64 protein-coding genes (2 of these 64 cut by a window edge) are annotated in these 54,387 nt (G+C 64.0%); 44 read left to right on the top strand and 20 right to left on the bottom strand.

The window, feature by feature from the left end:
- Positions 1-462, bottom strand: the start of a protein-coding gene (locus EN862_RS00965) for an ATP-binding protein (protein ID WP_127868422.1). The gene continues 1,032 nt to the left of window position 1, outside the view; the window shows 462 of its 1,494 coding nt (coding positions 1-462); its start codon is at positions 460-462; the stop codon falls past the left edge of the window.
- Positions 463-771: 309 nt separating this feature from the next.
- Here EN862_RS00965 and EN862_RS00960 point away from each other — a divergent pair, with 309 nt between their 5' ends.
- The gene (locus EN862_RS00960; protein WP_112126404.1) at positions 772-1,026 is read left to right on the top strand and encodes a hypothetical protein; all 255 of its coding nucleotides are present in this window, start codon (positions 772-774) and stop codon (positions 1,024-1,026) included.
- Between the two features lie 89 nt (positions 1,027-1,115).
- Here EN862_RS00960 and EN862_RS00955 read toward each other — a convergent pair whose 3' ends face one another.
- The gene (locus EN862_RS00955) at positions 1,116-1,598 is read right to left on the bottom strand and encodes a hypothetical protein (RefSeq protein WP_127868421.1); all 483 of its coding nucleotides are present in this window, start codon (positions 1,596-1,598) and stop codon (positions 1,116-1,118) included.
- A gap of 188 nt (positions 1,599-1,786) precedes the next feature.
- Between EN862_RS00955 and EN862_RS00950 the strand changes: the two genes are divergently transcribed.
- On the top strand, positions 1,787-2,152 hold the full coding sequence (locus EN862_RS00950; protein ID WP_112126402.1) for a RidA family protein: 366 nt from the start codon (positions 1,787-1,789) through the stop codon (positions 2,150-2,152).
- Positions 2,153-2,232: 80 nt separating this feature from the next.
- Complete coding sequence (locus EN862_RS00945; protein WP_127868420.1) at positions 2,233-3,456, top strand: amidohydrolase/deacetylase family metallohydrolase; 1,224 nt, start codon at positions 2,233-2,235, stop codon at positions 3,454-3,456.
- 249 nt (positions 3,457-3,705) lie between these two features.
- Here the strand turns inward: EN862_RS00945 and EN862_RS00940 are convergent, their stop codons facing one another.
- The gene (locus EN862_RS00940; RefSeq protein WP_127868419.1) at positions 3,706-5,496 is read right to left on the bottom strand and encodes an NAD(P)/FAD-dependent oxidoreductase; all 1,791 of its coding nucleotides are present in this window, start codon (positions 5,494-5,496) and stop codon (positions 3,706-3,708) included.
- Positions 5,497-6,084: 588 nt separating this feature from the next.
- On the opposite strand from EN862_RS00940, the gene EN862_RS00930 reads away from it, so the two are divergent.
- Genes EN862_RS00930 through EN862_RS00900 form a run of 7 tightly spaced genes read left to right on the top strand, consistent with a single transcriptional unit; the run spans position 6,085 to position 14,291 of the window.
- The gene (locus tag EN862_RS00930) at positions 6,085-6,174 is read left to right on the top strand and encodes a K(+)-transporting ATPase subunit F (protein ID WP_040990279.1); all 90 of its coding nucleotides are present in this window, start codon (positions 6,085-6,087) and stop codon (positions 6,172-6,174) included.
- Positions 6,175-6,208: 34 nt separating this feature from the next.
- Positions 6,209-7,912 carry a potassium-transporting ATPase subunit KdpA gene (gene kdpA / locus EN862_RS00925; protein ID WP_127868417.1) on the top strand — a complete coding sequence of 568 codons (1,704 nt, stop codon included), beginning with the start codon at positions 6,209-6,211 and terminating at the stop codon, positions 7,910-7,912.
- Positions 7,896-8,150, top strand: coding sequence for a hypothetical protein (locus tag EN862_RS00920; protein ID WP_245519455.1), 255 nt, complete (start codon positions 7,896-7,898; stop codon positions 8,148-8,150). Before kdpA ends, EN862_RS00920 begins: the two co-directional genes overlap by 17 nt.
- Positions 8,147-10,240, top strand: a complete 2,094-nt coding sequence (gene kdpB / locus EN862_RS00915) for a potassium-transporting ATPase subunit KdpB (protein ID WP_127868416.1) — start codon at positions 8,147-8,149, stop codon at positions 10,238-10,240. The genes EN862_RS00920 and kdpB overlap by 4 nt, the downstream gene beginning before the upstream one ends.
- A gap of 12 nt (positions 10,241-10,252) precedes the next feature.
- On the top strand, positions 10,253-10,816 hold the full coding sequence (gene kdpC / locus EN862_RS00910) for a potassium-transporting ATPase subunit KdpC (protein ID WP_127868415.1): 564 nt from the start codon (positions 10,253-10,255) through the stop codon (positions 10,814-10,816).
- 53 nt (positions 10,817-10,869) lie between these two features.
- Positions 10,870-13,593, top strand: coding sequence for a sensor histidine kinase KdpD (locus EN862_RS00905; RefSeq protein WP_127868414.1), 2,724 nt, complete (start codon positions 10,870-10,872; stop codon positions 13,591-13,593).
- Positions 13,590-14,291, top strand: coding sequence for a response regulator transcription factor (locus EN862_RS00900; protein ID WP_127868413.1), 702 nt, complete (start codon positions 13,590-13,592; stop codon positions 14,289-14,291). The genes EN862_RS00905 and EN862_RS00900 overlap by 4 nt, the downstream gene beginning before the upstream one ends.
- A 52-nt stretch (positions 14,292-14,343) precedes the next feature.
- Here EN862_RS00900 and EN862_RS00895 read toward each other — a convergent pair whose 3' ends face one another.
- On the bottom strand, positions 14,344-14,928 hold the full coding sequence (locus tag EN862_RS00895; RefSeq protein WP_127868412.1) for an invasion associated locus B family protein: 585 nt from the start codon (positions 14,926-14,928) through the stop codon (positions 14,344-14,346).
- 201 nt (positions 14,929-15,129) lie between these two features.
- Between EN862_RS00895 and EN862_RS00890 the strand changes: the two genes are divergently transcribed.
- The 9 genes from EN862_RS00890 to EN862_RS00850 all read left to right on the top strand — a co-directional run bounded on the left by EN862_RS00890 (position 15,130) and on the right by EN862_RS00850 (position 21,490).
- Positions 15,130-15,435, top strand: a complete 306-nt coding sequence (locus EN862_RS00890) for a hypothetical protein (RefSeq protein WP_127868411.1) — start codon at positions 15,130-15,132, stop codon at positions 15,433-15,435.
- Between the two features lie 248 nt (positions 15,436-15,683).
- Positions 15,684-16,154 carry an NUDIX hydrolase gene (locus EN862_RS00885; protein ID WP_127868410.1) on the top strand — a complete coding sequence of 157 codons (471 nt, stop codon included), beginning with the start codon at positions 15,684-15,686 and terminating at the stop codon, positions 16,152-16,154.
- A 147-nt stretch (positions 16,155-16,301) separates the two neighbouring features.
- Entirely contained in the window at positions 16,302-16,625 is a 324-nt protein-coding gene (locus EN862_RS00880; protein ID WP_127868409.1) for a metalloregulator ArsR/SmtB family transcription factor, read from the top strand.
- Complete coding sequence (locus EN862_RS00875) at positions 16,622-17,032, top strand: SRPBCC domain-containing protein (RefSeq protein ID WP_127868408.1); 411 nt, start codon at positions 16,622-16,624, stop codon at positions 17,030-17,032. Before EN862_RS00880 ends, EN862_RS00875 begins: the two co-directional genes overlap by 4 nt.
- A gap of 77 nt (positions 17,033-17,109) precedes the next feature.
- Positions 17,110-17,502, top strand: coding sequence for a VOC family protein (locus tag EN862_RS00870; RefSeq protein WP_127868407.1), 393 nt, complete (start codon positions 17,110-17,112; stop codon positions 17,500-17,502).
- 39 nt (positions 17,503-17,541) lie between these two features.
- Positions 17,542-17,775, top strand: a complete 234-nt coding sequence (locus EN862_RS36535; RefSeq protein WP_127868406.1) for a hypothetical protein — start codon at positions 17,542-17,544, stop codon at positions 17,773-17,775.
- Complete coding sequence (locus tag EN862_RS00860; protein WP_127868405.1) at positions 17,775-18,224, top strand: DUF1801 domain-containing protein; 450 nt, start codon at positions 17,775-17,777, stop codon at positions 18,222-18,224. Before EN862_RS36535 ends, EN862_RS00860 begins: the two co-directional genes overlap by 1 nt.
- A gap of 78 nt (positions 18,225-18,302) precedes the next feature.
- On the top strand, positions 18,303-18,701 hold the full coding sequence (locus tag EN862_RS00855; RefSeq protein WP_127868404.1) for a DUF1801 domain-containing protein: 399 nt from the start codon (positions 18,303-18,305) through the stop codon (positions 18,699-18,701).
- A gap of 302 nt (positions 18,702-19,003) precedes the next feature.
- A complete protein-coding gene (locus EN862_RS00850) occupies positions 19,004-21,490 on the top strand; it encodes an EAL domain-containing protein (RefSeq protein ID WP_127868403.1) in 2,487 nt (828 codons plus the stop codon).
- A 374-nt stretch (positions 21,491-21,864) separates the two neighbouring features.
- Here EN862_RS00850 and EN862_RS00845 read toward each other — a convergent pair whose 3' ends face one another.
- A complete protein-coding gene (locus EN862_RS00845) occupies positions 21,865-22,416 on the bottom strand; it encodes a GNAT family N-acetyltransferase (protein ID WP_127868402.1) in 552 nt (183 codons plus the stop codon).
- Positions 22,417-22,694: 278 nt separating this feature from the next.
- On the opposite strand from EN862_RS00845, the gene EN862_RS00840 reads away from it, so the two are divergent.
- Complete coding sequence (locus EN862_RS00840; protein ID WP_127868401.1) at positions 22,695-23,150, top strand: DUF2214 family protein; 456 nt, start codon at positions 22,695-22,697, stop codon at positions 23,148-23,150.
- Positions 23,151-23,251: 101 nt separating this feature from the next.
- Here EN862_RS00840 and nth read toward each other — a convergent pair whose 3' ends face one another.
- Positions 23,252-24,058: an endonuclease III gene (gene nth, locus EN862_RS00835; RefSeq protein WP_127868400.1), complete on the bottom strand. Its 807-nt coding sequence runs from the start codon at positions 24,056-24,058 to the stop codon at positions 23,252-23,254.
- 22 nt (positions 24,059-24,080) lie between these two features.
- Between nth and EN862_RS00830 the strand changes: the two genes are divergently transcribed.
- Positions 24,081-24,575: a DUF2244 domain-containing protein gene (locus tag EN862_RS00830; RefSeq protein WP_127868399.1), complete on the top strand. Its 495-nt coding sequence runs from the start codon at positions 24,081-24,083 to the stop codon at positions 24,573-24,575.
- A gap of 12 nt (positions 24,576-24,587) precedes the next feature.
- Here EN862_RS00830 and EN862_RS00825 read toward each other — a convergent pair whose 3' ends face one another.
- Entirely contained in the window at positions 24,588-25,403 is an 816-nt protein-coding gene (locus EN862_RS00825) for a class I SAM-dependent methyltransferase (RefSeq protein WP_127868398.1), read from the bottom strand.
- A gap of 115 nt (positions 25,404-25,518) precedes the next feature.
- Here EN862_RS00825 and EN862_RS00820 point away from each other — a divergent pair, with 115 nt between their 5' ends.
- The 9 genes from EN862_RS00820 (at position 25,519) to EN862_RS00780 (ending at position 32,211) form a co-directional block, all read left to right on the top strand.
- Positions 25,519-26,424 (top strand): methylated-DNA--[protein]-cysteine S-methyltransferase, encoded by a 906-nt coding sequence (locus EN862_RS00820; protein ID WP_127868397.1) that lies wholly within the window; start codon positions 25,519-25,521, stop codon positions 26,422-26,424.
- Between the two features lie 237 nt (positions 26,425-26,661).
- Positions 26,662-27,132, top strand: a complete 471-nt coding sequence (locus tag EN862_RS00815) for a hypothetical protein (protein ID WP_127868396.1) — start codon at positions 26,662-26,664, stop codon at positions 27,130-27,132.
- 32 nt (positions 27,133-27,164) lie between these two features.
- Positions 27,165-27,548, top strand: a complete 384-nt coding sequence (locus EN862_RS00810) for a hypothetical protein (protein ID WP_245519541.1) — start codon at positions 27,165-27,167, stop codon at positions 27,546-27,548.
- Positions 27,515-28,078 (top strand): hypothetical protein, encoded by a 564-nt coding sequence (locus tag EN862_RS00805; protein ID WP_127868394.1) that lies wholly within the window; start codon positions 27,515-27,517, stop codon positions 28,076-28,078. The genes EN862_RS00810 and EN862_RS00805 overlap by 34 nt, the downstream gene beginning before the upstream one ends.
- Positions 28,059-28,535 (top strand): hypothetical protein, encoded by a 477-nt coding sequence (locus tag EN862_RS00800; RefSeq protein ID WP_127868393.1) that lies wholly within the window; start codon positions 28,059-28,061, stop codon positions 28,533-28,535. Before EN862_RS00805 ends, EN862_RS00800 begins: the two co-directional genes overlap by 20 nt.
- Before the next feature lie 191 nt (positions 28,536-28,726).
- A complete protein-coding gene (locus EN862_RS00795) occupies positions 28,727-29,632 on the top strand; it encodes a ribokinase (RefSeq protein ID WP_127868392.1) in 906 nt (301 codons plus the stop codon).
- Positions 29,633-29,634: 2 nt separating this feature from the next.
- Positions 29,635-31,086: an amidase gene (locus EN862_RS00790; RefSeq protein ID WP_127868391.1), complete on the top strand. Its 1,452-nt coding sequence runs from the start codon at positions 29,635-29,637 to the stop codon at positions 31,084-31,086.
- A gap of 93 nt (positions 31,087-31,179) precedes the next feature.
- Positions 31,180-31,794: a LysE family translocator gene (locus EN862_RS00785; protein WP_127868390.1), complete on the top strand. Its 615-nt coding sequence runs from the start codon at positions 31,180-31,182 to the stop codon at positions 31,792-31,794.
- Positions 31,795-31,893: 99 nt separating this feature from the next.
- Complete coding sequence (locus EN862_RS00780) at positions 31,894-32,211, top strand: hypothetical protein (RefSeq protein ID WP_127868389.1); 318 nt, start codon at positions 31,894-31,896, stop codon at positions 32,209-32,211.
- Positions 32,212-32,320: 109 nt separating this feature from the next.
- Here EN862_RS00780 and EN862_RS00775 read toward each other — a convergent pair whose 3' ends face one another.
- Positions 32,321-33,265, bottom strand: coding sequence for a nucleoside hydrolase (locus EN862_RS00775; protein WP_127868388.1), 945 nt, complete (start codon positions 33,263-33,265; stop codon positions 32,321-32,323).
- A 242-nt stretch (positions 33,266-33,507) separates the two neighbouring features.
- Here EN862_RS00775 and EN862_RS00770 point away from each other — a divergent pair, with 242 nt between their 5' ends.
- Together EN862_RS00770 and EN862_RS00765 are read left to right on the top strand one after the other, a co-directional pair.
- Positions 33,508-33,933, top strand: a complete 426-nt coding sequence (locus tag EN862_RS00770) for an Hsp20 family protein (RefSeq protein WP_042641067.1) — start codon at positions 33,508-33,510, stop codon at positions 33,931-33,933.
- A 63-nt stretch (positions 33,934-33,996) separates the two neighbouring features.
- On the top strand, positions 33,997-34,254 hold the full coding sequence (locus EN862_RS00765) for a DUF1150 family protein (RefSeq protein ID WP_036257920.1): 258 nt from the start codon (positions 33,997-33,999) through the stop codon (positions 34,252-34,254).
- 86 nt (positions 34,255-34,340) lie between these two features.
- Here the strand turns inward: EN862_RS00765 and ptsN are convergent, their stop codons facing one another.
- The 6 genes from ptsN to lptC form a co-directional block, all read right to left on the bottom strand.
- Complete coding sequence (gene ptsN, locus EN862_RS00760; RefSeq protein WP_042641064.1) at positions 34,341-34,805, bottom strand: PTS IIA-like nitrogen regulatory protein PtsN; 465 nt, start codon at positions 34,803-34,805, stop codon at positions 34,341-34,343.
- 61 nt (positions 34,806-34,866) lie between these two features.
- The gene (gene raiA / locus EN862_RS00755; RefSeq protein ID WP_042641062.1) at positions 34,867-35,454 is read right to left on the bottom strand and encodes a ribosome-associated translation inhibitor RaiA; all 588 of its coding nucleotides are present in this window, start codon (positions 35,452-35,454) and stop codon (positions 34,867-34,869) included.
- Between the two features lie 330 nt (positions 35,455-35,784).
- On the bottom strand, positions 35,785-37,311 hold the full coding sequence (rpoN, locus tag EN862_RS00750; protein WP_127868387.1) for an RNA polymerase factor sigma-54: 1,527 nt from the start codon (positions 37,309-37,311) through the stop codon (positions 35,785-35,787).
- Positions 37,312-37,500: 189 nt separating this feature from the next.
- Positions 37,501-38,319: an LPS export ABC transporter ATP-binding protein gene (lptB, locus tag EN862_RS00745; RefSeq protein ID WP_042641058.1), complete on the bottom strand. Its 819-nt coding sequence runs from the start codon at positions 38,317-38,319 to the stop codon at positions 37,501-37,503.
- Positions 38,319-38,915, bottom strand: coding sequence for an LptA/OstA family protein (locus EN862_RS00740; RefSeq protein WP_127868386.1), 597 nt, complete (start codon positions 38,913-38,915; stop codon positions 38,319-38,321). The genes lptB and EN862_RS00740 overlap by 1 nt, the downstream gene beginning before the upstream one ends.
- Positions 38,902-39,615 (bottom strand): LPS export ABC transporter periplasmic protein LptC, encoded by a 714-nt coding sequence (gene lptC, locus EN862_RS00735; protein ID WP_127868385.1) that lies wholly within the window; start codon positions 39,613-39,615, stop codon positions 38,902-38,904. The genes EN862_RS00740 and lptC overlap by 14 nt, the downstream gene beginning before the upstream one ends.
- Positions 39,616-39,908: 293 nt before the next feature.
- On the opposite strand from lptC, the gene sppA reads away from it, so the two are divergent.
- The 4 genes from sppA (at position 39,909) to EN862_RS00715 (ending at position 42,659) form a co-directional block, all read left to right on the top strand.
- Positions 39,909-40,865 (top strand): signal peptide peptidase SppA, encoded by a 957-nt coding sequence (sppA, locus tag EN862_RS00730; protein WP_127868384.1) that lies wholly within the window; start codon positions 39,909-39,911, stop codon positions 40,863-40,865.
- A 78-nt stretch (positions 40,866-40,943) separates the two neighbouring features.
- Positions 40,944-41,228, top strand: coding sequence for an integration host factor subunit beta (locus EN862_RS00725; protein WP_027165368.1), 285 nt, complete (start codon positions 40,944-40,946; stop codon positions 41,226-41,228).
- Positions 41,229-41,345: 117 nt separating this feature from the next.
- Positions 41,346-41,678 carry a DUF1049 domain-containing protein gene (locus tag EN862_RS00720; RefSeq protein ID WP_127868383.1) on the top strand — a complete coding sequence of 111 codons (333 nt, stop codon included), beginning with the start codon at positions 41,346-41,348 and terminating at the stop codon, positions 41,676-41,678.
- Positions 41,679-41,696: 18 nt separating this feature from the next.
- The gene (locus EN862_RS00715; protein WP_127868382.1) at positions 41,697-42,659 is read left to right on the top strand and encodes an ornithine cyclodeaminase family protein; all 963 of its coding nucleotides are present in this window, start codon (positions 41,697-41,699) and stop codon (positions 42,657-42,659) included.
- Here EN862_RS00715 and EN862_RS00710 read toward each other — a convergent pair.
- The 3 genes from EN862_RS00710 to EN862_RS00700 form a co-directional block, all read right to left on the bottom strand.
- On the bottom strand, positions 42,652-43,089 hold the full coding sequence (locus EN862_RS00710; RefSeq protein ID WP_127868381.1) for an EVE domain-containing protein: 438 nt from the start codon (positions 43,087-43,089) through the stop codon (positions 42,652-42,654). The genes EN862_RS00715 and EN862_RS00710 overlap by 8 nt on opposite strands.
- On the bottom strand, positions 43,086-43,466 hold the full coding sequence (locus EN862_RS00705; protein ID WP_127868380.1) for a VOC family protein: 381 nt from the start codon (positions 43,464-43,466) through the stop codon (positions 43,086-43,088). Before EN862_RS00705 ends, EN862_RS00710 begins: the two co-directional genes overlap by 4 nt.
- 70 nt (positions 43,467-43,536) lie before the next feature.
- A complete protein-coding gene (locus EN862_RS00700) occupies positions 43,537-44,247 on the bottom strand; it encodes a YafY family protein (protein ID WP_127868379.1) in 711 nt (236 codons plus the stop codon).
- A gap of 100 nt (positions 44,248-44,347) precedes the next feature.
- Between EN862_RS00700 and EN862_RS00695 the strand changes: the two genes are divergently transcribed.
- The 7 genes from EN862_RS00695 to EN862_RS00665 all read left to right on the top strand — a co-directional run bounded on the left by EN862_RS00695 (position 44,348) and on the right by EN862_RS00665 (position 51,889).
- The gene (locus EN862_RS00695) at positions 44,348-44,833 is read left to right on the top strand and encodes a DUF1772 domain-containing protein (RefSeq protein WP_127868429.1); all 486 of its coding nucleotides are present in this window, start codon (positions 44,348-44,350) and stop codon (positions 44,831-44,833) included.
- Positions 44,834-44,921: 88 nt separating this feature from the next.
- Positions 44,922-46,004 (top strand): class I SAM-dependent rRNA methyltransferase, encoded by a 1,083-nt coding sequence (locus EN862_RS00690; protein ID WP_127868378.1) that lies wholly within the window; start codon positions 44,922-44,924, stop codon positions 46,002-46,004.
- A 1-nt stretch (position 46,005) separates the two neighbouring features.
- Positions 46,006-46,863 carry an RNA methyltransferase gene (locus EN862_RS00685; protein WP_127868377.1) on the top strand — a complete coding sequence of 286 codons (858 nt, stop codon included), beginning with the start codon at positions 46,006-46,008 and terminating at the stop codon, positions 46,861-46,863.
- Positions 46,864-46,886: 23 nt separating this feature from the next.
- A complete protein-coding gene (gene lspA / locus EN862_RS00680) occupies positions 46,887-47,369 on the top strand; it encodes a signal peptidase II (protein WP_127868376.1) in 483 nt (160 codons plus the stop codon).
- Positions 47,370-47,426: 57 nt separating this feature from the next.
- Entirely contained in the window at positions 47,427-48,416 is a 990-nt protein-coding gene (locus EN862_RS00675) for an MDR family oxidoreductase (RefSeq protein WP_127868375.1), read from the top strand.
- A gap of 122 nt (positions 48,417-48,538) precedes the next feature.
- Positions 48,539-50,818, top strand: a complete 2,280-nt coding sequence (locus tag EN862_RS00670) for a PAS domain-containing sensor histidine kinase (protein ID WP_127868374.1) — start codon at positions 48,539-48,541, stop codon at positions 50,816-50,818.
- A 183-nt stretch (positions 50,819-51,001) separates the two neighbouring features.
- Positions 51,002-51,889, top strand: a complete 888-nt coding sequence (locus EN862_RS00665; RefSeq protein WP_127868373.1) for a GNAT family N-acetyltransferase — start codon at positions 51,002-51,004, stop codon at positions 51,887-51,889.
- A 125-nt stretch (positions 51,890-52,014) separates the two neighbouring features.
- On the opposite strand, the gene EN862_RS00660 is transcribed toward EN862_RS00665, so the two are convergent.
- Both EN862_RS00660 and grpE read right to left on the bottom strand, forming a co-directional pair.
- Positions 52,015-52,647, bottom strand: coding sequence for a trimeric intracellular cation channel family protein (locus EN862_RS00660; RefSeq protein ID WP_127868372.1), 633 nt, complete (start codon positions 52,645-52,647; stop codon positions 52,015-52,017).
- Between the two features lie 107 nt (positions 52,648-52,754).
- Positions 52,755-53,387 (bottom strand): nucleotide exchange factor GrpE, encoded by a 633-nt coding sequence (gene grpE, locus EN862_RS00655; RefSeq protein WP_127868371.1) that lies wholly within the window; start codon positions 53,385-53,387, stop codon positions 52,755-52,757.
- 218 nt (positions 53,388-53,605) lie between these two features.
- Between grpE and EN862_RS00650 the strand changes: the two genes are divergently transcribed.
- On the top strand, positions 53,606-53,803 hold the full coding sequence (locus tag EN862_RS00650) for a hypothetical protein (RefSeq protein ID WP_127868370.1): 198 nt from the start codon (positions 53,606-53,608) through the stop codon (positions 53,801-53,803).
- A gap of 78 nt (positions 53,804-53,881) precedes the next feature.
- On the opposite strand, the gene EN862_RS00645 is transcribed toward EN862_RS00650, so the two are convergent.
- On the bottom strand, positions 53,882-54,387 hold the 3' portion of the coding sequence (locus tag EN862_RS00645; protein WP_127868369.1) for a DJ-1/PfpI family protein. Its footprint extends 115 nt past the window's final position; 506 of the gene's 621 nt are visible here — the last part of the coding sequence; the start codon falls outside the window, past its right edge — the gene reads right to left on this strand; its stop codon occupies positions 53,882-53,884.

Raw genomic sequence — 54,387 nt, 5'->3', positions numbered from 1 at the left:
ATCCGACACTTCCCCGGCCGCGGCCGGCGCGAAAAGCTGCGCCTCGTCGACTACCACCAGCATCGGATACCAGTGATCGCGCGCGACCTCGAACAGCCCGCCGAGGAAAGCCGCGGCGCGCCGCATCTGGTTCTCGGCATCGAGTCCCTCGAGATTGAGCACCGTCGAGACGCGGTGTATGCGCGCCCGCTCGCCCGCCGCCTGCAGGCCGCGCTCGGTATGCTCCTCGGCGTCGATCACCAGATGGCCAAAGCGTTCGCCCAGCGACACGAAGTCGCCTTCTGGGTCGATGATGGTCTGCTGCACCCAGGGCGCGCTCTGTTCGAGCAGCCGGCGCAGCAGATGCGACTTGCCGGAGCCCGAATTGCCCTGCACCAGCAGGCGGGTCGCCAGCAGTTCCTCAAGGTCGAGGGCGGCCGGCGCGCCTGCGCTCGTCTGCCCCATCTCGATTGCAACCGTCATATTTCGACTCAGAACGCCTCCATGCGCGCCACGGGCTTATCAACCGAAGCCGGGCGCGTCGAGCATGGCCGCGCACCGCTTGGCGGTGTTCCACATCTAAGGGCGAGCGTGAGCTCGTCCCAAGGGCGAGCGTCAGCTCGTCCCCAAGGGCGAGCGTGAGCTCTTCCCAAGGGCGGGCGTCAGTTTGCCCTATGGAGCGAATGGCGGCAGGCTGTCGCCATCGGCACTGGTCGGACCACCATTTCGCTGGCGCAATCCAGCCATTGGGGTATCATCTTTCGAGGGAGGGTTCATGGCAGGAGGAGGCCAATGAACGTCGCTGCGGAAGTGCCCGTCATGGACCCGACGGTGCAAGACCTTGTTTCGTCTGCCCTTTCGAAATTTCGCGCCGGCGACACCGTGTCCACACGCGCCATGCTCGATGCCATACGCCATGCCGATCCATCCTGCGAGGACAGCGATGACCACTTGGTCGAGCTGATCGTGATGGCCGCCGTTGGTAAGACCATGGGTGTCGTGTTCGACCACCGCTCGCCCGACGAGCGGTTGCCGCGGCTATCGTAAGTCCGAAGCGGTTGCCTGCGGATATGTGAGCACCGGAAGCGCTGGAACCCGCCTTTTGCAGGCCGGTCTCACCTGAATATTAGCATGCCTTAACCCAGCGGATGCGGCATGTAACCGACAAAGCCGGCGATCTTCCAGCGGCCGCCCACCTTGCGGCAGAAATAGAGCGTCTGCCATTTCAGCCGGTCGACGCTGCCGTCGGCCTTGGCGACCGAGCCATCGAACTTCTTGTGCAGCACCGCGCGGTCGCCGTCGACATCGATATCGCGCATGTTGGTGACCCGGAACAGCGCCTCGCGCAGCGGCTCGGCGAATTTCGTCGCCGCGGTTTCCCTGGCCTGGCGCAGCCATTCGTCGCGATAGATTTCGAGCCTCGGGAACTGCAGCCGCCACGCGTCGGCATTGCTGAGGAAATGCGCATGCATGCCGAAGAAACTCTCGGCGATGAAATCGTCCTCGACCATCGGCCAGTCCTGTCCGAGGAAGGCGTCGATGTCGCGTCGCACCAGCATTTCCCACAGCGCGTGGCGATCGGCATCACCTTCCGGAAACGGATTGTTGTCGAAGGTCATGCCCGATCTCCTCTCATATCGCGCAGCCGGACGAAGCGGCGTCGAGCGCAAGATGCTCAGGCTTTTGTAATAAAGCAACATAGATTTCGAAAAAATGTTGCTTTCCGACATTGCCTCTATGAGGATCATGCCGACAAGCGTAGACGGCCACGCGAACGGTTCCGTTCGATCGCTAAGAGGAGGCTTACTTGCCCAAGCAATGCTTTGGAAAATCGCATGTCCCGCTCTCGCCCGCCGTGCGCGCCGGCGATTTCGTCTATGTCTCCGGCCAGGTGCCGGTGGGCAGCGACGGGCTGGTGGTGAAGGGCGGCATCGCCGAGCAGACCGAGCAGGTGCTGCAAAACGTCAGCGCGGCGCTGGCGCTGGCCGGCTGCACCATGGACGATGTGGTGAAGACCACCGTCTGGCTGGAGGACGCGCGCGATTTCGGCACCTTCAACACCGTCTATGCAAAACATTTCTCGAAGGATCCGCCGGCGCGCACCACCGTCGAATCGCGCCTGATGATCGACATCAAGATCGAAGTCGAGGCGGTCGCCTACCGGCCGGTCTGATCGCCTGGAGCAATTCCAGGAAAAGTGGTTAGCGGTTTTCCGTCCGGAATTGCGTGAAACAAACAGCAGAGAGGGCAGCGATGCAGTTCGATCTCCTGATCAAAGGCGGGCGCGTCATCGATCCCGCATCGGGCCTGGATGCGCAACGCGACGTCGCCATTGCCGATGGCCGCGTTGCAGCGATCGAGGCCGCCATCGATGCCGAACATGCCACGCAGGTGGTCGACGCCAGGGACTGCATCGTCACGCCCGGCCTCGTCGACCTGCACAGCCACGTCTATTGGGGCGGCACCTCGCTCGGCGTCGATGCCGACCGGCTGGCAGCCAAGAGCGGCACCACCACCTTCATCGACGCGGGCAGCGCCGGAGCGGGCAATTTCCTCGGCTTTCGCCGCCATGTCATCGAGCGCTCGAAAGTTCGCATCCTCGCTTACGTCAACATCTCCTTTGCCGGCATATTCGGTTTCGCCAAAACAGTCTCCGTCGGCGAATGCAGCGACCTCAGGCTTTGCGAACCGCGCGAGACGGTGGCCGCGGTGCGCGAGCATGCCGATGTCGTCGTCGGCGTGAAAGTCCGCTCCGGCAAGCATGCCGGGGGTACCAGCGGAATCGCGCCGGTCGACCTCGCGCTGGAAGCGGCCGACAGGGTCGGCCTGCCGCTGATGGCCCATATCGACGAACCGCCGCCGGGCCGCTCGGAGGTGCTCCCGAGATTGCGCCGCGGCGACATCCTCACCCACTGCTTCCGCCCGTTCCCCAACGCGCCGGTCTTCGCCTCCGGCGCGGTGCGGCCGGATATGCGGCTGGCGCGCGAGCGAGGCGTCATCTTCGACATCGGTCACGGCATGGGCTCCTTCGACTTCGAAGTGGCGAAGTCGATGCTCGCCGAAGGCCTGGCGCCCGACGTCATCTCGAGCGACGTGCATCTCTACTGCGTCGACGGCCCCGCCTTCGACATCCTGGTTTGCATGTCGAAGCTGATGGCGCTCGGCATGCCGCTGGTCGAGGTGCTGCGCGCAGCGACGGTGAACCCCACGCAGGCCATTGCCCGGCCCGAGCTTGGCGCGCTGAAGGTCGGCGGCATCGGCGATGTCGCGGTGTTGCGGCAGCAACCCGGCCGCTTCACCTTCGTCGATGCCGTCGGAGCGTCATTGGTCGCGGATCAGCGGCTGGTCTCCAGCGGCATCGCCATCGGTGGTAAATGGTGGCCGAACGAAACGCCCGACCACAACGAGACCGAGCGCTTCGAGGCGCATGCTCCTCACACGCATGTGGATGTGGCGGCGAGGCATTTTGGGAAGTGATGAGGGGGCGCGAAAGAACGCGGCACTGCAGGACAAAGGTTCCTCGCCCCACGAACTGGGGAGAGGTGGCTCGGCGAAGCCGAGACGGAGAGGGGAGCGCCCTACGAAGGCCCCCTCTCCGTCCGCTTCGCGGCCACCTCTCCCCCCGCCTTTGGCGGGGGCGAGGAACCTTAATTTTGAGCCCTCGGCGGGACAGCGCCCCCCTCTGGCCTGCCGGCCATCTCCCCCACAAGGGGGGAGATCGCAGATTCAACGCCTCGCATTGCTCGGCTCGCCATACACCGGCGTCGCAATCCCCTCCATCCGCGCCTTGAGCTGCAGCGCCACATATTTCGAATAGAACCGCGACAGCGCCAGATTGCCGCCATGGAACCACAGCGCCTCCTGCGCCGTCGGCTTCCACATGTTGCGCAACTCGCCCTGCCAGGGGCCGGGATCGCCCTTGACGCCGGAGCCGAGGCCCCAGCACGGGCCGACCTTGTCGGCGACCTCGCGCGAGACGATTGCGGCAACCGTCTCGTTCATCGACTGATAGCCGGTGCAGCAGACGATCGCGTCGACTTCGAGCTCGCTGCCGTCCTCGAACAGGATGCCGCTCGGCGTCAGCGACTTGATGCCGACGCCGCTTTTCACCTTGATCTCGCCGTTCAGGATCAGCTCGCAGGCGCCGACATCGATGTAAAAGCCGGAACCGGTGCGGTAGGCCTTCATCAACAGCCCGGTCTCGTCCTCGCCGAAGTCAATGGCGAAGCCACTGTCGCTGAGACGCCGGTAGAAATCCGCGTCGCGCGCCCTGATCACGTCATAGAGCGCGCGCTGGCCTTTCGGCACCAAGGCGAATGGCGTGGAAGCGACGATCATGTCGGCCTTGTCGGTGGTGATACCGCGCGCCAGCGCCTTCTCCGAAAAGATCTCGAAGCCGACCTCCATCAGCGTATCGGACTTCACCACCGTCGTCGGCGAGCGCTGCACCATGGTGACCCTGGCGCCCGCTTCCCACAGATCGACGCTGACATCGTGGCCGGAGCTGGCAGCACCGATCACCGCGACGCGTTTGCCGCGGAATTTCTCGCCGGTGGAATACTGGCTGGAATGCAGGAGCTCGCCCTTGAAATTGTCGGCGCCCGGCAAGTCGATCTGCCGCGGCGGTCCATAGGCGCCGGTGGCAAAGACGATGTGCTTCGGCTTCAACGTGATGCGCTGGCCGACGCGGTCGACCACCACGGTCCAGACCTTTTCGGCCTCGTCATAGGCGGCGCTGATGCATTTGGTGGCGACCCAATAGTTCAGCTCCATGACGCGCGTATACATCTCCAGCCAGTCGCCCATCTTGTCCTTGGGCGTGAAGACCGGCCAGTTTTCCGGGAACGGAATGTAAGGCAGATGGTCGTACCAGACCGGGTCGTGCAGCACGAGCGAGCGATAGCGGTTGCGCCAGGAATCGCCGGCGCGCGCATTCTTCTCGATGATGAGCGTCGGAACACCGAGCTGCCGCAACCGGGCGCCGAGCATGATGCCGCCCTGCCCGCCGCCGATCACCAGACAGTAGGGCTGCTCATGCAGGCCGAGATCGCGCGCCTCGCGTGCTCTCGCTTCCGCCCAGGTCTCTCGCTCCGGATCGGCCTTGTGGCGGATGCCGAGCGGCCTGGCCGGTCCCTTCCGCTCCTCGAAGCCCTTGAGCTCGCTCATCGCCGTGAACAGCGTGCGGCAGCGGCCGTCCTTCAGCCGCAGGATGCCCTCGCCCCGCGCTACCACCGTCTCGAAGCTGAACCAGGCCTCTATCGTGCCTTCATCCGTGCTCGCCTCGCCGGTCAGGCGCCAGTGCGACGGCTGAGCCAGCGACAGCGTGGCCTTCAGCATCTCGCGGATCGCGGCCTGCCCCTCCATGGTCTTGATGTTCCATGTGAAGGTCAAAAGATCGCGCCAGTAGCAATCCTCGACGAAGAGGTTCGTCGCCGCCTCGATATCGCCGGCCTCCAGCGCCCGACCGAACGAGCCGAGCCAGGTTGCCGCCTGTTGCGATGGTGCGATGTCGAGCATTCTTCTTCGTTCCCTTGCTTCAATTCGAAAGCCGGCGCGTGGCCCTCTCCTTCTCCCCTTTGTTAGGAACGGGGACATCGCGAACAGGTGTGCGAGGACATCGCGAACAGTTTTCTGCATGCTATCGAGCGAGGGCATTGAGGTCGATAGTTTCTATTTTCTGATGTCTGAACCAGGCGTCGAAGACGCCGGCGGCGGCGGTGGGGCGCAAGGCGACAGACTTTCCAGCGGTGAGTCGCCGCCTCAGGGAAAGAGCACCTGCGGACAGCTCACTTTGGCGACAGGTTCCCTGAATAGTCAGGCCAAATTCCTATAAAATTCCTATATCTTTCCGATCCGCCCCGTCTCGAACCTTTATGGCGATCGGGTCCATATCTCCCTTCGAAGAAACGCTTGCTCGCCATCGCCGCCAAGGTGACGTGCGTCCGCGTGCAGTTTTGAGCCGCCACTGCGAGCCCGCAAACACAAAGTGGAAACAAGGAAGACCTGCCATGGACCTCATAGTTCTCGGGATCGGGATTTTATTCTTCGCCCTGTCCTTAGCCTACGTCAAAGCCTGCGACAGAATCTGAGCGGAAGGGTCGGACCATGCTTCTTGATTACATCCTTGGCGGCGCGGTGACCTTGTTCCTGCTCGCCTACCTCACCTACGCCCTCATCCGCCCCGAGCGTTTCTAGAACGCTCCGGCGCCAGGCACGGAAAGCCATCCCAATGACAATCTACGGCTGGATACAGATCCTTATCTACTGCGCCATTCTCGTCGCGCTCGTTAAGCCGCTCGGCTTCTATATGTACCGCGTCTTCAACGGCGACCGCACCTTGCTCTCGCCCGTGCTCGTCCCGATCGAGCGCGGCCTCTACCGTCTCTCCGGGACAAGCGAGAAGGAAGAGCAGCATTGGGCCGTCTATGCGACGGCCATGCTGCTCTTCAACCTTGTGGGCCTTCTCGTTCTCTATGCGCTGCAGCGGCTGCAGGGCGTGCTGCCCTACAACCCGGCAGGCATGGCCGCGGTCGACCCGCAGCTCGCCTTCAACACCGCCGCGAGCTTCGTCACCAACACCAACTGGCAGAACTACGGCGGCGAAAGCACGATGTCCTACCTCGTGCAGATGGCGGGCCTTACCGTCCAGAATTTCGTCTCGGCCGCCACCGGCATCGCCATCGCGATCGCGCTGATCCGCGGCTTCGCTCGTGCCTCGGGCAAGTCGATCGGCAATTTCTGGGTCGATCTGACCCGCTGCACGCTCTACGTGCTCCTGCCCATGTGTATCGTGCTGACGCTGGTCTATGTCTGGCTCGGCATTCCGCAGACGCTTGGACCTTATGTCGACGCCACCACGCTGGAAGGCGCCAAGCAGACCATCGCGCTCGGACCGGTCGCCTCGCAGGTCGCCATCAAGATGCTCGGCACCAATGGCGGCGGCTTCTTCAACGCCAATGCCGCGCATCCGTTCGAGAATCCGGATGCGGTCTCGAACATGATCCAGATGCTGACGATCTTCGCGCTCGGCGCCGGTCTCACCAACGTCTTCGGCCGCATGGTCGGCAATCAGCGCCAGGGCTGGGCGATCCTCGCTTCGATGGGTGTGCTGTTCATAATCGGCGTCATCGTCTGCTATTGGGCCGAGGCCGCGGGCAATCCGCTCGTCCATGCGCTCGGCATCGACGGCGGCAACATGGAAGGCAAGGAGACCCGCTTCGGCATTGCCGCCTCGGCGCTGTTCGCGGTCATCACCACGGCTGCTTCCTGCGGCGCCGTCAACGCCATGCATGATAGCTTCACCGCGCTCGGCGGCATGATCCCGCTCATCAACATGCAACTTGGCGAAGTCATCGTCGGCGGCGTCGGCGCCGGTTTCTACGGCATCCTGATGTTCGTCGTCATCGCCGTTTTCGTTGCCGGTCTGATGGTCGGCCGCACGCCGGAATATCTCGGCAAGAAGATCGAGGCCAGGGAGGTCAAGATGGCGATGCTCGCCATCCTATGCCTGCCGCTGGCCATGCTGATCTTCACGGCGGTCGCCGTGGTCCTGCCGAGCGCCGTCGCGTCGATCGCCAATGGCGGCCCGCATGGCTTCACCGAAGTGCTCTATGCTTATACCTCGGCGGCCGCCAACAACGGCTCGGCCTTCGGCGGCCTCACCGGCAACACGCCTTGGTACAACCTGACCATGGCCATCGGCATGCTGATGGGCCGCTTCCTGGTCATCATCCCGGCTCTGGCCATTGCCGGCTCGCTCTCGGCGAAGAAGACCGTGCCCGCCTCGGCCGGCACCTTCCCGACCGACGGCACGCTGTTCGTCGGCCTGCTGGTCGGCGTCATCATCATCGTCGGCGGCCTCACCTTCTTCCCGTCGCTCGCCGTCGGTCCGATCGTCGAGCATCTGGCGATGATCCATGGGCAGACCTTCTGAGATGACCATGCCCCGCTTCAACGACATACGTCGGCACGACGGTCACCAGACCGGTGACGGAGCACCCGACAACGGAAGGGACGAGAAGCCTCGTCCTTTCCCGACGCTTTCAACCTTTCTCGGCATGGCGGCTGTGCTGTTCGTGCTGTGGCTGCTGGCCGTCGGCCTTCCGCACCTCTTCCCGAAGACCGAACACCCGGCGCCGTCCAACATAACCGATACTGGAGCCTCGAAATGAGCCAGTCCAAATCCGCGAGCATTGTCGATGCCCGCATCCTTGTGCCCGCCATCGGCGGCGCCTTCCGCAAGCTGAACCCGCGCACGCTGATCAAGAATCCGGTGATGTTCGTCGTCGCCATTGTCTCGTTGCTCACCACCGTGCTCTTCATCCGCGATCTCATCACCGGCGGCGGCGATCTCGGCTTCACCCTCCAGATCATCATCTGGCTGTGGTTCACCGTGCTATTCGCCAATTTCGCCGAGGCCGTTGCCGAAGGCCGAGGCAAGGCGCAGGCCGATTCGCTGCGCAAGGCGCGCACCGAGACCCAGGCCAAGCTGCTCGCCAATGGCGACCGCGCCAAGTTCAAGCTGGTGCCGGGCACCAGCCTGAAGGTCGGCGATGTCGTGCTGGTCGAGGCCGGCGACATCATCCCGTCCGACGGCGAGGTGATCGAAGGCGTGGCCTCCGTCAACGAGGCGGCGATCACCGGCGAATCCGCGCCCGTCATCCGCGAATCCGGCGGCGACCGCTCCGCCGTCACCGGCGGCACCCAGGTGCTGTCCGACTGGATCCGCGTGCGCATCTCCGCCGCCTCCGGCCAGACCTTCCTCGACCGCATGATCTCGCTGGTCGAGGGCGCCGAGCGCCAGAAGACGCCGAACGAGATCGCGCTCAACATCCTGCTTGTCGGCATGACGCTGATTTTCGTGCTGGCGACCGCGACCATCCCGAGCTTCGCCTCCTACTCGGGCGGCTATATCCCGGTGACGATCCTGGTTGCCCTGTTCGTGACCCTGATCCCGACCACGATCGGCGCGCTGCTGTCGGCCATCGGCATCGCCGGCATGGACCGCCTGGTGCGCTTCAACGTGCTCGCCATGTCCGGCCGCGCCGTCGAGGCCGCAGGCGATGTCGACACGCTGCTCCTCGACAAGACCGGCACCATCACGCTCGGCAACCGCCAGGCGACCGAGTTCCGTCCGGTCAAGGGCGTCACCGAACAGGAGCTGGCCGACGCCGCCCAGCTTGCCTCGCTCGCCGACGAGACGCCGGAAGGCCGCTCGATCGTGGTGCTGGCCAAGGAGAAATACGGCATACGCGCCCGCGACATGGCGACCCTGCACGCGGCTTTCGTGCCCTTCACCGCGCAGACCCGCATGAGCGGCGTCGACATCGACGGTTCGTCGGTGCGCAAGGGCGCGGTCGATGCGGTGCTCAATCACGTCAACCAGGCGACCGTCGCAGCCCACGGCACGCGCCCGACAAGCGACACCATCCGCGATCTCCAGGCCCTTGCCGACGAGATCGCCAAGGCCGGCGGCACGCCGCTGGCTGTCGAGCGCGACGGTCGCCTGCTCGGCGTCGTCCACCTCAAGGACATCGTCAAGGGCGGCATAGCCGAGCGTTTCGCCGAGTTGCGCAAGATGGGCATCCGCACGGTGATGATCACCGGCGACAACCCACTGACCGCGGCGGCGATCGCCGCCGAGGCCGGCGTTGACGATTTCCTCGCTCAGGCGACGCCTGAGAACAAGCTGTCGCTGATCCGCGAGGAGCAGGCCAAGGGCAAGCTGGTCGCCATGTGCGGCGACGGCACCAACGACGCGCCGGCGCTCGCCCAGGCCGATGTCGGCGTCGCCATGAACACCGGCACGGTCGCCGCGCGCGAGGCCGGCAACATGGTCGACCTCGACAGCGACCCCACCAAGCTGATCGAGATCGTCGAGATCGGCAAGGCGCTTTTGATGACGCGCGGCTCGCTGACCACCTTCTCGATCGCCAACGACGTGGCCAAGTACTTCGCCATCATCCCGGCGATGTTCGCGGTCTTCTATGTCGCGCCCGGCCAGTCCACCGGTCCGCTGCAGGCGCTCAACATCATGCATCTGGCAACGCCGCAGAGCGCCATCCTGTCGGCCATCATCTTTAACGCGCTGATCATCATCGCGCTGATCCCGCTATCGCTGAAAGGCGTGAAATATCGTGCGATCGGCGCCGGCTCGCTGCTCACCCGCAACCTGCTCGTCTACGGCCTCGGCGGCATCGTCGTGCCCTTCGTCGGCATCAAGGCGATCGACCTGATCGTCACGGCCCTCGGCCTCGCATAAGGATCTATTCCGATGTTCAAGCAACTCAGACCCGCTTTTGTCATGATCGTCTTCTTCACGGTGCTGACCGGCCTTATTTATCCGATCGGCATGACCGGCATCGCCCAGGCGCTGTTTCCGAAACAGGCCAATGGCAGCCTGATCACCAGGGACGGCAAGGTCATCGGCTCCGAGCTGATCGGCCAGGCCTTTGCCCGCGACCGCTACTTCCACGGCCGGCCGTCGGCCGCCGGCAACGGTTACGACGCCAGCTCCTCTGGTGGCTCCAATCTCGGCCCGATCAATCCGAAGCTTATCGAGCGCATCAAGGGCGACGCCGAGAAGCTGAAAGCGGAGAACCCGAACGCGCCGGTGCCGATGGACCTTGTCACGACCTCCGGCAGCGGCCTCGATCCCGACATCAGCCCCGAGGCCGCCTACTTCCAGGTGCCGCGCGTCGCCAAGGCCCGCGGGGTTGACGAGGCCAAGGTCAAGGCGCTCGTCGACGGCCATGTCGAAGCTCGCGAGCTTGGCGTCCTGGGCGAGCCGGTGGTCAATGTGCTGGCGCTGAACCTGGCGCTGGACGAGCTGAAGTGATCCACGCGCGCCGGGGATCGACACGATCCCCGGCCCATACCATGATTGGACTGATGCCCGACGACAGGACCGACTCCGAGAACCGCCCCTCCCCCGACGCGCTCCTCGAGCATGCCGAGCGCGAGGGCCGTGGCCGGCTGCGCATATTCCTTGGCGCGGCACCCGGCGTCGGCAAGACCTACGAGATGCTGATGGCGGGCCGCACCCGCCGCGCCGACGGCGTCGATGTCGTCATTGGCATCGTGGAGACCCACGGCCGCAAGGAAACCCAGGCGCTGGTCGACGGCTATGAGGTGATTCCGCGCCGCCTGGTTGATTACCGCGGCCAGACCCTCGACGAGATGGACATCGACGCCATCCTGAGGCGGCGGCCTGCTTTGGTCCTTGTCGACGAGCTTGCCCACACCAACGCGCCAGGCAGCCGGCATCCCAAGCGCTATCTCGATGTGCAGGAGATCCTGGCGCAAGGCATCGACGTGTACACCACGCTGAACATCCAGCATGTCGAGAGCCTGAACGATGTCGTCGCCCAGATCACGCGCGTCAGGGTGCGCGAGACAGTCCCCGATTCCATCATCGACGAGGCCGACGACATCGAGATCATCGACCTTACCCCTGACGACCTGATCAAACGGCTGCAGGACGGCAAGGTCTATTTCCCCAACACCGCGCAGCGCGCCATCGAGAACTATTTTTCGCCGGGCAATCTGACGGCGCTGCGCGAGCTGGCGCTGCGCCGCACCGCCCAGCGCGTTGACGAACAGCTGCTCAACCACATGCAGTCGCATGCCATTCCGGGCCCCTGGGCGGCCGGCGAGCGGGTGCTGGTCTGCGTCGATTCGCAGCCTGGCGGCGCGGCCCGTATCCGCTATGCGCGCCGGCTCGCCGACCGGCTGCGCGCGCCCTGGACGGCGCTTCACATCGACACGCCGCGTTTGGCCGGCATGTCCGAGGAAGACAAGGACCGCCTGGCCAGGAACCTCCGCCTCGCCGAGCAGCTCGGCGCAGAGATTGCCACCATTCCGGGCCAGAACGTCGCCCAGGACATCGTGCGCCACGCGACGACGAACAATTTTACCCATATCGTCATCGGCCGACCGACCCGTTCGCGCTGGCGCGAACTGATCGAGGGTTCGCTCACCTATGATCTGATCCGCAACGCCGGCGACATCAGCGTCCACGTCATCTCGGGCGCCGAGCGCGATGGCGACGCCCCGCAGGTACGCGTCAAGGCTGCGCCCGAGCAGAAGTCTTTCCAGATCTGGCCCTATCTGATCTCGACCGTCTATGTCGTCGGCGCGCTGGCCGTCAGCTCGATCCTCGACCAGTTCCTGGATGTCCGCAATCTCGCCAGCGTCCTGCTTCTGGCGGTGCTGACCGCGGCTGTGACCTTCGGGCTCTGGCCGGCGCTCTATGCCTGCTTCGTGAGCGCGCTTGCCTTCAACTTCTTCTTCCTCGAGCCGCGCTACACGCTGACGATCCGGGATCCGGAAAGCATCGTAGCCTTCGTCGTCTTCGTCGTCGTCGCCGTGATCGCCAGCAATCTGACGGCGCGCGTGCAGCGCCAGGCCGTCGCCGCGCGCTCGCGGGCGCGCGCCACCGAGGACATCTATTCCTTTTCCAAGAAGCTCGCCGGCGCCGGCACGCTCGACGACGTGTTGTGGGCCACCGCCTTCCAGATCGCCTCGATGCTGAAGGTCCGGGTCGTGCTGCTTCTGCCGGAAAACGGCACCATCACCGTCAAGGCCGGCTATCCGCCCGACGATACATTGGCCGAGGCCGACATCGCGGCCGCCCGCTGGGCCTGGGAGCACAACCGCGCCGCCGGCCGCGGCGCCGACACCTTGCCCGGCGCAAAGCGTCTCTATCTGCCCTTGCGGACGGGGCGGACCGCGATCGGCGTGGTCGGCCTCGACAACGACAAGCAGGGACCGCTGCTGACGCCTGAGCAGCAGCGCCTGCTCGACGCCCTGGCCGACCAGGCAGCGGTGGCCATCGAGCGCGTCCAACTCGTCGACGATGTCGACCGCGCCAGGCTCGCGGCTGAAGCGGACCGGTTGCGCTCGGCGCTGCTCACCTCGATCTCGCATGACCTCAAGACGCCGCTTGCCGCGATCATGGGCGCGGCCGGCACGCTGAAGGAATTCGCGCCGGCGCTGCCGGAAAAGGATCGCGCGGAGCTTTTGTCGACGGTCGTCAGCGAGTCGGAGCGGCTGAATCGCTTCATCGCCAACCTGCTCGACATGACCAGGATCGAGTCGGGCGCGATGGAGCCGAATTACGCGCTCCATTATGTCGGCGATGTCGTCGGCTCGGCTCTGAACCGGGCGCAGACGATCACCGCTGAGCACAAAATAGAGACCGACATCCCGGCCGACCTGCCGATGCTGCGGCTGGATCCCGTGCTGTTTGAGCAGGCGCTGTTCAACCTGCTCGACAATGCCGCCAAATACGCGTCGCCCGGCTCGATCATCCGGCTGCAGGCCTGGGTCGACAACGGCGCCGTCATCCTGCAGGTGATGGATGAGGGGCCGGGCATCCCACCGGGCGACCTGGAGCGGATATTCGACACTTTCTACCGCGTGCGCAAACGCGACCAGGTGCGCGCCGGCACCGGTCTCGGCCTGTCGATCAGCCGCGGCTTCATCGAGGCGATGGGCGGCACGATCGCGGCGGCCAACCGCACCGACCGTCCGGGCGCGATCTTCACCATCCGCATGCCGGTGCCGGCTGACTTGCCGGCGCCCGGCGCGCCCCTTACGGATGATGCGGCATGACAAATCAGGCCGTTTCCATATTGGTCGTCGACGACGAGCCGCCGATCCGCAAACTGCTGCGCGTCGGCCTTGGCAGTCAAGGCTATACGGTCTCCGAGGCGCCGAACGCCAAGGCGGCGATCGAACTCGTGCAGGCCGAGGGGCCCGACCTGATCCTGCTCGATCTCGGCCTGCCCGGCATGACCGGCCTGGAGCTGCTCGGCAAATGGCGCGGCGACGGGCTCGACATTCCGGTCGTGATCCTGTCCAGCCGCACCGACGAGGCCGGTATCGTTTCGGCGCTCGAGCTTGGCGCCGACGATTATGTGACAAAGCCTTTCGGCATGAACGAGCTGGTCGCCCGTATCCGCGTGGCGCTGCGCCACAAGTTCCAGCAGCAGGGCGAGAAGCCGGTGTTCCATACCGGCGGCCTCTCCGTCGACCTAGTGAAGCGCATCGTCAAGGTCGAGGGCAAGGAAGTGAAACTGTCGCCCAAGGAATACGACATCCTGCGCATGCTCGTGCAATATGCAGGCAAGGTGCTGACGCATCAGTTCCTGATGAAGCAGATCTGGAACGACACGACCGACGTGCAATATCTGAGGGTCTATGTCCGCCAGCTGCGGCAGAAGATCGAGAAGACCCCGGACCAGCCGCGATACATCATCACCGAGACGGGGGTGGGCTATCGTCTGCGCGAGGTGGACGGAAACGAATAAGGGCGACCGGCTTCCGCCGATCGCCCAAATACGAGCGCCCGTGTTTGCCCGCTTAGTCTGCCGACAGATCCGCCGTCCGGGCCAGCGCGCTTCCAAAACCGTTGAGCGAGATGGTGAAGGAGATCGGCTGCATTGTGTCCGCGGCGATAGCGTTGATCTTCAGCGTGGTGGTGTTCTGCAGGAGCGGCGTGATGTCGGCATCGAACGTCACCGGCACCAGGCAACCCACCGCCTGGCAGGTGTTGAACTGCAGCGTGCCGTCGAGCTTCTTGTCGTCGATTTCGAGCGCGACGCCGTTGGCGAGCGCAAGCCCGAAGGGCAGCGCCAGCGTGCCCGCGGCGTCCTGACCGGTCTTGGTCGTCAATTCGATCGCCAGCAGCCGCTGGCCGCTCTGCTTGTTGAACTGCTGGTGTGACAGGCTGCAGACCTTGTTGGTGCCGGTGACCTGGCAGTTCACCGTCCAGTCGCCATGCGTTTCCGACAGCGCCGAGGCGCCGCCCGGCAGCTGCGGCTTGGCCGCCGCGTCGGCGGGTTGAGCGGCAACCTTGTCGCCCTTGTTCTGCGCCGCGAATGCCGGCGGACCGACGATACTCGCGACGGCCAGCATCGCTATGGCGAACTTATACCTGATTTTCATCGAATCCCTCGTTGCCAACCGGCCAGTCGCGTGGACGGGCGGAGCCGCTGTTAGAGCCGCCGGCGGCCGCCGCCGTCAAGTGCAACGCTGGGGCACGGGCCGGATTTTCTTTGGCATGACAATCGATCAGCTGACCATGGCAGCGCCGGTCCAACACCCTATATTAGATCGAGGTTCTGTTTTTCATGCGGAAAAGAAGCCATGTCGCCCCGCTACCTGTCGACGTTTCTGATTTCAGCTGCCCTGGCGGTCTCCGGCTTGGTGGGCATGGCTTCCGGCGTATCGGCCCAGGTCGTCATCCCGACGAACCGCAACGCATTGGTGCAGCAGAACCAGTTGCAGCAGTTGCAGAACCAATTGCAGCGGCAGCAGTACCAGCAGCAGCAGCAGATCTATCGTGAGCTCGACCGGCCGACCACGCGCCAGCCTCAGCCCAATGTGCCGGTATATGATCAGACATGTCGAATGGAAGCGGTCGGCAACACGATTTCTCGGGTTTGCCGCTGACATTTTGTTTTTTTCAGTTTATTAGCCGACTTACTTACCGGCAAAATACCCGATTGCAAGGGCGGTGGTTTTAGAGCAATTCCAGGAAAAGTGTGACACGGTTTTCCGTCAGGAATTGCGTCAAGACAGAGAAATAGAGCGGTTCGCCGTTTCCACGAAACGGTGAGGCGCTCTAGGGTTTGCAGGGGACAGGTTTTTGCCTGCGCCGATAGCGTATGGCAGGGATGCTGCTCTCACCGGAATTTGGGATGGCAACAACCAAGAAGAAAGCAGTTCGCCGAGCCAAGAAAGGGCAACGGATCCGCCAGGTGGCGGCCATTCCGTTTCGGTTGCGGGAAGACGGCGGTCTCGAAGTGCTGCTCGTCACCTCGCGCACCACGCGGCGCTTCATCGTGCCCAAGGGCTGGCCCATGAAGGGCAAGAGCGGACGCAAGGCGGCAACGATCGAAGCCCAGGAAGAGGCCGGTGTTCTCGGCAAGGCCCTCAAGCAGCCTGCCGGTACCTATTCCTATTGGAAACGCATGACCGATGGCTTCATTCGCGTGGATGTTTCGGTCTTTCTCCTTCAAGTCACGGAGGAACTTGCCGATTGGCGGGAGGCCGCGAACCGGCAACGCGCATGGCTGCCGCCGGCAGATGCTGCCCTGCTCATCGACGAGCCCGAGCTTTCGACGCTGCTGCGGGATCTGACCTTTCCGGCGGCCGATCCGTCGTCTTAAGCGGACGCCTGTTCAATATCGTTCGGCCCATACCGGCATGCCGGTGGCGATCCACCGTCGCGGCCGGGCCGTCCCAATTCGCTGCTTGACTCATACATATCCCGACGGTTATACGTCAATCAATAGCCACCAGGTTATTGATTAGAAATGACGACCGCGCACGATATGCTGTTCAGGACGCTTGCCGATCCGACCCGGCGCGCCATCTTCGAACGTCTGTGCCGCCAGGGCGAGCAGACGGTCGGAGCCCTCACCGCGCAGGCAGGTGTGTCGCAGCCGGCGGTGTCGAAGCATCTCGGCGTGCTCAAGGAGGCTGGGCTGGTGCGCGACCGCCATGAAGGGCGCCAGACCCACTACAGCGCGCAGCTCAAGGCGCTCGCGCCGCTGATGGACTGGGCGCGCGACATGGCGGGGTTTTGGGAAAGCCGGTTCGACGATCTGGAGGACCTGCTCAAAAGGATGGATCAATGAACGAAGTTTCAGCTGCAACGCGCTCCGTCATCGTCGAGCGCGAGATAGCTTTTCCGCCGGAAAAGATCTGGCGCGCGCTCACCCAACCGCATCTCATCGAGGAGTGGCTGATGAAGAACAACTTCAAGCCGGTCGTGGACCACCGCTTCAAGATGAGCGCGGAGTGGGGAGGCGTCGACTGCCAGGTGCGGACGGTCGAGCCCAACCGGACCTTATCCTACAGCTGGGACACCAAGGACCTCGAGAGCGTGGTCACCTGGACGCTGACCCCGACGAGCACGGGCACGCATCTGCGCATGGAGCAGGTCGGCTTCCGCGCCGACCAGGAGCCGTACTACCGCGGCGCTACGGTGGGCTGGAAGCGCAACATCACGGCCCTGGAGCAGTTGCTTTCGCGGATCGATTGAGGTCCGCAAAGCTTCAAAACACAGACACGATCCTGGCGGGGCGGCAAACCGCAGGCGTGAGCAATGGAGACATCAAAATGAAGATCAAGCTGACCAGCATCTATGTCGACGACCAGGAGAAGGCTCTCGGTTTCTACACCGACGTTCTGGGCTTCACCAAGAAGGCCGACTTCACCAATGGACCGTTTCGCTGGCTGACCGTTACTTCGCCCGACGATCCGGACGGCACCGAGCTGCAACTGGCGCTCAACGACAATCCGGCGGCAAAAACCTACCAGCAGGCCATCTTCAAGCAGGGCCAGCCGGCGTTGATGCTGTTCACTGACGACATCAACGCCGACCATGAGCGCATCAAGGCCAATGGCGGCAACTTCGCCATGGCGCCGACCGCTGTGACGGGCGCCACCATCGCGCAGCTCAACGACACCTGCGGCAACCTCATTCAGCTTTCGCAGCTGGCGCGCTGGTAGAGAGCTCGATCCGTCTCGTCATTTGCAAAGGAGGTTAGATTGGACTGGAGCAAATGGATCAGGCAGCTTCATCGCTGGCTGTCGATCATCTTCACCGTTACCGTCATTGCCAATTTCGCCGCCATGGCCATGGGCCCGCCGCCCGCCTGGATCGTCTATTCGCCGTTGATCCCGCTTTTCCTGCTGCTGTTCAGCGGGCTCTATATGTTCGTGCTGCCTTATGCCGCCAAATCACGTGGCGGGGCAGCGCGCGAGCGCGTGGGACCGGCCTGATGGCCAAGGCGAGATCGCGCCCGACTGCCGCAAGATCCCCGGACACGAAGCCGGTCCTGCTTTCGGGCGGCAATCCGCAGATCGCCAAGGGCCATGGCGACGCTCCCGTGCAGGCCTATATCGCGGCGCTGCCGGGCTGGAAGAGCGAGGTCGCGCGACGGCTCGACCAGCTCATCGTGCAAGCCATTCCCAATGTGCAAAAGGCCGTCAAATGGAATTCTCCATTCTACGGCATGGAAGGCGAAGGCTGGTTCCTCGGCATCCATTGCTTCGCCAAATACATCAAGGTGGCGTTCTTTCGTGGCCTGTCGCTGGACCCCGTGCCTCCGGTCGAATCCAAGAGCAGGGACACGCGCTATGTCCATATCCATGAAGAAGATCGGCTCGACGAGGAGCGGTTCGTTTCCTGGGTGAAACAGGCGAGCCGGCTGCCCGGCGAACGGATGTAAGCGCAAGGAAGGATCAAGCGCCGCCTCCCGAAGGACCACGGCGGCGATCTCATATCTAGCATCGAGGAGAGACCAGACATGCAAGAAGACGGCGAGCAGGACGGCAGGTCTGCGTCCGAGCTGATCGACGGAAGGATCGAGGAACTGGGCGACTGGCGCGGCGAGATGCTTGCCCGGCTCCGCGCCCTGATCCGGCAGGCCGCGCCCGAAGCGATCGAGACCTGGAAATGGCGCGGCGTGCCGGTTTGGGAGGATGCCGGCATCATCTGCACCGGCGAAACCTACAAGGCCGTCGTCAAGCTGACCTTCGCCAGGGGCGCGGCGCTGCCCGATCCCAAGAAGCTCTTCAACTCCAGCCTCGAAGGCAACACGAGGCGCGCCATCGATTTCAAGCAAGGCGACAGGGTCGACGAAGCTGCGCTGAAGGCGCTCGTTCGCGAAGCCGTGGCCCTCAACAGATCGAAGGCCAAGCGCTGAGAGATGGCTGCGGTGTAACGCTATCGGTTTGATGTTGCCGGCTTTTTCTTCCGCGCCCCGGCAACACGGATCGATACTATGCGTCAAATATCGCCATCACGCGGCGTAAGCGCTCTTCTGTTTCTGAGCAATAATTCATGAAACAAATACTGGGCAAATTTATCGGCCGTTAAGCCAGGCGCGCTATCTGGATCGATGTCGCCAATAACCGGGCGACATGTGGGGAAGAATATCGTCTCAACCGACGGATGAGCCAGTCGGACAGACACCGAGGGAGCCTGAACGAGCTCCATGGGAATGGGATGAAGCTCTCGTCGACCGATGCCGGTCCGCGTCTGATAGGGTTGGTCTGGCCCTTTGTCGCGGTGGTCCTGATCCAGGCGCTGGTTGCAACCCTCAGCCTTCACACATTATCGGCTGTCCGCGCCTATGTCGGCGGCGAAAGCCAATGGTCGAAAGGCCAGAAGCACGCCATCTACTTCCTGAACCTCTATGCCGATGCCGGCCAGCAGGAGTATTTCAACGAATATCGTCAAGCCATCGCCGTGCCGCTCGCCGATCGCGCCGCGCGGCTGGCGCTCGAACGGACCGAGCCCGACACGAATGCGGCCAGGATTGGCTTTCTCGGCGGCAACAACCACCCCGACGATGTTGACGGCCTGATCTGGCTGTTCCGGAATTTCCGCCGCGTCAGCTATCTCGACACCGCGATCCGCCACTGGACATCGGCCGATGAGATGATCCTCGCCATCGAGGGACTTGGCGAGTACATGCATCGAAGGCTTGAGAAGGGGCCGGCATCCGCGGCTGAGATCGGTCTCTGGAAGGAAAAAATCCATCAGCTCGACCGCCGGATCGGACCGCTTGCCAAGGCCTTTTCCGACAGCCTCGGCGAGGGATCGCGCTTCATCAAGATGGCGCTGACGGCGGCCAATCTCGCCACCGCCGCCCTGCTTATCCTGCTCGTCGTCTGGCGCACGCGCAAGCTGATGATACAGCGCCAGGCGTTTCAGAGCGCCCTCAACACCGAGCGCGAGCGTGCCCAGATCACGCTGGCCTCGATCGGCCAGGCCGTCATCAGCACCGATGCCGAGGGGCGGCTCGACTATATGAATGCCGGGGCGGAGCGGTTGCTTGCCTGCTCGCTGGCCGCGGCCAGGGGCAGACCCATCCCCTCCTTGTTCCGGCTCCTCGACAAGGACAGCGGAGTCGAGGAGACCGATCTGATCCCGCGCCTGCTGGCAGGAGAGCCGCGCCGCTCCAATGTGCGCCCGCAGCTCCTGGAGCGTCCTGACGGCTCGGTCGTGCCGGTGGCGCTGAATGGCGCACCGCTGACCGTTTCAGGCCAGATCCTCGGCTGTGTCCTGGCCCTGCACGACATGACGCGCGAGCAGGATTATATCGAGCGCCTGTCGTGGCAGGCATCGCATGATGCGCTGACCGGGCTGGTGAACCGCCGCGACTTCGAGAACCGGCTGGCAGGCGCGATCTCCGAAGCGCCGGAAAGGTCGCGCCGGCACGCGCTGATGTATCTCGACCTCGATCAGTTCAAGCTGGTCAACGACACATGCGGCCATGCCGCCGGCGACCAGCTGCTGCGCCAGATCTCGGTACTGCTCGCCAACGAGCTGCCGCCCGGCGATATTCTGGCCAGGCTCGGCGGCGACGAATTCGGCGTGCTGCTGTTCGATTGCGATGCCGACTGTGCCGCCGCAACGGCCGAACGGCTGCGCGCCACGGTCCAGGACCTGCATTTCTCCTGGGACGGGCGCCCCTTCAACATCAGCGTCAGCATCGGCATGGTCGAAGTCGCCAATGTCGGCATGACGCTGGAGGAGGTGCTGCGCGCCGCCGACGTCGCCTGCTACATGGCGAAGGAAAAGGGCCGCAACCGCGTCCAGTTCCACAGCGAGGGCGACACCGCGCTGCGCGAGCGGTTCGGCGAGATGGCCTGGGTGCAGCGTCTGCATGCCGCGCTGGACGAGAACCGCTTCAGACTGCATGCGCAGGAGATCGCGCCCCTGCGCGACGATATTCCGGAGCAGGGCGCGCATATCGAAATCCTGCTGAGGCTGACCGACGAGGACGGCAGCTTCGTCACACCGCAGAGCTTCATTCCCGCGGCCGAGCGCTACGGATTGATGCCGGCGATCGATCGCTGGGTAGTGCGCAACACCTTCGCCACCTTGGCGGCCAGGCGCGCTGACCCGCGCGCGACGCCGATATCCACCTGCGCGATCAATCTCTCCGGCGCCACCTTCGGCGACGAGACCTTCCTCGGCTTCATGCGCGAGCAGTTCGCCGCGCACGCCGTTGCGCCCGAAACGATTTGCCTGGAGATCACCGAGACCAGCGCCATCGCCAATCTTTCCGAAGCCATGCGCTTCATCGCCGATCTGCGCGGGCTGGGCTGCCGCTTCGCGCTCGACGATTTCGGCTCCGGCATGTCTTCCTTCGCCTATCTGAAGCATTTGCCGGTCGACTACCTCAAGATCGACGGCAGCTTCGTCAAGGACATGCTCGACGACCGCATCGACCGAGCCATGGTCGAAATGATCCATCACATCGGCAAGGTGACGGGAAAACGCACCATCGCCGAATTCGTCGAAAGCGACGGCATCCTCGACGCCTTGAAAGCGATCGGCGTCGACTATGCGCAAGGCTATGCGATTGCGCGGCCCCAGCCATTCGACGCAACCACGGTGCTGCGCGCCAATCGCAGCGAGCGCGATGCAACGGCGGATAGCTGGGAGACTTTGACGCGAACGCTGCGCCGCAAAGCCGGCTGATTATCCAACTCTGGAGCAATTCCAGGGTTTGCGTTGGCAGGTTGGCATGCCTTGGAGATTGGCCGTAACGCCCGTCGCGATCGTCATTCCAGGGCGAAGCAGGAGCGAAGCTCCGTCGCGGAGACCCTGGAATCCATGCCGTTACCTTCGCCAAGGCGTGCAACGGAGCAGAATTCTGCACCGTGGCGGCGCTTCCATGTCACGGCATGGATTCCATGGTCTGCGCCGCGTCGCTTCGCTCCTTGCTCCGCCATAGAATGACGAGGTTGGGGCGGCTTCAACCAATTCCCGGCGTTTGCGCTGATTTCACGGACATGAGCGGAAAATCTTGCACCAAGACAAACGGTAACCTTTCAAAATCCCTGTGTCGGGGACTAGGCGACAGCCCCTCCAGCCCGCCGTTCCAGTAGGATCGTCGGCTTCTCGTGATAGGTGGTGCGCAAAATCTCTCCATAACCGTTCTTTTCGGCCACCTTCAACGAAGCGCCATTTTCCGGATCGATGATGCAGACGGTTCTCGCCTCTCCGAACGCCTCGTCGCTCCAGGCGACGATCCGCCCGACAACCTCGCTCGCAAGCCCTCGGCCTTGTACCTCCGAGGCCAGGGCCCAGCCGGCTTCCGGCACGCCTTCGATCGAAGGTTCGATCTCGCGCTTCAAGTCATGGAAGCCAGCCTCGCCGATGAAATGCCCCGTCATGTCTTCGATCGCCCAGAAGCCGTAGCCGATTAGTGACCACAGGCCGGCATGGCGTAGGAAGCGCATCCAGCTTTCCTCGCGCGTGCGCGGCTTGCCGCCGATGAAACGGGTCACCGCAGGTTCCGCCCATATGGCGGCATACGTCTCGAAATCGCCCAGACGATGAGGCCGCAGGATAGTCCGCGCCGTCTCCAGGACCGGCACGCCAGCTTCCGTTTTGACGCTCATGGCACTCCTCTCTTTGAGACGGCAGCGCTTAGTCTGTTTCACCGTTTCGCGGAAACGGTGAAACACACTAACTCTTGTTTTTACGCAATTCCGGACGGAAAACCGCTCGCACTTTTCCTGGGACTGCTCTAGCAAACCGGCGTCCCCTGGCAAGGGCCAGGATTGTCCGGGATCATCCTCCAGCGCAACGATTTCGCCGTCTGGGAATCCTGACCTATGATGCTACTCTTCGGACACAGTATCCAGCCGCTTCGCGGCCACCAGGCGCAGGGAAGAACATGGACACTACTGATCTTGTATTAGCCATTCTCCATCATCTGCTGGTGTTCTCGCTGGCCGGCATCATCGGCGCCGAGTTCGTGCTGGTGCGCGGCGATCTGGGTGCGGCAACGCTGAAGCGCCTTGCCGGCATCGACCGCCACTACGGCATCATCGCCGCGCTGATCATCATCGTCGGCGTCTGCCGGGTGCTCTTCGGCCTGAAGGGTTGGGAATTCTACATCTACAACTGGGTGTTCTGGGCAAAGATGGCGGCCTTCGCCATCGTCGGCCTGCTGTCGGTCGTGCCCACCATCCGCTTCATCTCCTGGAACAGGCAGGCCAGCGGCAATCCCTCTTTCGCGGTGCCGGCGGCGGAACTCGCCTCGGTGAAGAATTATGTCCGCGCCGAAGGCTTCATCTTCCTGCTAATCCCGGTTTTTGCCGCAGCCATGGCGCGCGGCTACGGCAACTGAGCAATTCCAGGAAAAGTGCGCAGCGGTTTTCCGTCCGGAATTGCGCGAACAAAGACCTAGAGCGGCTCGGCGATTCGGGGAACCGCCAAACCCGCTCTAGACTAGGCCTCGGCCGGAAACGTCTCATCCAGCGGCGCGATCGGCACCAGCGGGGCCGGAATGTCGGTGGTCTTCTCCTTCGACTTGCAGATATCGGCGATCACGCAGGCCGGGCAATCAGGCTTGCGCGCCTTGCAGACATAGCGGCCATGCAGGATCAGCCAGTGATGCGCGTGGCGCATAAACTCGGCCGGGATGACCTTGAGAAGCCCCTGTTCGACCTGTTCCGGCGTTTTGCCGGGGGCCAGCCCGATCCGGTTGCCGATGCGGAAGATATGCGTGTCGACCGCCATCGTGTGCTGGCCGAAGGCGACGTTGAGCACGACATTGGCGGTCTTGCGCCCGACGCCCGGCAGCTTCACCAACTCGTCGCGATCCTGCGGCACCTGGCCCGCATGATCGTCGATCAGCGCCTTCGACAGCGCGATCACGTTCTTCGCCTTGTTGCGCCACAGCCCTATCGTGCGAATATAATCGCCGACCTTGGCCTCGCCCAGCGCCAGCATCCTGGCTGGCGTGTCGGCATCTGCGAACAGTGCCTTGGTCGCCTTGTTGACGCCGGCGTCGGTCGCCTGCGCCGACAACACCACCGCGACCAGCATTGTGAAGGCGTTGACATAGTCGAGCTCGCCTTTCGGCTCCGGCCGCTGCACCGAAAAGCGCCGGAAGATCTCATGCACCTCGGCGGGGCTGTAAAGCGAACGCGAGGCGGCCTTTCGCGGCCGTCCACCGGGCGCCCGGCCGCCACTGGCAGTGGAGGGTTGAGACTTTTTGACAGCTGCGGATTTTTTCGACTTGGGAGGCGCCATTTCCCTCCTATAATAGCCCCTCATGAGCGACACAAACGCCTCGTTCCAGGCCGACGAGCCATTTTTCCAGGCCTTGCTGACGCCGCACCGCTCGCTCGGCCGTACCGGCTTCCTGATTCTGATGGGCGCGCTTGTCTCCGGCTGGATCGTCACCGGCGCTTTTTTCCTGGCGCATGGCGCCTGGCCGGTGTTTGGCTTCTTCGGCCTCGATGTGATCGCCGTCTATATCGCTTTCCGCGCCAACTATCGCGCCGCGCGTGCCCGTGAGGAGATTTCGGTCTCGCGCACCAGCCTCGACATCCGCAAGACGGCGCCGTCCGGCCGCTCGGAAGCGCATCGCTTCAACCCGTTCTGGGCGCGCTTCTCGATCGCTCGCCACGCTGAGATCGGCATCACCAGGATGGCCGTCGAAGCGCAGGGCAAGAGCGTGGCGATCGGCGGCTTCCTCAATCCCGACGACCGCGAAAGCTTCGCCACCGCCTTTTCACGCGCGCTGGCGACCGCCAAGACGCGCTGACGCCCAAGCAAATCAGAACCGGTAGCGCAGCAACCTGCCGACCTTGCGCATGGCGGGGATAAGCCTCCAGAGGCCAACGAACAAGCGCGCGGACCAGCTAAGCCGCGCCCCTTGCTGCGGCTTGTAGGACGGGATCTCGCCGATGAAGCGGAGTTTTGGCACCGCCCGCTCCAGTTCGCGCGGATCCTCGATGGCCCAGTGGACTTCGGAGCCTGTGGCCTTGATGGCCGGATTGAGGCGCATCAGCTTCAGCCCGAAACGGCTATAGGCATCGAACATCAACTCGCCGCCGGCCAGATGGGAGACAAGCCGCGCGAACAGCCGCGGCCCCTCATCGGCCGGGAGATAGGGTGTAAGCCCCTCCGCCAACACCATGGCGGGACGGTTGCGGGGCACCACGGTCAGCCAATCCGGCTCGATCACCGACGAGGCGACAAGGTGATAGCAGTCACGGGGCGGATAGAGCCTGTGCCTGAGCTCGATGACCTCCGGGTAATCGACGTCGAACCAGTCGACGCCTGGCAGCGGGTCGACGCGAAATATCCGCGTATCGAGCCCGCATCCCAAATGCAGCACGATCGCATCCGGATATCTCTCAAGGAAATCCGCGACGCACACGTCCAGTGTTTTCGCCCGGATCGCAAAGCCCAGCCCGAGATTGCCGTCGACCTTGAGCCTCGAGAAATCATAGTCGATCTTCTTCACCGCCTCGTCGGCGAAGCGATCCTGGAGCAGCGAATTGGGCAGCCGGCTCTCCAGCGCCTTGCCGTAGAGCGTCATCAGCAAGGTCTCCCTTGCCCCGGTGAGATCCACCCTTTCGCTGGCCATGATTGTCCTCTTCGGCCCGAAGCTCACTCTATCTGGGTGCCGGCGCCGGGAAGGCAAGTTTCGGGTGGCTGCAAAGCTCTGGAAGGCCGATATTCGCGGCCAAGGAGATATTGCCATGAACGCTCAGATGACCATGAATACGCAGATGAAGCCGATCGCGATCCTTGAGAACGACATCACGCTGGAAGGCAGCGACTACGACGTCGTGCGCCGCGCCATCGAGAAGATCAGCCTCGACTATCGCGACCAGCCCTCGCTGGAGGTGCTGGCCGAGGAAGTGGGCGAGACGCCGACCGGCCTGCAGAAGCTGTTCACGCGCTGGGCCGGCCTGTCGCCGAAAGCCTTCCTGCAGGCGGTGACGCTCGACCACGCCCGCAGGCTGCTCGATTCCGGCATGCCGCTCCTGGAGACGTCGTTCGAGCTCGGCATGTCCGGCCCAGGCCGGCTGCACGACCTCTTCGTCACCCATGAGGCAATGTCGCCCGGCGACTACAAGACCAGGGGCGCGGGTCTCACCATCCGCTACGGCTACCACATCTCGCCTTTCGGCATCGCGCTGATCATGGTCACTGACCGCGGCCTCGCGGGCCTCGCCTTCTGCGATGCCGGCGGCGAGCGGGCTGCCTTCGCGGACATGTCCGGCCGCTGGCCGAACGCGACCTATGTCGAGGACATGTCGGCCACCCAGGCTTACGCCGCGCGGGTCTTCGACCCGACGAAGTGGCGCGCCGACCAGCCGCTGCGCGTGGTGATGATCGGCACCGATTTCCAGCTGCGCGTCTGGGAAGCCTTGCTGCGCATCCCGATGGGCAGGGCCTGCACCTATTCCTCGATCGCGGCGAGTATCGGCCATCCCAGCGCCAGCCGGGCGGTCGGCGCGGCGGTGGGCGCCAATCCGATGTCCTTCGTGGTGCCCTGCCATCGGGCGCTGGGCAAGTCCGGCGCGCTCACAGGCTACCACTGGGGTCTGACACGCAAGCGCGCCATCCTCGGTTGGGAAGCAGGCCAAGTGGGGTCCTGAAACTATCGATTTTTTGGCATGCCATTGCGAAAAACCGCGTATCGTAATATAAATCGGTACTCCCAAATAAACCGATTGGGTTATTCGCAAAATGCAACCGGCGACAACCTATGGTTATCGCCGATTTTCCTTGTAGTTGCTTCCCGACTTTATTTCACTTAACCCTAAATTAACCACGATAAAGGGAAGATGACCCGACGTTGAGCCGGCACCATCCGGCTCGAAAGAGGGGTCTCAATGAAGTTCTTTCGCGTCGCCATGGCCGCGAGCCTGCTGGCCGCCTGCGCCTGCCAGACGGCATCGGCCACCACCGGAAACGTGCTGTTCAATGGCACGATCACCGCGACCTGCACCATCACGATCAACTCCAACGGCACGATGACCGTGAGCAGCAATCTTCAGTCGCTGAGCTCGCACAATGCCGGCGGCTCTGCGGGCAGCGCTCAGGTCGATACGACGGGCGGCGTCTCGCTCAGCGTGGACCCGGTAACCACGACGACCGTGCCGGCATCGGACACGACGGCGACGACATGGACTCCGACCTTCGCCACTTCAGGCGCGCAGACGATTGCCGAAACCGGCACCGCGACGGCGCTGACGGTGCCGGGCACATCGACGGTGGCGGTTAATCTCGCCGGCACCAAGAGCGGCACGAACCGGTTCTCCGCCGGCAACTACCAGGCAACGGTGACGCTGCGCTGCGAATAGTCCTCACGCGAAAGGAGCGGTCCTTGAGAAGAATTGCAATCCTAGCGGCGGGCCTGATCGCCGCGCTGTCTTCCGTTGCGGCGACCGGCCAGTCGATGACGCCGATGCGGGGCGAGGTGCGATCCTTCACCGATGCCTTTGCCGTCCGCGTCTTTCCGGGCAACCCGTACAACCAGCGCATCCGCGTGGAGGTCCATGTCTACGACCAGGATTTCCAGCCCGTCGCGGCCAGGATCACGCCGAGCGCCTTCCTTCTGGCCGGCCAGGCTTCGCGCCCTGTCCTGGTGGTCGTGCCGTTCGACGGCGCGAACGAGCGTAAAGTGCGTATCTGTACCGAGAGCATCCCCTTTCCAAGCGAGCAGACCCAGATAAGGGCACAGATATGCGGAAAGTTCTTCGGGCATCGCAGGTTCTGACCTTGTCCTTGCTGCCCGCTCTGGCTGTCGTCAGTCGGGGGCTTGCCGAGGATATCCTGAACCTGAACCAGAATCAGACCGGTTTCAGCCTGCCCGGCGTCACCCTGCCCCAGGGCCAGGACGAAGTTCATGCCAGCGACGGCACGACCTGCCGCTCAGCCGTTTCCGGCAGCGGCGCTTATCTCGACCTCGGCGTCATCCACGGCAACAACTCGAGCAACCAGGCCAACAGCGACATCGCCACCTATGGCCGCGTGGTGATCCCGATCGGGCGGACGCCGAAACGCGTCGATTGCAGCCGCCTCTACGAGTTGGAAGTCGAGCGCCTGCAGCTTGAATTGAAACTCCTCAAAATGGGTCTCGGCGCCGACGGCCAGACGACCGGGAGTGTGGCCGCCTCCACACCCCAAGGCCCCGCGCCCCAGACCAGCGCGGCCCAAGCCAACGCAGCACAAGTCAAATCAGCGGGATGGGCCAATGAAGGATGGACCATCAGAGGCACGACCGGCAATGGCAAGAAGCGGAAATAGAAGCGCGCTGCTCGCGGCAGCGGCGCTTGCCGGCTTCTGTCTGCCGGCGCAGGCGGCGATCATCGGCACCTGCACGATCATGATCGGGGCGTCGGGAACCATGAAATCGAACCCCGCAATCAACATCTTCGGCTCCAAGCAGGCAGGCGGGTCGAGCGCCGGCGCCACCATCACCGCGAACTCGCTTCTGTGCACCATCCTTAACCTCTTGGATTGCTATTCCGTCTCCGCGCCGGCGCCGATCGCCTTCACCTCAGCGCCGAGCGGTGGCGACACCAACGTCACTTTCGACACTGTCTTCCGGCTCGACGGCTCAGGCGTGGACATTCCGGGCAGCTCGCCGCAGCGGGTGACCAACGGCACCCATACCATCCAAGTCGATCTGACCGCCACGAAGTCGCCCGGCATCTTCCCAGCGGGCAATTATCAGGGCATGGTCACCGTGCGCTGCGAATGATGCCTGTGGGCCGTAGGCGCGCACAACCGACATGATCTGGCAACCGGCGGACTTTGCGGCTAGCTTCGCGCCCAGCCCGCAATTACAGGAAAAGCGCTTCGCGCCTTTCGCCTGGACTTGCGCAAAAGCAGAGTCTTGGAGCAGGTCCGCCTTTCAGCACGGGTTGAGCCGCTTCAACGGGAGGCAGTTTTTTGATTATCGTTGTCGGTTCGATCAACCTCGACCTCATCGCCAATGTCGACCGCCTGCCGGAACCCGGCGAGACGGTGCGCGGCTCGGGCTTCGCCACCGCGCCCGGCGGCAAAGGCGCCAACCAGGCGCTGGCCGCGGCGCGCGCGGGAGCCCAGGTGCGCATGGTGGGCGCGGTCGGCAAGGATAGTTTCGCCGCCGACGCGCTCGCGCTGCTCAGGGCCGGCAATGTCGATCTCTCCGGTGTCGGCCAGAGCTTCGCCTCGACCGGCACGGCGTTGATCCTGGTCGGCGCTGACGGGGAGAATGTCATCGCCGTCGTGCCGGGCGCCAATGATTCGGTGGTGCCGGGCGATGTCGCCAAGGCCTATCTCAAAAAGGGCGACGTCGTGCTCCTGCAGCACGAGATCCCGCTGCAGACGGTCGAGGCCACGCTTGACGCAGCGCGCGCGGCGGGCGCCGTCAGCGTGCTCAACACCGCTCCCTTCCGTGCCGAAGCCGCCGGCTTCCTCGGCAAGGCCGACTATGCCGTGGCCAATGAAACCGAATTCGATCTCTATGGCGAGACGCTGTCGCTTTCCGGGCGCGACCGCCCTGCCCGCATGCGCGACTATGCCCAAAAGACCGGCCGCGCCATCGTCGTCACGCTGGGTGGCGACGGCGTGCTGGCCGCGACGCGAGACGATTTCCTCGCCATCCCGGCGCTGAAGATCACCCCGGTCGACACGGTCGGCGCCGGCGACACCTTCTGCGGCTATTTCGGCGCCGGCCTGTCGTCCGGCCTGCCGCTTCAGGACACAATCATCCGCGCCGCCGCGGCCGGCTCGCTCGCTTGCCTGAAGCCGGGCGCGCAGCCGGCGATCCCGCTGGGCAAGGATGTCGACGCGGCTTTGGCGGGAACGCGTTAAGCATGCGCCCCGTCACCAAGCATGCCGTGTCGCCAGCCGGCGACATCTGCCGCCTCCCCGCCGTCGAGCTCGCCGACAGGATCAGACAGCGACAATTGTCGGTGCGTGAAGTCGTCAGCGCTTTCCTCGACCGCATCGGGGCCGTGAACCCGCTGGTCAACGCCATCGTCTCGCTGCGCGAGCGCGCCGATGTCCTGGCCGAGGCCGACGCGGCCGACGACTATTTGGCGCGAGGCGGCGAGACCGGATCGCTGTTCGGCCTGCCGATCGCCATTAAGGACCTCGCCCTGACCAAGGGGCTTAGAACCACCTTCGGCTCGCCGATCTTTGCCGACTTCGTCCCCAACACGGACGACTTCTTCGTCGAGCGCATCCGCAAGGCCGGCGCTATCATCATCGGCAAGACCAATGTTCCGGAATTCGGACTTGGCTCCAACACCTACAATCCGGTCTTCGGGCCGACGCTCAACGCCTTCGACCCGGCGCTCACCGCCGGCGGATCGAGCGGCGGCGCGGCGGTGGCGCTGGCGCTCGACATGCTGCCGGTCGCGGACGGCAGTGACTTCGGCGGCTCGCTGCGCAATCCGGCCGCCTACAACAATGTCTACGGCTTCCGTCCCTCGCAAGGGCTCGTGCCCGCCGGCCCCGACATCGACGTCTTCTATTCGCAGATGGGTGTCGAGGGGCCGATGGGCCGCAGCGTCCGCGACATCGCGCTCTTGCTTGATGAACAGGCCGGCTACCATCCGCAGGCGCCCTTGTCTTATGCCAAGGAGGGCTCGTTCCTCGACGGCTTGAGGACAAAAGGCTCCGGCGGCCGCATCGCCTGGCTGGGCGACCTCGGCGGCCACCTGCCGACGGAACCGGGCGTCATCGATCTTTGCGAGGCCGCGCTCGCACGCTTTGCCGACGCGTCGTTCCACAGCGAAAAGCTGGTGCCGGATGTCGATTTCGAGGCGCTGTGGCAGGCTTTTGTTACCTTGCGCCAGGCAAGCAGCGGCTGCGGGCTGAAAGCGCATTATGACGATCCGGCAAAACGCAAGCTTCTGAAGCCTGAGGCCGTATGGGAAGTGGAGCAGGCGATGCGCCTCACCGCGCCGCAGATCCACGCCGCAACCGTCCGGCGCACGTCGTGGCATCGCACGCTGCTGTCGCTGTTCGAGCGCTTCGACCTCATCGCTCTGCCGACCGCGCAGGTCTTCCCGTTCGACGTCTCAACCCACTGGCCGCGCGAGGTCGCGGGGCGAACCATGGACAGCTATCACCGCTGGATGCAGGTCTCCGCCCTCGCCACGCTCGGCGGCTGCCCGGCGCTCAACGTGCCGGCCGGCTTCGACGCAAAAGGCCGGCCGATGGGCATGCAGCTGATCGGCCGCCCGCGCGGCGACCTCGCCGTGCTCAGGGCCGGCGCCGCCTATGAGGCGACGCTGCCATGGCCGGCGGGGGCTGCGTGACGGGCCGCCGTGCCCGGCGAGCTTGCGCCAACGCCAATCCCGTGCATTGATCGCGCTCCGCCCAAGTCGGCGCCGTCCTGTTCGAGGCAAATCATGTCGCTGGAACTTTACGCAACCTATGTCGTCGCCTGTGTCGTCATCATCCTGGTGCCGGGTCCCACGGTCACGCTGATCATCGCCAACAGCATCCGCTACGGTTCGCGCGCGGGCTTGGCCAACGTCGCCGGCACGCAGGCCGGCCTTGCCATCATGATCGCCATCGTCGGCATCGGCCTCAACACGCTGATCGCCGGCATGGGCCACTGGTTCGAATGGGTGCGGCTGATCGGCGCCGCTTATCTGATCTGGATGGGCGTGCAGATGTTCCGCGCCAAAGGCACGCTCAACCCTGACGGCTCCGCCAAAAAGCCGCGCGGCGGCTTCTTCCTGCAGGGTTTTCTGGTGGCGATCTCCAATCCAAAGACGCTCGTCTTCTTCGGCGCCTTCTTCCCGCAGTTCATCGCGCCGCAGGGCAATTACACGCTGCAGATCGTGGTCATGGGCCTGACCGCGATGATCTTCGCCGCCATGTCGGACTCGACCTACGCCCTTGCCGCCGGCCGCGCCGGGCGGCTGCTGTCGGCCAGCCGCGTCAGGCTGATGTCGCGCATCAGCGGCAGTTTTCTCGTCGGCGGCGGCCTATGGCTGGCGTTTTCGAAGGCGAAGTAACGGCGCCCGGGAGCCAACACACCAACGGCAATCTCATGGAATAGAAGGCCGATTGAAAGTCGGCCTTCTATTCACCACATGATTGGCGGTTGGGGATTCATGCCAGTGTCATGGGCTTTTGCCGATCTGAAAAGGAACGCGCTCGGCGTGATCCCGATTGTCATTTTGCTCATGGCGATTCCCGCAGCCGTGATTGGCTGGACCAATGCTGCGAGCCCGATACGGTCGGTCGTCGCGATCGATGCAACCATCAGAAGTGCCCAGTGGGGACAGGGCCGCATTAACTATGTGCTTTTGCTTGACGACGGCTCATCCCTTCTTGTCGACGACGATCGCCTCCACGTGATCGGCTCGCGTATCGGCATCGAGCGCGTCATCCGCGAAAATGGGTTCATCTCATACCGCTTTCCGGAATGAGTGGAGCGAGAGGTCGGTGCTGTCCATTGAGCGGCAGCATCACAAGCACAGCGCCGACACCTATCGACTGCTCAACGGGTGACGGCGCACGCCTGATGATTTGGGGCGGTCAGTTCAGCCGCCCCAACCTCTCTACCAGCAGCGCGAAGAAGCCGTCATGGTCGATGTCGCGCATCACCATGGCGTTCTTTTCGCGCTTGGTGACGCCCCACCAGTCGATCACCGTCATGCCCATGGTGAGCTCCGACGCGGTCTCCACGCTGACATTGCAGTGGCGGCCCTTGAACAGTTCCGGCTTGAGAAGATAGGCGATCACGCACGGATCGTGCAGCGGCCCGCCATCGGTACCGTATTTTTCCTCGTCATAGCGTTCGAAGAACTCCAGCATCTCGGCGGTCGCGGTGCCGACCTTGGTGCCGAGCTGGCGGAAAGCCTGGATGCGCTTCGACGAGGTCAGCGCCTTGTGGGTGACGTCGAGCGGCATCATGACGATCGGAATGCCCGATTTGAACACCAGATCGGCGGCCTGCGGGTCGACATAGATGTTGAATTCGGCGGCCGGCGTGACGTTGCCGCCTTCGAAGAAGCCGCCGCCCATCAGAACGATTTCCTTGATGCGCGGCGCGATCCTGGGCTCGCGGATCAGCGCCAGCGCGATGTTGGTGAGCGGGCCGAGCGGGCAGAGCGTGATCGTCCCGCTTTCCTCGCGCATCAGCGTCTCGACGATGAAATCGACGGCATATTGTTCCTGCAACGGCATGGTCGGCTCAGGCAGCTGCGGCCCGTTCAGGCCGGTCTTGCCATGCACTTCCTCGGCGGTGACGAGTTCGCGCGCCAGCGGGCGGATGGCGCCGGCATAGACCTTGATGTCAGGCCTGCCGGCCAGCTCGCAGATCTTGCGGGCGTTGTTCTGGGTCAGCTTCAGCGGCACGTTGCCGGCAACGGCGGTGATGCCGACGATCTCCAGCTCGGAACTGCCGAGCGCCAGCAATATGGCGACGGCATCGTCCTGGCCGGGATCGGTGTCGATGATGATCTTTCTGGACTGGGGCATTTCAATTCCTTTTGGGAGTCTTTTTGGGCGGGGTTTCGAGCATGATCCCGAAAAAGTGGGAACCGGTTTTCGGACAAGATCATGCTCCAATGAAGTGCTGAATCAGGATGGCGGTTCAACGAAACGTCATCCTGATTTCAGCGGCTTGAACTTGATCGCGCGGCGGACCATATCAAGACCATCGGGAAAAATGCCATCCGGGTTTTTCCAGTTTGTGTCGCTCTTCAGAGGACAGTGTAACAATGAGTCGAATGACGCCCTTCTCCAGCCCGCTTCTTCTGGGCTTCGATGCCATGGAAAAGACGCTTGAGCGTCTGGCGAAGACCGGCGACAGCTATCCGCCGTACAACATCGAACGCCTCAGCGCCGCTGACGGCAAGGCCGAAAGGCTGCGCATCACACTGGCCGTTGCCGGTTTCGCCGAGAGCGACCTCGATGTCACCACGGAGGAAAACCAGCTGATCGTGCGAGGTCGCCAGACCGACGACACCGAGCGCGAATTCCTCCACCGCGGCATCGCCGCGCGCCAGTTCCAGCGCTGCTTCGTGCTGGCCGACGGCATGCGGGTGATCGCGGCCGAGCTGAAGAACGGCCTGCTGTCGATCGATCTCGATCGGCCGGAGGCCGAGCGGCTGGTACGAAAAATAAACATATCGGTGAAAGACTGACCTTTGCCGATGGCTCTATGCGAGGCGGCCAATCCTGGCGTCCTCGCGCCAAGGAGGCTTGAAATGACCAGAACTGACGAAACGATCACCATGACCAGCGGCGAACTCGCCCATCTCGGCGAAGGCTCTGTCGCTTATCTGAGGAAAGTGTCGAGCGACGACCTGCGCGGCCGCTTCCCTGGCCTCGGCGAAATCGCGCCCGGCCTGGAGCTGTGGGCGCTGTTTGCCGCCAACGGCCAGCCGATCCTGCTTTCCGATGCCCGTGACCGGGCGCTGGCGGGTGCGCTTGAGAACGACCTGACCACCGTCGCGATCCACTAACGCGGCTGTGACGTCTGGAATGGAAAGGGCCGCCAGCGGCGGCCCTTGGAAGGTTTAATCCAAAAACGAAGCTTTAGTCCAAGACATCAGGCCGCGTGCGAGGCCTGCGTGTCGGACAGCAGCGCGTGGATCGCCACCGCGTCCCGCGTACCTCTGATCTTGGCAACCGTGTCGGCATCGCGCAGCACGCGCGCGATGCGCGACAGCGCCTTGAGATGGTCGGCGCCCGCGCCTTCGGGCGCAAGCAGCAGAAACACCAGGTCGACCGGCTGGTCGTCCAATGCCTCGAAATCGACCGGCGTTTCCAGCCGCGCGAAGACGCCGGCGATCCGCTTCACGCCCGCGAGCTTGCCATGCGGAATGGCGATGCCGTTGCCGACGCCGGTCGATCCCAGCCGTTCGCGCTGCAGGATGGTGTCGAACACCTCCCGTTCCGGGATTCCCGAAATCGCCGCCGCCCTCTCCGACAGCAATTGCAGAAGCTGCTTTTTGGAATTCGCCTTCAACGCCGGCATGATCGCCGGGACGCTGATGAGATCGCTGAGATCCATGCTTGAAAAATCCCTTGCTCGCCTGCCGCGCCAGTCGTCGCCCCCTCGCGCGGCCGGCTTTTTATGCCTGTGCGACTTTGGTCGTCGACGGATCGATCCAGCCGATATTGCCATCCGGCCGGCGGTAGACGATGTTGAGATGGTCGGTCCCGGCGTTGCGGAACAGGAATACTGGGCTGTCGCTGTTGTCGAGCTCGATGACAGCCGACGCCACCGACATGGTCCGCAGCGTCATGCTTGATTCGGCGACGATGGCCGGAGCGAAGTCCTCCGGAATGTCTTCTTCATCGTCGGTCAGGGGCGCCATCACCGTGTAGGCGATGTCGGTCGGCTCTTCGCCATTGCCGTTGCCGGTGTTGCGCGATTTCAGCCGGCGCTTGTAGCGGCGCAGCCGTGTTTCCAGGCGGTCGGCCGCCGCCTCGAAAGCAAGCGTCGGGTCCTGGGCGTCGCCGGTCGCCTGCAAGGAAGCGCCGGAATCGAGCCGGACCATGCAGTCGGCGGAGAAACGCGACCCCGATTTGATGACCGTGACATGTCCTGAAAAACCCCGGTCGAAATATTTCTCGATCGCCTCGCCGACCCGGTCGTTGATGCGCGTGCGGAACGCATCGCCGATGTCCATGTGTTTTCCCGAAATGCGTAGATTCATCTGAAAACTGACCTTCCTTGCTCAGGCTTCAAACTGGTTCCGAGTTTATACCCGTGGCGCGCGCGCACAAGCTTCGCAACGGCATGCGCGCCGATTTTAGACCCGAACTTTCCGGTTGATCACAAGTCGCCTTCTTGGCCATCCGTGGCCGTATCTGACGGACCCATTCGCAAGCGGGCATTACCGCCCCGCTCATGCGGGCGGGCTTCTAGACACTTCATTGCGGCTTGTCAATGAAGCTTGGGAATTGTGGAAAATCAGCCTGTCTCGCACCGGCCAGGCCTGTGTGGGGATTCGGGTCAGGCCGGCATCATCCGAATATGGACAAGCCTAGCGGCCGGCGTTCGCGAGCGCTCGCTTCTCCCGTCGCCGCTGCACCGAGGACGCGATGTTCATGCCTTCGCGGTATTTCGCGACGGTGCGGCGCGCTATGTCGATCCCGCTTTCCTTGAGCATGTCGACGATGGCGTCATCGGAGAGCACGTCGGCGGGCTTTTCCTCGTCGATCATCTGCTTGATGCGGTCGCGTACGGCCTCGGACGAGTGCGCTTCGCCGCCTTCGGCCGAGGCAATCGACGCTGTGAAGAAATAGCGCAGCTCGAAGACCCCGCGCGGCGTAAGCATGTATTTGTTGGCGGTGACACGGCTGACGGTCGATTCATGCATGCCGATGGCGTCGGCCACCGTGCGCAGGTTGAGCGGCTTGAGGTGGCGCACGCCATGGACGAGGAAGGCGTCCTGCTGCCGCACGATTTCCGAGGCCACTTTCAAAATGGTCTTGGCCCGCTGGTCGAGGCTGCGCGTCAGCCAGTTGGCGTTCTGCAGGCATTCGGCGAGAAAATCCTTTTCCGCCTGGTCCTTGGCGTGGCTCGATACACGGGCAAAATAGACATTGTCCACCAGCACGCGCGGCAGCGTGTCGGCGTTGAGCTCCACCGCCCAGCTGCCGTCATTGGCGGCGCGGACCTCGACATCGGCGACAATCGCGTCGCTTGCGCCGCCCGAGAATGCCAGGCCGGGTCGCGGATCGAGCGCGCGGATCTCGGCCAGCATGTCGAGGAGGTCCTCCTCATCGACGCCACAGATGCGCTTCAGCGTCTGGAAATCGCGCCGCGCCAGGAGCTCGAGATTTGCGACCAGCGCTTTCATCGCCGGATCGAACCTGTCGCGCGCCTGAAGCTGCAGCGACAGGCACTCGGCAAGGTCGCGCGCGAAGAGTCCTGCCGGCTCGAAGCTCTGGCAGACGCCAAGCACATGCGCCACCGCCGCTTCATCCGTGCCGAGCCGGACTGCGATCTCCACCAGGTCGGTGCGCAGATAACCAGCCTCGTCGAGCCCGTCGGCAAGCTCGCCCGCGATGAGACGGTCGCCGGGGCTCAGCGAAGCAAGCGCGATCTGCTCGCCGACATATTCGCGTAATGTGACGACGGCCGCGGCCATGTCACCGACGTCGAACCCCTCGGATGAGGCCGTGCCGGCGCTGCCCGCTGCCGACTTCCACTGCGCCGTGAGATCCGGCCCCAGCCGCTCGCTGGTGCCGGGATCGTCGGGAAACAGGTTCTCCAGTGAAGAGTCGAGTTTTTGCGAGATCGCTTCCGCGCTCCACTCCGTCTCGCCCTCGAACCAGTCGCCCGCGCTGTCCCGCTCCGGCGCGGCATCGCTTTTCTGGGCCTGGTCGCTGGCGGCGTCGTCCTGCGGCTCGGCGCGCTCCAGGAGGGGGTTGCGCTCGATCTCCTCATCGATGAAGCGATCGAGCTCGACATGGGTGAGCTGCAGCAGCCGGATCGACTGCATCAGCTGCGGCGTCATCACCAGCGACTGGGATTGTCTGAGCTGCAGTTTGGCTGCCAGCGCCATGGTGGGATTCAAACGCCTCGTCTACGCGTCGGACTCTTGCTTTCCGGTCGGGCATAGAAACTGGCCCGGCTTTTGCTTGTCAAGGAAAACGCTAGCAGGATCGGCTTACCGGAGCGTTATCGGGCCGAAAAATCGCGACAAACCAGTCGAAATTCGCTCAAATTCACTCTGGAGAAAGGTATTTCACGCTCAGAGCGTGAAACCCTCGCCGAGATAGAGACGCCGCACATCGGCGTTGGCGACGATTTCGTCGGCCCGGCCATGCGTCAGCACCTGGCCGGCATGGATGATATAGGCGCGATCGATCAAGCCGAGCGTCTCGCGCACATTGTGATCGGTGATCAAGACGCCGATGCCGCGCGCCGTGAGGTGACGGACGAGCTGCTGAATGTCGGCGACGGCGATCGGGTCGATGCCGGCGAAGGGTTCGTCGAGCAGCATATAGGCAGGCCGCGTCGCCAGCGCCCGCGCGATTTCGAGGCGACGCCGCTCGCCGCCCGACAGCGACATCGACGGCGCCTTGCGCAGATGGCTGATGTGGAACTCCTCGAGCAGCTCGTCGAGATTGCGTTCGCGCACCTTGCGATCCTTTTCGACCACTTCCAGCACGGCGCGGATATTCTGCTCGACGTTCAGGCCCCGGAAGATCGACGCTTCCTGCGGCAGATAGCCGATACCAAGGCGGGCGCGCCGGTACATCGGCATCGAGGTGACATCGAAGCCGTCGATCTCGATGGAACCCTCATCGACGGGGACAAGGCCGGTCACCATGTAGAAACAGGTCGTCTTGCCGGCGCCGTTGGGGCCAAGCAGGCCGACGGCCTCGCCGGCGCGCACGCCGAGCGTCACCCCGCTCACCACCTTGCGGCCCTTGTAGCTTTTGGTCAGGCCCTTGGCGATCAGGGTGCCCTTGAACTTCGCCTTGTCGGTGCCGACCGTCGCCGGGGCAGCCGGCTTTGCGGCCGCCCGTCCCGGAAGACGGGCAAGCAGCGAGGATACGCCGGCCATTACTTGCTCGACGCTCCCTGCTGGGCCGTGCCCTGCTTCTGGGGCGTGATCGACATGATGACGCGGCCGCCACAACCGTCGACATTGGCGAGGCCGCTCTTCATCTGCACGGTGAGCATGCAGCCCTTGAGCACGTTGTCGCCTTGCGACAGCACCACTTCCTTGCCCTTGAGCACGAGCACCTGCGTCTTCATGTCGAACGTGCCGCTGTCGCCGGTGGCGACCTGGTCGTTCGATTTGACGTAGACTTTGTTCTCGACCTCCAAGTGATCGATATTGGCGGCGCCCGTCATTGCCGACGCTCCGGCAGCCACGCTTTTGTCAGCCTTGGGGTCCTTGACATAGTACACCGTCATCTTGCCGGCCTTTAGCAGCGTCGGCCCCTGATTGACCGTGACGTTGCCGCTGAAAACGGCCATGCTCTCGGCCTGCCGGACTTCCAGCTTGTCGCTCTCGATCTGGATCGGCTGGTCGCCGGACAGCTTGAGCCCGGACATCTGGCTGGTCGCGCTCGACTGCGCGAAGGAATGCGCCGCCCCCAGAAACAGCAATGCGGAGGCAGCACCCAGAGCCCACGCGGATTTACTGCGACGCATTCTGTTCTCCACTGTTTACCCCTGCCGCCTTCAGCGCAGTCGGATCGATGTTGACGCGAACCCGGTTCTCGAAGACCACAAGCCTGCCATTGTCCTCGACCGACATCGAGTCCGCGGTGATGCGCGACCCGCCACGGCTGACGTCGACCGGATTGCTCGTCTTCATAGAGCCTTTGCCCATGTCTAGGAAGATCGATTTGAATTTCGCCGCAAGGCCGTCCGTCGTCGTCACGCTGACGTCGCTGGTGAGGTTCATCGTATTGGCGTCGCGATTGTAGATACCGTGCTCGGCATCGACCGATACGATATTGTCGGTGGCGACGGGCAGTTTGGCGTTGATGCCTTCGAGATCGATCACGGCCTGCTGGCCGACGTCCTGCGTCGCCCTGGTCGCCGTCAGCGAATAGGGCAGCTTCTGCTTGGTGAAGCCGTTGAGCTTCGGATTGGCCATCACCAGCTTGCCGTTCGAAAACGCCGTGCCGTCGGCCTGCACGGAAATGGAGATGGGCGCTTTAAGGTAGGAATAGACTGGAAAGGCGATCGCAATCGCGGCCGCGAGCAGCGGCACTGCGAATTTCAGCACGCGCACGCGGCGCGAGTGCCGTCGCGCGCGGTTGAACGCCTCGCCGCGCGTGCCGTCTTGGATCGCGGGAGCCGGTGCCGGTGCGGCATCGCTCGTTTCGTCAGATCGCGCCAACATGACTTTTCTAATGGACCTTTGCCCGCCCAAACATCGCCTATAGGTGGTATGCCGGCACCTACACGCAAGCACAAGGGGACGAAAACTGCAAAAATGTGACGGCTGCCGCCCTCAAAATCGGGAGGAATTCGGGGAGACGGCCCGCACTTCATAGCAGATACAGACGGGACTGCGTTAATTTTTCGTGAGGTCGGCATCAACGCCGAGGCTCGAAGCCGGTGTTCAGGAAACGGTAGCCGTGTGCTGAGGCTTGCTTTAAAAGCTTGCTTTCCCACCGACCCATGAGGCTGACGATGGCAATGAGAGCCGACGACCTGATCGACCGCCGCCGCTTGCGCCGCAAGCTGACTTTCTGGCGCGTGGCCGCTTTTGTGGTTCTGGCGGCAGCCGTCATCGCCTTCTCGGCCTGGTTCTATGACGACAATTTTACCGGCCGCGCGGTCCCTCACATCGCCATGGTGAAGATCGAAGGCACCATCACCGAGGACGAGGAGCTACTCAAAAGGCTGGAGGCGATCCGCACATCGCCGGAGGTAAAGGGCGTCATTTTGTCTGTCGATTCGCCCGGAGGCACGACTGTCGGCGGCGAGTCCATCTTCGAAGCGGTGCGCAAGCTTGCCGGCGACAAGCCGGTGGTCGCCGAGGTCGGCACGCTGGCGGCATCGGCCGGCTATATGATCGCCAGCGCTGCCGACCACATCGTCGCGCGCAAGACCTCGATCGTCGGCTCGATCGGCGTGCTGATCCAGTATCCTGACGTCAGCGGCCTCATGGATAAGCTCGGCATCAAGCTGGAAGAAGTGAAGTCCTCGCCGCTCAAGGCTTCGCCCTCGCCCTTCAAGCCTACCAATGACGATGAGCGCGCCATGGTGCGCAAGCTGATCCTCGACAGCTACGACTGGTTCGTCGGCATCGTCGCGGACCGCCGCAAGATGACGCATGAGCAGGCGCTGGCGCTGGCCGACGGTTCGATCTTCACCGGCCGCCAGGCGTTGGCCAACCATCTGGTCGACGCCGTCGGCGGCGAGCAGGAGGCGATCGACTGGCTGGCGACCAAGGGCGTGGATGCCAAGCTCAAGGTCGTCGAGTGGAAGGACAAGGACAGGCGTGGCGGTTTCCTGTTCTCGCAGTCGATGACAAAAATGGCCGCCAAGGCGCTTGGCCTGCCGGATGCCGGCGGCGATGTCATTCACGAGCTTGGCGCCGACCGCTTGTTTCTTGACGGTCTCGTTTCGGTCTGGCACCCTTGACATGCCGTTGGCACGAGCCAAAAAAGCAATAAAAATCATTCTGATAATCGTCTGCAGTGGTTTTACGGGGAACGTTCTATGATCAAATCCGAGCTTGTGCAGATCATTGCTGCACGCAACCCGCACCTTTTCCTGCGCGACGTCGAAAACATCGTCGGTGCGATCTTTGACGAAATCACCGACGCGCTTGCCGAGGGCAACCGGGTCGAGTTGCGCGGTTTCGGCGCGTTTTCGGTGAAAAACCGTCCCGCCCGCACCGGCCGCAACCCGCGCACCGGCGAATCCGTCGAGGTCGAGGAAAAGTGGGTGCCGTTCTTCAAGACCGGCAAGGAGTTGCGCGAAAGGCTGAACGGCGGCAAATAGGCGCCGCGCCGGCGGGTGAGACGGCATCTTGGCGCTTAAAGCATGTCTCCCGAAAGTGGGGGCCGGTTACGGGCCAAAGACATGCGCGCTTAGGAAGCTTCTCTTTATGGAGATCTGATGTTCAATCGCTTCATCCTCGTCGTGGTCTTCGTGCCGCTGGCCATCATCCTGATCGCGCTCGCCGTCGCCAACCGCGGCGCCGTCGCCTTCACGCTCGATCCATTCCATCCCGGCAATCCCGCGCTGACGCTGAACCTGCCGCTTTTCATCTTCCTGTTCCTGGCCTTGGCCATCGGCATGGTCGTCGGCAGCATGGCGACCTGGATGAAGCAGGGGCGCTACCGCAAGCTCGCGCGCCAGCGCGGCCTGGAGGCTGAAAACCTGCGCCAGTCGGTGAGCCGCGCGCCGGCCGCGCCGAACGGACCGGCACTGCCCAAGCCGACCAATTAAAGCAATCCGGAGCCTTCGATGCTGACCATTTCGGCCGCCGAGGTCGACCGCGCGCTGACCTTTCCCGGCCTGGTCGAGACATTGCGCACCGCTTTCCGCGAGGGCGCCGTTCAGCCGGTGCGTCACCATCACGCGGTCGAGCGGCCGGATGGCGCCGCCTCGACCCTGCTTTTGATGCCGGCCTGGACGGATTTCAATGCCGCGGGGACTTCCGCGGGTGGCTATATCGGCGTCAAGATCGTCACCGTGTCGCCGGACAACAACACAAAAGGCAAGCCGGCGGTGATGGGCCTCTATCTTTTGCTCGACGGCGTCACTGGCGAGCCGCAGGCGATGATCGACGGGCAGCGGCTAACGCAATGGCGCACGACCTGCGCCTCGGCGCTCGCAGCCTCCTATCTCGCCCGCAAGGATGCCTCGCGGCTCTTGGTCATCGGCGCCGGCGCGCTTTCGCCGTTCCTTGCCAAGGCGCATTCGGCGGTCAGGCCGATCACTTCCATCCGCATCTGGAACCGCACGCCGGCCAATGCCGAAAAAGTGGCCGCCGCCTTGCGCGCCGAAGGCCTTCCGGCAAGCGCGGCCGGCGACCTCGACGCGGAGCTTGCCGAGGCCGACATCGTCGCCTCGGCGACCATTTCCAACACGCCGCTGGTCAAGGGCGCGCTGCTGAAGCCGGGCGCCCATGTCGATCTGGTCGGCGGCTTCACGCCCGACATGCGCGAGGCCGACGACGATGCCATTTCGCGCGCCCGCGTCTATGTCGACACCCGCGCCGGCGCCACCAAGGAGGCCGGCGACATCGTCCAGCCTCTGGCCTCGGGCCTGCTGAAGCCGGAGGCGATCATCGCCGACCTGCATGAACTCGCGCGCGGCGAGAAGCAAGGCCGCCAAACCGACAGCGAGATCACGCTGTTCAAGTCGGTCGGCGCAGCGCTTGAAGATCTCGCCGCCGGCATCGCCGTCTACGAGGCGCTCAAATAGCAGCGCTTTGCAGCCTGGCTCCCATCGCCTCGCCGACCAACCGGAAATCACGCTCGCTGATTTCGAACAGGCCGAAGCGCAGCTGGTAGCCCCAATTCGGCTTGCCCGCGGTGAAGTCGAGCCTGTCTAGCAGCGGCTTGATCGGTGCTTCCCTGGCATCGCACCAGTCGACGTCGCGCCGCGCGGGCGTGAAACCGCCGCCCATGACGCCCTCATACACCTCCCCTTGCCGCACCGTGCCGACGGCCGTGAAGGATTGCAGCCCGTCTTTCTCGCCGAGCACTGTGCTCGGCGAGTAATAGACGATGCCGTCGCCCGGCTTGATGCGGCGCAGCGGCGCCGCCTTGCCGTGGTTGACCTGCATGAAGCCATCTTTGCGGCCGATCCGCACATGCTCGGCCGATGCGACCGCGAGCCAGAAGGCGCTCATCCCCGCGCTCCCGCGAAAGGCCAGTACACGCGCAGGCGATGATTGTCTGGATCGAGCGCGACGAAGGTGCGGCCGAAATCGAGATCGGTTGGGGCCTGCAGGATGTTCAGGCCGCGACCCGACCAATCGATGTGCGTGGCATCGACCGCCGCCGCGTTCTCGACGGCAAGCACAAGCTCGCCACCACCACCTGCCGCCGCTGCGGCCGGTTCCACGGTATGACGCGACCAGAGGCCAAGCTTGAAGCCCTTGTCGAGCACGAACATCGCGAAGGTCGGCGAGGATTCGACCGGCTCGCGTCCGAGCAACGAGGCGTAGAACGCGCCGCTCTTTTCCGGACTGTCGACATAGAGGATGACGAAATTCGGCGTGGTCATATCTGATCTCCAAAGTGTCTGGACCTTGGGAACCATACGCAGACCTGCTGTCAGATTCTGGCAGCAGCAATCAGCCGGAAGTGTCTTTCGCGCGGCTCTGATCCGGCCCGTTGAGCGTTGCCCGCCATTCCTTCAGCATCGCCTGGCGGCGGCGCGGATAACGGATGCCGGTCGCTGTCAGATCGGACATACGGTCGGCGCGGAAATGCCGGAAATCCTCGCGCGTTTCGCACCACGCCGCCATCACCCGAACTTTGTCGAAGAATGCGAGCGCGAAGGGCCAGACCACGCGCTTCGACGGCGTACCACCGGCATCGCGGTAGAGGAAGCCCAACTTGCGTTCCTCGCGGATCGCCTGCCGCACAACGCCGAGGTCGATCGCTTCGAGGTTGTCCGAGCGTGGCCCGACCAGCAGCGTCGTCGCATCGAGATCCTCGCGCAGGTCATCCGGCAGCACCGCCGCGATCTTGGCGAGCGCATCCGCCGCTGCGGCGGCCAGTCTTTTGTCGGGCTGCTTTGCCACCCAGCGCGAGCCGAGCACGATCGCCTCGATCTCCTCGTCGCTGAACATCAGCGGCGGCAGCATGAAGCCGGGCTTCAGCACATAGCCAAGCCCCGCCTCGCCCTCGATCGGCGCGCCTTGCCCCTGCAGCGTCGCGATGTCGCGGTAGAGCGTGCGGATCGACACACCCATCTCGTCCGCAAGCGTGCGGCCGCTCACCGGCCGGCGATGGCGGCGCAGGATCTGGATTAGGTCGAGCAGGCGTTCCGAACGGGACATGGATTGGGTAACCGATGCGCCGCACAATAGGGCTGGTGCCGACATCACGGCAAGCGACCCTCCAAGGGAACGCCTTCCGTTCGCGGCCGTTGTGCCCATCATGGAGATGCGCGGGTTCCTGTTGTTCTGGTCTGTGCTGACCGCTCTCGTCGCGGCGCTCAGCCTTGGGCCATCCTTTGCCCATGTGCTGGAATCGCTGCCCAGGCTGACAAAATGGTCGCCGGCTTTGTGGCGCGAGGCGACGGTCTTCAACGGCCAGTTCGTGCTTTTTGCCGTGATCGGAGCGCCGCTCGATATCGCCGCGATCCTCTGCCCGGCGCTTCTCGCCTGGATGCTGCGCGGCCAAGCAGGTGCGTTCTGGTTCGTGCTGGCCGCCACGTTGCTCTACGCCGTTTCGCTGGCGCTCTGGTTCGGTCTCGTCAAACCGGCCAACGACGTTCTCGCGACCTGGGCGCCAGGACCGATCCCGGACAATTTCGAGGCCGTCCGGCTGCGTTGGGAAACCGGTCACATGGCGGTGACCGCGGCGAAGGTCCTTGGCTTCATTTCGCTTTGTTTCGGCCTGCTCGGTGTCCGGCATGGTTGACGACCCCGCCATTGAATAGGCCAGGCTTTGTTGCGCCGGGGGGCTTAGCTGTGGCAGAAGCGGGCCGAACCGCCGGAGATGATCCTTCTTGAAATCTTTTCGCGACAAGCGCCGCGATAACCGACCGCAGCACGCGAGGCCGGAACAGGCCCGCCCGCGGGACGCGTTTGCGGCTGGACGGCAGCAGGCGGCATCCGCGGAGCGCCGCGAAGCGAAACCGGCGGACCGGCAGGACGCGAAACCGGCGCCGCGTGTTCTTGCCCGCCGCGAGGGCTCCTTGCCCGCCGAGCGCCTGCCGCTGATCCTCGAAGTCGCGCCCAACGCCGACTACGCGCTGCTGGACAGCGGCGCGGGCGAAAAGCTCGAGCAATACGGCCCCTACCGCATCGTGCGCCCCGAGGGCCAGGCGATCTGGCAGCGGGCCCTTCCGGCAAAGGAATGGGAGCGCGCCGACGCCATCTTCACCGGCGACACCGACGAGGAAGGCATCGGCCGCTGGCGCTTTCCGAAATCGCCGCTCGGGGAAACCTGGCCGATGAAGCATGACGGCATCGACTATCTCGGCCGCTTCACCTCGTTTCGCCATGTCGGCGTCTTTCCCGAGCAGGCTTCGCATTGGGACCATATGGCGGGGCTGATCGCCGCGGCGAAGCGTCCGGTCAAGGTTCTCAACCTGTTCGGCTATACCGGCTTGGCCTCGCTGATCGCCGCCCGCGCCGGCGCCGAGGTCACCCATGTTGATGCCTCGAAGAAGGCGATCGGCTGGGCGCGCGAGAACCAGGAGATGGCCGGCCTCGGCGATAAGCCGATTCGCTGGATCGTCGAGGACGCGGTGAAGTTCGCCGAGCGCGAGGAGCGCCGTGGCAGCCGCTACGACATCGTGCTGTTCGATCCGCCGGCCTATGGGCGCGGCCCCAAGGGCGAGGTCTGGCAATTGTTCGAGGACCTGCCGGGCCTTACCGATCTCTGCCGCGCGATCCTCACGCCGAAGCCGCTGGCCGTCGTTCTCACCGCCTATTCGATCCGCGCCTCCTTCTTCGCCATCCACGCGTTGATGCGCGATACCTTCGCCGGCATGGGCGGCACGGTCGAATCCGGCGAACTGATCATTCGCGAGAAATCCGCCGGCCGCGCGCTGTCGACCTCGCTCTTCTCGCGCTGGGTGGCTTGAAATGAACGCATATGACGGCGCTCGCCCTGTCGGGCAGGTCAAGGAAGCCACCAGCCTCGCCAATCCGCTGGTCAAGGACATCAAGGCGCTGGCGCTCAAGAAATTCCGCGACCAGCAGAACGCCTTCATGGCCGAAGGCTTGAAGCTGGTCATCGACGCGCTCGACCTCGGCTGGTCGATCAGGACGATGGTCTTCGCCAAGGCCGGACGCGGCAACGCGGCCGTCGAAAAGGTCGCCGCGCGGACTGTCGCCGCCGGCGGCACGGTGCTGGAGGTCTCCGAAAAGGTGCTGGCCGCCATCACCCGGCGCGAAAATCCGCAAATGGTGGTCGGCGTCTTTGCGCAGCAGACCGTGCCGCTGAAGGACATCCGCGCCAGGGACGGCGATGTTTGGGTGGCGCTCGACCGCGTGCGCGACCCCGGCAATCTCGGCACCGTGATCCGCACCGTCGACGCCGTCGGCGCCAAGGGGGTCATCCTTGTCGGCGACACCACCGATCCGTTCTCGCTGGAGACGGTGCGCGCCACCATGGGCTCGATCTTCGCCGTGCCGGTCGCGAGAGCGACCGAGCAGGCCTTCCTCGCCTGGCGGCGCGATTTTTCGGGCCTGGTCGTTGGAACGCACCTCAAGGGCGCGGTCGACTATCGTTCGGTCGATTTTTCCAGGGGACCAGTTCTGCTGCTGATGGGCAACGAGCAGCAGGGTCTCCCGGACAGCCTCGCCGAAAGCTGCGACCGGCTGCTCCGGATCCCTCAGGCAGGCCGAGCCGATTCGCTCAATCTGGCCGTCGCCACCGGCGTGATGCTGTTCGAGATAAGGCGCGGCGCGTTGAAGCTCGACGCCACCGAGACGCGATGAGGACTGCCCATGAGGACTGACAAGTGAAATCCTGGTCCCCTTATGCCTTGCTGGTGATCGTTGCCATTGCGCTCGACCAGTGGATCAAGCAGCTGGTCGAGAACGGTCTCGCCTTTCAGGAGAAGGTCGATCTCCTGCCCTTCCTGGCGCTGTTTCGCACCTACAACACCGGCATCGCCTTCTCGATGTTCCAGTCCTTCGGCGATACCGGCCTGGTGGCCGTCGCGGTGCTGGTCGTCGCCTTCGTGCTTTATCTTGCCACGCGCACCCCTGCCGGCCATGTCATCGCCCGCACCGGCTTTGCGCTCATCATCGGCGGCGCGCTCGGCAATCTCATCGACCGGGCCGTCTACGGCCACGTCATCGACTACATCCTGTTCCACACGCCAGTCTGGTCCTTCGCGGTGTTCAATCTCGCCGACGCCTTCATTTCGGTCGGTGCGGCGCTCGTGGTCTTCGACGAGCTGATCGGCTGGCGGCGCGAGCCGAAACCTTCGCAAGATTGACCGCGCGGGTCTGTCGCCGCACAGTCCAACGACCCACGGAACCCGAGGAGAAAAACCGTGACCGAGACCTTCAAAGCCATCCTCGTTTCGCGCGATGCGGACAAGAAGCAGTCGGTCGATGTCGTCGACCTCACCGAGGCCGACCTGATGGAGGGCGATGTCACCGTGGCCGTCGAGGCAACGACGGTGAACTACAAGGACGGGCTCGCCATCACCGGCAAGGCGCCGGTCGTGCGCCGCTGGCCGCTGGTTCCAGGCATCGATTTAGCCGGCACTGTGATCGACTCTTCCCATGCCGACTGGCGCAAGGGCGATCATGTGATCCTGAACGGCTGGGGCGTCGGCGAGACGCATTACGGCGCCTATGCCGGCCGCGCCCGCGTCAAGGGCGACTGGCTGGTGCCGCTGCCCGAGGGCATGAGCGCGCATGACGCGATGGCCGTCGGCACGGCCGGCTACACCGCAATGCTCTCCGTCATGGCGCTGGAGCGCCATGGTATCGTGCCGGACCGTGGCCCGGTGGTGGTGACGGGCGCGGCCGGCGGCGTCGGCTCGGTCGCCATCTCGATCCTATCCAGCCTCGGCTATCATGTCATCGCTTCGACCGGCCGCAACGCCGAAAGCCCCTATCTGATCGACCTCGGCGCGGCCGAGGTGATCTCGCGCGAGGAGCTCAGCCAGCCGGCGAAGCCGCTCGCCAAGGAGCGCTGGGCGGGCGGCGTCGATTCGGTCGGCAGCCATACCTTGGCCAATGTGCTGTCGATGACCTCTTATGGCGGCGCGATCGCCGCCTGCGGCCTGGCCGGCGGCATGGACCTGCCGGGAAGCGTCGCGCCCTTCATCCTGCGCGGCGTCTCGCTGCTCGGCATCGATTCGGTGATGGCGCCGAAGCCCGTACGCCTGGAGGCATGGCGCCGCATCGGCGCCGACCTCGACTTGAAGAAGCTGTCGACATTGTCGCGCACCATCGGTTTCGACGGCATTATCGCCGCCGCGCGTGACATCGTCGAAGGCAAGATCAGGGGCCGCGTCGTCGTCGACATGTAGCCGGCAGGCCCCGCAAAGCTCCGGCTTCGCCCGCGCATGCGGGCGGCAGGAATCCGGGCGATCGCTAAAATTCGAACGATCCGCCCCAGTCTTCCATAATTTCTGTCTGGCATGGTCCGCGCATGGTCGCGGACTCCCACATCAGGCAGGACAGCAAAGCCGCGGGCGCTGACAGGCTCATCCCCGATGCGCCGAAGCGGCAGGTGCTCGTCGCGCCGCCGCTGGCTCCCGACTTGCCTGCCGCCAGCCACGAAGGCCTGCCCTTCCTGACGATCGTCGCCATCGTCGTCCTGGCAGGGCTGGCGCATCTCACCGGGGCGCCGATCATCGTCACCATCGGGCTCGCCGCCGCGGCCTTCGCCGGCCTTGCCATGCATCTGCGCAGCCGCCGCGAGGAGCGGCGCACCGCGGCACTTCTCGACGAGACCGCCGCACGCAGCCGCGCCGAGATCGAGACCCTCGCCGACCGCATGTGGGAGATGCAGGAGAGCGAGGAACGCTTCCGAGGCCTGATCGACGCGCTCGGCGACCTTGTCGTCCATCGCGATCGCGACGGCCATATCGTCTATGCCAACAGCGTCTTTGCCTCGCTTGTCGAGATCGACCCTCGCAATCTCGCCGGCAAGACCTTGTCCGAGCTTGGCATCGACGTCGGCATCGTTCCCGACGCCGCCTTCTCAGACCATGAATGCCTGAGCTCCACCGATGTCGCGATTCGCACGCCGAACGGGCCGCGCTGGTTCTCCTGGATCGAATTGTCGGTGCGCGACAAGGATACCGGCGCCGTCTCGCACCGGGCGATCGCCCGCGACATCACCGCCCGCAAGCGCGCCGAATCCTCGCTGATCACCGCGCGCGAGCGTGCCGAATATGCGAGCCAGGCCAAGTCGCGCTTCCTCGCCACCGTCAGCCACGAGATCCGCACGCCGATGAACGGCATCATGGGCATGGCGAAGCTGCTTGCCGACACCGACCTGTCGCCGGAACAGCGGACCTATGTCGGCGCTGTTTCCACCTCGGCCAGCGCGCTGCTCGCGCTTATCGAGGACCTGCTCGACTATTCCAAGATCGAGGCTGGCCGCTTCGAGCCCGAGCCTCAGCCGACTTCGCTGCGCGAAATCGCCGACAACATCATCGAACTTCTGGCCGCGAAGGCCTTTGCCAAGAATATCGGTCTCGGCTGCTATGTCGAACCCGATGTGCCGCAGATGATCACGGCCGACCCCGGCCGCCTGCGCCAGGTGCTGCTCAACCTAATCGGCAACGCGGTGAAGTTCACCGATACGGGCGGCGTGCTGCTTACCGTAGCGCGCGCCCGCACCGAAACCAGCGACTGCATCTGCTTCACCGTCGCCGACAGCGGCCCCGGACTGCGCGAAGAGGACATGGAGCGAATCTTCGAAGAGTTCGAGCAATCCGACGGCACCTCGACCAGGGTGCATGGTGGCGCCGGCCTCGGCCTTGCCATCTCGAAGCGGCTGGTGACGGCGATGGGCGGCACGATCTCCGTTTCGAGCCGGCTGGGTGAGGGATCCGAATTCATCCTCGAGATCCCGGCGGTCGCGGCGACCGATCCGCCGCCGCACCGGCACAACATCCTTGCCGACCGGCGGGCGGTGATCGTTTCGAAGAATGCCATCGAGGCCGATGCCATCGCCCGTGCCATCAGGGCCCATGGCGGCATCGTCGAGGTTGCGGCGACGCCAGGCCAGGCCGCTCCGTTCGCTGCCGGCTGCAACGTGCTGCTGATCGACGCGGCGCTCGAAAACAGTGACGGGAGGTTGCTCAAGCGGTTGCGTGACTCAGGCTTTGCCGATTGTGAAGCCATCACCCTCATCGCGCCGACGGACCGAGGCATGCTCGGCGAATTCCGTGCCAACGGCTACGCCACCTTCCTCGCCAGGCCCGTGCGCGGCGAGACGCTTTTGCGGGTGCTGTTGACCAGCCATGGCTCCGCGCTCACCCAGCCGCGGCCGGAGCCGCGCGGCGCCGCCTCGGTGCGCAGGCGCGACCAGGGCCTGTCGGTGCTGATCGCCGAGGACAATGACATCAACGCCATGCTCGCCCGCGCCACGCTGCTCAAGGCAGGGCATCGCGTCAAGGTTGTCGGCAACGGCAAGGCCGCGGTGGACGCCGTTACCGAGGCCGGCTTCAAGTTCCGCTTCGATGTCGTGCTGATGGACCTGCATATGCCTGTCATGGATGGCCTGGATGCGATTGCCGCCATCCGCCGCCATGAAGAGTCGCTGGCCATGCCGCCGATCCCGATCATGGTGCTTTCGGCCGACAGCCAGGAAAAGACCCGGCATGCCGTGCTTGCCCATGGCGCCAGCGGTTTCGTGACCAAGCCGCTCGACCCGGACGCGCTCGTCCAGGCGGTTGAGGGCCAGGTCGCCGCCTGACGAAATTTTGAACTCTTGAAAACCATGCATCGCCTGGCTTTCGCGACGGTAAGATAGCCGGTTGAGGGTATTGCCCAGCCGACAAAGTATTGCCCGCCACGTCGTATCACGGTACTGTCACAATCCTGTTGCACCTACACCGTATCCCCGTGCCAAGAGGGATGGCTCGAAGGAGAATCACTCGTGCATACAGTTATGCCTGAATGTGACACTCGGCCGAATGCCGGCGGCGCCCTGCTCGCCGCCCGTACCGCCGACGCCGTCGCAAGCGGTGCTCCGCTGGGCCGGATCGGCAACCTCGAGGTGCGGCTCGCCCGCAACGAGGCTGAGATCGCCGCCGCCCAGGAAGTCCGCTATCGGGTATTTTATGACGAGCTTGGCGCGAGGAAGGACCTGTTCCAGGCGCAGGACCGGCGCGATGCCGATCGGTTCGACCCGCTCTGCGATCACCTTCTCGTGTTGGACACGTCCCTTCCAGGTCCCGAGCATCGCCGCATCGTCGGCACCTACCGCCTGCTGCGGCAGGAGATAGCCGCGACTGCCGGCGGCTTCTATTCCGAGGGCGAGTTCGAGCTCACCAAGCTGATCGCGCGGCATCCCGGCCAGCGCTTCCTCGAGCTCGGCCGCTCCTGCGTTCTGCCCGAATACCGCTCCAAGCGCACCATCGAGGCGCTCTGGCAAGGCATCTGGGCCTACATCAACCATTACAACATCGGCGTGATGACCGGCTGCGCCTCTTTCCACGGCATCGTGCCGGCGGCGCATGCCGAGGCGCTGACCTATCTTGCCCATCATTGCCGCACCAACTCCGCCTGGGATGTCCGCGCGGTTCCGGGACGCTACTGCTCGATGGACCTGATGCCGATCGAGGCGGTGAACGCCAAGGCGGCGATCGCCGCCATGCCGCCGCTGGTCAAGGGTTACCTGCGCGTCGGCGCCCGTATCGGCGACGGCTGCGTGATCGACCACGAATTCTCGACCGTCGACGTGTTCGTCGTCATGCCGGTCAAGGAGATCGGCGCCCGCTACGTCAACTATTATGGCGGCGAGGGACAGCGCTTCGCGGCATAGCGAATAGCGAATAGCGAATAGTGAATAGCGAATAGCGAATAGCGAATAGCGAATAGCGAATAGCGAATAGAACGCTATCTCGGGTTATCTCTATTCGCTACTCCCTATTCGCTATTCGCTATTCGTTACGGAATATCTTCCGGCCTTCGCCCTGGCCGGCTCTTATAGGCCGCAAACGACCAGCCGAATTTAAGCGCCCCGCCGCGCACCACGAACGCGGCCGCGAAGCCGAGCAGGCTGGACACCAGCGCCGGCAGGCCGGCAATATCGCCAAGTGTGAAGATGGCGGCGCCGGCAAGGGCGGCGGTGACATAGATTTCAGGCCTGAGCAGCACCGAGGGTTCGCCGGCAAGCAGGTCGCGCAAGATGCCGCCGAAGGTCGCCGTCAGCACGCCCATGATGACCGAAACGACCGGCGAGCCGGTGATCGCCAGCCCCTTGGCCGCGCCCATCACCGAGAACGCCGCAAGGCCGACGGCATCCAGCCAAAGCAGCAGCTTGTAGCGGGATTCGAAGCGATGGGCGCTGAAGAAGACCAGCACCGCGACGATCGCGCAGATCAGCACATACCCGCTGTTGGCGACCCAGAATACGGGCAGGTTGAGGATGACGTCGCGCAACGTCCCGCCGCCGATGCCGGTGACGCTGGCCAGGAACAGGAAGCCGATAATGTCGAGCTGCTTGCGCGATGCCGCAAGCGCGCCCGTCGCCGCGAAGACGGCGACGCCGGCATAGTCGAGCAAGGCGATGGGATTCATGGGTGAGCGAGTAGTGAGTAGCGAGTAGCGAATAGTGAGTAGGGAATAGCACGAAGCCGCAGACGATTATCAGTCCCTACTCACTACTCCCTATTCGCTACTCACTCTCACGCATCCTTCTCGGCCTGCTCGTTCACCGGACCGGGCTCGGCCTTCGCCTCGGCGGCTGCCTTCGGGCCACCCTTGGCGACGCCGACCATCGCCGGCCGCAGCACGCGCTCGCCGATCGAATAGCCAGGCTGCACCACCTGGACGACGGTGCCGGCCGGGACCTCCGGGTTGGGCACTTCGAACATCGCCTGGTGGAAGTTCGGATCAAACTTCTCGCCCTCAGGCGCGAGTTTCTTCACGCCATGGCGCTCCAGCGCCGACAGCATGGCGCGCTCGGTGAGGTCGACGCCCTCGATCAGCGCCTTGAAGCCGGCATCGCCGGAGGCCTTGGCCTCGGCCGGAATGGCATCGAGCGCGCGGCGCAGATTGTCGGACACCGACAGCATGTCGCGCGCGAAATTGGCCACCGCGTAAGTGCGCGCGTCATGCACGTCGCGCGCGGTGCGCCGCCGCAAATTCTCCATTTCGGCCGCGACGCGCAGCGCGCGGTCCTTCAGTTCCTCGTTTTCCTTCAGCAGCCGCACAAGCGCTTCATAGTCGCCGTCGACGCCACCTTCCGCACGCTCGCCGGAAGCCTGGGTGGCTTCCATATCTTCGGGCGTGCGTTCGTCTTTTGCCTGGTCGCTCATCGCCGTTTCCCGTCATTCGGATTGGTCTGGATTTGCGCCCGATATCGAGGTTTGGAGGCCAAAAATCAAGGGGTAAGCGCTCGCGGCGGATGTCGAGCCATCATTCCAAATTAATTCAAATTTTACCGTATCACGCAGCTTTGCTTGCCCTCGAATGCCGTTGCGGGAACCATAAACGGGCTGGAGGAGTTTCGAAGCCGACACAGGATTTTGGGACGATGAACGGCAACAACGGCAACCGGCGCGCCGAATTGGCCAACGATATCAGGCGGCAGGCAGGCAGCGAAGCGACAAAGCGCTTTCTGCGCACCTTGCCGGCATTTCGCCTGGAAAAAGAGGTGCCCCGGCGGCTGAGCGACCTGCTTGACCGCTTGGACGGCGTGGATGCCAGCAAAGCAGGCGGCGAGCGGCGTTAATAGCCGCGCGCCGCGGTCAGAGCAATTCCAGGAAAAGTGTGTAGCGGTTTTCCATCCGGAATTGCGCAAAGAACAAGTTCAAGCCGCCTTTCGGTCCTCACGCATCAGCGCTTCGCCGTGGCGGATCTCGGTGCCGAGCACCTTCAGGCATTCCCGCATGAAAGCGGCAAGGCCAGGCCAGCCTTTCGCCGACACCAGATTGCCGTCGACATGCGCACCGGTCGGCGCGACATCGATATAAGTGCCGCCGGCAAGCGTCACTTCCGGCTCGCAATAATGCAGCGCCGCCACTTCCTTGCCGCGCACCACGCCATCGACCGCGATCAGGATCTGCACACCGTGGCAAATGGTGAAGATCGGCTTGCCGGTCTCATGGAAATGCCTGACCAGCGCCTGCACGCGCTTGTCGATGCGGATATATTCCGGCCCGCGCCCGCCCGCGGCGTAAACCGCGTCATATTCGGCCGGGTTCACCTCGGCGAAGGTCTTGTTGAGGATGTAATCGTGGCCGAGTTTTTCGGTATAGGTCTGATGGCCTTCAAAGTCGTGCAATGAGGTCTTCAGCACGCCGCCCGCCTTCTTGT

It is taken from the genome of Mesorhizobium sp. M2E.F.Ca.ET.219.01.1.1 (genome assembly GCF_004016445.2).
Classification (GTDB): domain Bacteria; phylum Pseudomonadota; class Alphaproteobacteria; order Rhizobiales; family Rhizobiaceae; genus Mesorhizobium.
Note: the sequence above shows the minus strand (reverse complement) of the source record. Positions and strands in the feature narration are given on the sequence as shown.

Bases quoted from the DNA above. Each gene is read 5' to 3' on its own strand.
- EN862_RS00895 (WP_127868412.1), bottom strand. From the start codon at position 14,928: ATGAAAATCAGGTATAAGTTCGCCATAGCGATGCTGGCCGTCGCGAGT.
- EN862_RS00900 (WP_127868413.1), top strand. From the start codon at position 13,590: ATGACAAATCAGGCCGTTTCCATATTGGTCGTCGACGACGAGCCGCCG.
- EN862_RS00775 (WP_127868388.1), bottom strand. From the start codon at position 33,265: ATGCCCCAGTCCAGAAAGATCATCATCGACACCGATCCCGGCCAGGAC.
- EN862_RS00685 (WP_127868377.1), top strand. From the start codon at position 46,006: ATGAACGCATATGACGGCGCTCGCCCTGTCGGGCAGGTCAAGGAAGCC.
- EN862_RS00805 (WP_127868394.1), top strand. From the start codon at position 27,515: ATGCGGAAAGTTCTTCGGGCATCGCAGGTTCTGACCTTGTCCTTGCTG.
- EN862_RS00875 (WP_127868408.1), top strand. From the start codon at position 16,622: ATGAACGAAGTTTCAGCTGCAACGCGCTCCGTCATCGTCGAGCGCGAG.
- EN862_RS00840 (WP_127868401.1), top strand. From the start codon at position 22,695: ATGGACACTACTGATCTTGTATTAGCCATTCTCCATCATCTGCTGGTG.
- EN862_RS00820 (WP_127868397.1), top strand. From the start codon at position 25,519: ATGAACGCTCAGATGACCATGAATACGCAGATGAAGCCGATCGCGATC.
- EN862_RS00715 (WP_127868382.1), top strand. From the start codon at position 41,697: ATGCTGACCATTTCGGCCGCCGAGGTCGACCGCGCGCTGACCTTTCCC.
- nth (WP_127868400.1), bottom strand. From the start codon at position 24,058: ATGGCGCCTCCCAAGTCGAAAAAATCCGCAGCTGTCAAAAAGTCTCAA.
- EN862_RS00770 (WP_042641067.1), top strand. From the start codon at position 33,508: ATGAGTCGAATGACGCCCTTCTCCAGCCCGCTTCTTCTGGGCTTCGAT.
- EN862_RS00870 (WP_127868407.1), top strand. From the start codon at position 17,110: ATGAAGATCAAGCTGACCAGCATCTATGTCGACGACCAGGAGAAGGCT.
- raiA (WP_042641062.1), bottom strand. From the start codon at position 35,454: ATGAATCTACGCATTTCGGGAAAACACATGGACATCGGCGATGCGTTC.
- lptB (WP_042641058.1), bottom strand. From the start codon at position 38,319: ATGGCCGGCGTATCCTCGCTGCTTGCCCGTCTTCCGGGACGGGCGGCC.
- lptC (WP_127868385.1), bottom strand. From the start codon at position 39,615: ATGTTGGCGCGATCTGACGAAACGAGCGATGCCGCACCGGCACCGGCT.
- kdpC (WP_127868415.1), top strand. From the start codon at position 10,253: ATGTTCAAGCAACTCAGACCCGCTTTTGTCATGATCGTCTTCTTCACG.
- EN862_RS00830 (WP_127868399.1), top strand. From the start codon at position 24,081: ATGAGCGACACAAACGCCTCGTTCCAGGCCGACGAGCCATTTTTCCAG.
- EN862_RS00955 (WP_127868421.1), bottom strand. From the start codon at position 1,598: ATGACCTTCGACAACAATCCGTTTCCGGAAGGTGATGCCGATCGCCAC.
- EN862_RS00780 (WP_127868389.1), top strand. From the start codon at position 31,894: ATGCCAGTGTCATGGGCTTTTGCCGATCTGAAAAGGAACGCGCTCGGC.
- kdpA (WP_127868417.1), top strand. From the start codon at position 6,209: ATGACAATCTACGGCTGGATACAGATCCTTATCTACTGCGCCATTCTC.
- EN862_RS00940 (WP_127868419.1), bottom strand. From the start codon at position 5,496: ATGCTCGACATCGCACCATCGCAACAGGCGGCAACCTGGCTCGGCTCG.
- EN862_RS00815 (WP_127868396.1), top strand. From the start codon at position 26,662: ATGAAGTTCTTTCGCGTCGCCATGGCCGCGAGCCTGCTGGCCGCCTGC.
- EN862_RS00890 (WP_127868411.1), top strand. From the start codon at position 15,130: ATGTCGCCCCGCTACCTGTCGACGTTTCTGATTTCAGCTGCCCTGGCG.
- EN862_RS00720 (WP_127868383.1), top strand. From the start codon at position 41,346: ATGTTCAATCGCTTCATCCTCGTCGTGGTCTTCGTGCCGCTGGCCATC.
- kdpB (WP_127868416.1), top strand. From the start codon at position 8,147: ATGAGCCAGTCCAAATCCGCGAGCATTGTCGATGCCCGCATCCTTGTG.
- EN862_RS00660 (WP_127868372.1), bottom strand. From the start codon at position 52,647: ATGAATCCCATCGCCTTGCTCGACTATGCCGGCGTCGCCGTCTTCGCG.
- EN862_RS00785 (WP_127868390.1), top strand. From the start codon at position 31,180: ATGTCGCTGGAACTTTACGCAACCTATGTCGTCGCCTGTGTCGTCATC.
- EN862_RS00710 (WP_127868381.1), bottom strand. From the start codon at position 43,089: ATGAGCGCCTTCTGGCTCGCGGTCGCATCGGCCGAGCATGTGCGGATC.
- EN862_RS00725 (WP_027165368.1), top strand. From the start codon at position 40,944: ATGATCAAATCCGAGCTTGTGCAGATCATTGCTGCACGCAACCCGCAC.
- rpoN (WP_127868387.1), bottom strand. From the start codon at position 37,311: ATGGCGCTGGCAGCCAAACTGCAGCTCAGACAATCCCAGTCGCTGGTG.
- grpE (WP_127868371.1), bottom strand. From the start codon at position 53,387: ATGAGCGACCAGGCAAAAGACGAACGCACGCCCGAAGATATGGAAGCC.
- EN862_RS00700 (WP_127868379.1), bottom strand. From the start codon at position 44,247: ATGTCCCGTTCGGAACGCCTGCTCGACCTAATCCAGATCCTGCGCCGC.
- EN862_RS00765 (WP_036257920.1), top strand. From the start codon at position 33,997: ATGACCAGAACTGACGAAACGATCACCATGACCAGCGGCGAACTCGCC.
- EN862_RS00860 (WP_127868405.1), top strand. From the start codon at position 17,775: ATGGCCAAGGCGAGATCGCGCCCGACTGCCGCAAGATCCCCGGACACG.
- EN862_RS00845 (WP_127868402.1), bottom strand. From the start codon at position 22,416: ATGAGCGTCAAAACGGAAGCTGGCGTGCCGGTCCTGGAGACGGCGCGG.
- EN862_RS00695 (WP_127868429.1), top strand. From the start codon at position 44,348: ATGGAGATGCGCGGGTTCCTGTTGTTCTGGTCTGTGCTGACCGCTCTC.
- EN862_RS00905 (WP_127868414.1), top strand. From the start codon at position 10,870: ATGCCCGACGACAGGACCGACTCCGAGAACCGCCCCTCCCCCGACGCG.
- sppA (WP_127868384.1), top strand. From the start codon at position 39,909: ATGGCAATGAGAGCCGACGACCTGATCGACCGCCGCCGCTTGCGCCGC.
- EN862_RS00800 (WP_127868393.1), top strand. From the start codon at position 28,059: ATGGCAAGAAGCGGAAATAGAAGCGCGCTGCTCGCGGCAGCGGCGCTT.
- EN862_RS00650 (WP_127868370.1), top strand. From the start codon at position 53,606: ATGAACGGCAACAACGGCAACCGGCGCGCCGAATTGGCCAACGATATC.
- EN862_RS00885 (WP_127868410.1), top strand. From the start codon at position 15,684: ATGGCAACAACCAAGAAGAAAGCAGTTCGCCGAGCCAAGAAAGGGCAA.
- EN862_RS00880 (WP_127868409.1), top strand. From the start codon at position 16,302: ATGACGACCGCGCACGATATGCTGTTCAGGACGCTTGCCGATCCGACC.
- EN862_RS00920 (WP_245519455.1), top strand. From the start codon at position 7,896: ATGGGCAGACCTTCTGAGATGACCATGCCCCGCTTCAACGACATACGT.
- EN862_RS00850 (WP_127868403.1), top strand. From the start codon at position 19,004: ATGAAGCTCTCGTCGACCGATGCCGGTCCGCGTCTGATAGGGTTGGTC.
- EN862_RS00740 (WP_127868386.1), bottom strand. From the start codon at position 38,915: ATGCGTCGCAGTAAATCCGCGTGGGCTCTGGGTGCTGCCTCCGCATTG.
- EN862_RS00855 (WP_127868404.1), top strand. From the start codon at position 18,303: ATGCAAGAAGACGGCGAGCAGGACGGCAGGTCTGCGTCCGAGCTGATC.
- EN862_RS00670 (WP_127868374.1), top strand. From the start codon at position 48,539: ATGGTCGCGGACTCCCACATCAGGCAGGACAGCAAAGCCGCGGGCGCT.
- EN862_RS00960 (WP_112126404.1), top strand. From the start codon at position 772: ATGAACGTCGCTGCGGAAGTGCCCGTCATGGACCCGACGGTGCAAGAC.
- ptsN (WP_042641064.1), bottom strand. From the start codon at position 34,805: ATGGATCTCAGCGATCTCATCAGCGTCCCGGCGATCATGCCGGCGTTG.
- EN862_RS00945 (WP_127868420.1), top strand. From the start codon at position 2,233: ATGCAGTTCGATCTCCTGATCAAAGGCGGGCGCGTCATCGATCCCGCA.
- EN862_RS00930 (WP_040990279.1), top strand. From the start codon at position 6,085: ATGCTTCTTGATTACATCCTTGGCGGCGCGGTGACCTTGTTCCTGCTC.
- EN862_RS00825 (WP_127868398.1), bottom strand. From the start codon at position 25,403: ATGGCCAGCGAAAGGGTGGATCTCACCGGGGCAAGGGAGACCTTGCTG.
- EN862_RS00705 (WP_127868380.1), bottom strand. From the start codon at position 43,466: ATGACCACGCCGAATTTCGTCATCCTCTATGTCGACAGTCCGGAAAAG.
- EN862_RS00790 (WP_127868391.1), top strand. From the start codon at position 29,635: ATGCGCCCCGTCACCAAGCATGCCGTGTCGCCAGCCGGCGACATCTGC.